The organism is Velazquezella soli (assembly GCF_977018685.1).
Window position 1 is genome coordinate 1 of the sequence record NZ_CDRNXF010000002.1, and the last position, 56,976, is coordinate 56,976.

The 56,976-nt window shown below is 56.6% G+C and carries 48 protein-coding genes and 5 pseudogenes (1 of these 53 only partly in view); 28 read left to right on the forward strand and 25 right to left on the reverse strand.

Features of this window, described 5'->3' with window-relative positions:
• Positions 1-421, reverse strand: a 421-nt coding sequence (locus AC0JZ8_RS01765) for a YqaA family protein (RefSeq protein WP_471891502.1), incomplete at its 3' end; no start/stop codon positions are given.
• A 362-nt stretch (positions 422-783) separates the two neighbouring features.
• Here AC0JZ8_RS01765 and AC0JZ8_RS01770 point away from each other — a divergent pair.
• The 4 genes from AC0JZ8_RS01770 to AC0JZ8_RS01785 are packed head-to-tail and all read left to right on the forward strand — an operon-like array spanning position 784 to position 6,077.
• The gene (locus AC0JZ8_RS01770) at positions 784-1,758 is read left to right on the forward strand and encodes a glycosyltransferase family 2 protein (RefSeq protein ID WP_471891503.1); all 975 of its coding nucleotides are present in this window, start codon (positions 784-786) and stop codon (positions 1,756-1,758) included.
• On the forward strand, positions 1,748-3,361 hold the full coding sequence (locus tag AC0JZ8_RS01775; RefSeq protein ID WP_471891504.1) for a hypothetical protein: 1,614 nt from the start codon (positions 1,748-1,750) through the stop codon (positions 3,359-3,361). The genes AC0JZ8_RS01770 and AC0JZ8_RS01775 overlap by 11 nt, the downstream gene beginning before the upstream one ends.
• Positions 3,358-4,323 carry a lysylphosphatidylglycerol synthase transmembrane domain-containing protein gene (locus AC0JZ8_RS01780; RefSeq protein WP_471891505.1) on the forward strand — a complete coding sequence of 322 codons (966 nt, stop codon included), beginning with the start codon at positions 3,358-3,360 and terminating at the stop codon, positions 4,321-4,323. Before AC0JZ8_RS01775 ends, AC0JZ8_RS01780 begins: the two co-directional genes overlap by 4 nt.
• Positions 4,323-6,077: a hypothetical protein gene (locus tag AC0JZ8_RS01785; RefSeq protein ID WP_471891506.1), complete on the forward strand. Its 1,755-nt coding sequence runs from the start codon at positions 4,323-4,325 to the stop codon at positions 6,075-6,077. Before AC0JZ8_RS01780 ends, AC0JZ8_RS01785 begins: the two co-directional genes overlap by 1 nt.
• A gap of 80 nt (positions 6,078-6,157) precedes the next feature.
• On the opposite strand, the gene AC0JZ8_RS01790 is transcribed toward AC0JZ8_RS01785, so the two are convergent.
• Together AC0JZ8_RS01790 and AC0JZ8_RS01795 are read right to left on the reverse strand one after the other, a co-directional pair.
• Entirely contained in the window at positions 6,158-7,336 is a 1,179-nt protein-coding gene (locus tag AC0JZ8_RS01790; RefSeq protein WP_471891507.1) for a M24 family metallopeptidase, read from the reverse strand.
• Positions 7,337-7,405: 69 nt separating this feature from the next.
• Positions 7,406-7,600: a hypothetical protein gene (locus AC0JZ8_RS01795; RefSeq protein ID WP_471891508.1), complete on the reverse strand. Its 195-nt coding sequence runs from the start codon at positions 7,598-7,600 to the stop codon at positions 7,406-7,408.
• A 116-nt stretch (positions 7,601-7,716) separates the two neighbouring features.
• On the opposite strand from AC0JZ8_RS01795, the gene AC0JZ8_RS01800 reads away from it, so the two are divergent.
• Complete coding sequence (locus AC0JZ8_RS01800; protein WP_471891509.1) at positions 7,717-8,715, forward strand: zinc-dependent alcohol dehydrogenase; 999 nt, start codon at positions 7,717-7,719, stop codon at positions 8,713-8,715.
• A gap of 292 nt (positions 8,716-9,007) precedes the next feature.
• On the opposite strand, the gene AC0JZ8_RS01805 is transcribed toward AC0JZ8_RS01800, so the two are convergent.
• Positions 9,008-10,102, reverse strand: a complete 1,095-nt coding sequence (locus AC0JZ8_RS01805; protein WP_471891510.1) for a nucleotidyltransferase family protein — start codon at positions 10,100-10,102, stop codon at positions 9,008-9,010.
• Positions 10,103-10,586: 484 nt separating this feature from the next.
• Between AC0JZ8_RS01805 and AC0JZ8_RS01810 the strand changes: the two genes are divergently transcribed.
• From AC0JZ8_RS01810 to AC0JZ8_RS01835, 6 genes and pseudogenes are all read left to right on the forward strand, one after another.
• Positions 10,587-11,780, forward strand: coding sequence for a GAF domain-containing protein (locus AC0JZ8_RS01810; RefSeq protein WP_471891511.1), 1,194 nt, complete (start codon positions 10,587-10,589; stop codon positions 11,778-11,780).
• Positions 11,672-12,622 carry a sensor histidine kinase gene (locus tag AC0JZ8_RS01815; protein WP_471891512.1) on the forward strand — a complete coding sequence of 317 codons (951 nt, stop codon included), beginning with the start codon at positions 11,672-11,674 and terminating at the stop codon, positions 12,620-12,622. The genes AC0JZ8_RS01810 and AC0JZ8_RS01815 overlap by 109 nt, the downstream gene beginning before the upstream one ends.
• Positions 12,623-12,638: 16 nt before the next feature.
• Positions 12,639-13,031: a response regulator gene (locus AC0JZ8_RS01820; RefSeq protein ID WP_471891513.1), complete on the forward strand. Its 393-nt coding sequence runs from the start codon at positions 12,639-12,641 to the stop codon at positions 13,029-13,031.
• 293 nt (positions 13,032-13,324) lie between these two features.
• A pseudogene (locus AC0JZ8_RS01825) lies at positions 13,325-13,561 on the forward strand (transposase); the annotation flags it as partial.
• 229 nt (positions 13,562-13,790) lie between these two features.
• Positions 13,791-15,200, forward strand: coding sequence for an IS110 family RNA-guided transposase (locus tag AC0JZ8_RS01830; protein WP_471891514.1), 1,410 nt, complete (start codon positions 13,791-13,793; stop codon positions 15,198-15,200).
• Positions 15,201-15,221: 21 nt separating this feature from the next.
• Positions 15,222-16,082 (forward strand): annotated as a pseudogene (locus tag AC0JZ8_RS01835) (IS3 family transposase); the annotation flags it as partial.
• Between the two features lie 101 nt (positions 16,083-16,183).
• Here AC0JZ8_RS01835 and AC0JZ8_RS01840 read toward each other — a convergent pair.
• The 6 genes from AC0JZ8_RS01840 to AC0JZ8_RS01865 all read right to left on the reverse strand — a co-directional run bounded on the left by AC0JZ8_RS01840 (position 16,184) and on the right by AC0JZ8_RS01865 (position 27,071).
• A complete protein-coding gene (locus tag AC0JZ8_RS01840) occupies positions 16,184-18,529 on the reverse strand; it encodes a diguanylate cyclase (protein WP_471891515.1) in 2,346 nt (781 codons plus the stop codon).
• Positions 18,530-18,788: 259 nt separating this feature from the next.
• Positions 18,789-19,931, reverse strand: a complete 1,143-nt coding sequence (locus AC0JZ8_RS01845) for a hybrid sensor histidine kinase/response regulator (RefSeq protein ID WP_471891516.1) — start codon at positions 19,929-19,931, stop codon at positions 18,789-18,791.
• On the reverse strand, positions 19,931-20,500 hold the full coding sequence (locus AC0JZ8_RS01850) for a chemotaxis protein CheB (protein WP_471891517.1): 570 nt from the start codon (positions 20,498-20,500) through the stop codon (positions 19,931-19,933). Before AC0JZ8_RS01850 ends, AC0JZ8_RS01845 begins: the two co-directional genes overlap by 1 nt.
• Positions 20,497-21,330 (reverse strand): CheR family methyltransferase, encoded by an 834-nt coding sequence (locus tag AC0JZ8_RS01855; protein WP_471891518.1) that lies wholly within the window; start codon positions 21,328-21,330, stop codon positions 20,497-20,499. Before AC0JZ8_RS01855 ends, AC0JZ8_RS01850 begins: the two co-directional genes overlap by 4 nt.
• Entirely contained in the window at positions 21,327-24,680 is a 3,354-nt protein-coding gene (locus tag AC0JZ8_RS01860) for a response regulator (RefSeq protein ID WP_471891519.1), read from the reverse strand. Before AC0JZ8_RS01860 ends, AC0JZ8_RS01855 begins: the two co-directional genes overlap by 4 nt.
• Positions 24,681-25,142: 462 nt before the next feature.
• Positions 25,143-27,071, reverse strand: coding sequence for a methyl-accepting chemotaxis protein (locus tag AC0JZ8_RS01865; protein ID WP_471891520.1), 1,929 nt, complete (start codon positions 27,069-27,071; stop codon positions 25,143-25,145).
• 374 nt (positions 27,072-27,445) lie between these two features.
• Between AC0JZ8_RS01865 and AC0JZ8_RS01870 the strand changes: the two genes are divergently transcribed.
• The gene (locus tag AC0JZ8_RS01870) at positions 27,446-29,650 is read left to right on the forward strand and encodes a sensor domain-containing phosphodiesterase (protein WP_471891521.1); all 2,205 of its coding nucleotides are present in this window, start codon (positions 27,446-27,448) and stop codon (positions 29,648-29,650) included.
• A gap of 468 nt (positions 29,651-30,118) precedes the next feature.
• On the opposite strand, the gene AC0JZ8_RS01875 is transcribed toward AC0JZ8_RS01870, so the two are convergent.
• Positions 30,119-31,132, reverse strand: a complete 1,014-nt coding sequence (locus tag AC0JZ8_RS01875) for an IS110 family RNA-guided transposase (RefSeq protein WP_471891522.1) — start codon at positions 31,130-31,132, stop codon at positions 30,119-30,121.
• A 98-nt stretch (positions 31,133-31,230) separates the two neighbouring features.
• Here AC0JZ8_RS01875 and AC0JZ8_RS01880 point away from each other — a divergent pair, with 98 nt between their 5' ends.
• Positions 31,231-31,395: a hypothetical protein gene (locus AC0JZ8_RS01880; protein ID WP_471891523.1), complete on the forward strand. Its 165-nt coding sequence runs from the start codon at positions 31,231-31,233 to the stop codon at positions 31,393-31,395.
• A gap of 741 nt (positions 31,396-32,136) precedes the next feature.
• Complete coding sequence (locus AC0JZ8_RS01885; RefSeq protein WP_471891524.1) at positions 32,137-32,487, forward strand: ArsR/SmtB family transcription factor; 351 nt, start codon at positions 32,137-32,139, stop codon at positions 32,485-32,487.
• A gap of 300 nt (positions 32,488-32,787) precedes the next feature.
• On the opposite strand, the gene AC0JZ8_RS01890 is transcribed toward AC0JZ8_RS01885, so the two are convergent.
• Positions 32,788-32,988, reverse strand: coding sequence for a hypothetical protein (locus tag AC0JZ8_RS01890; protein WP_471891525.1), 201 nt, complete (start codon positions 32,986-32,988; stop codon positions 32,788-32,790).
• Between the two features lie 746 nt (positions 32,989-33,734).
• Between AC0JZ8_RS01890 and AC0JZ8_RS01895 the strand changes: the two genes are divergently transcribed.
• The 4 genes from AC0JZ8_RS01895 (at position 33,735) to AC0JZ8_RS01910 (ending at position 36,878) form a co-directional block, all read left to right on the forward strand.
• On the forward strand, positions 33,735-34,523 hold the full coding sequence (locus AC0JZ8_RS01895) for an alpha/beta fold hydrolase (RefSeq protein ID WP_471891526.1): 789 nt from the start codon (positions 33,735-33,737) through the stop codon (positions 34,521-34,523).
• Complete coding sequence (locus AC0JZ8_RS01900; RefSeq protein ID WP_471891527.1) at positions 34,523-35,701, forward strand: PAS domain-containing sensor histidine kinase; 1,179 nt, start codon at positions 34,523-34,525, stop codon at positions 35,699-35,701. The genes AC0JZ8_RS01895 and AC0JZ8_RS01900 overlap by 1 nt, the downstream gene beginning before the upstream one ends.
• Positions 35,702-35,747: 46 nt before the next feature.
• The gene (locus AC0JZ8_RS01905; protein ID WP_471891528.1) at positions 35,748-36,137 is read left to right on the forward strand and encodes a response regulator; all 390 of its coding nucleotides are present in this window, start codon (positions 35,748-35,750) and stop codon (positions 36,135-36,137) included.
• Between the two features lie 600 nt (positions 36,138-36,737).
• The gene (locus AC0JZ8_RS01910) at positions 36,738-36,878 is read left to right on the forward strand and encodes a hypothetical protein (RefSeq protein ID WP_471891529.1); all 141 of its coding nucleotides are present in this window, start codon (positions 36,738-36,740) and stop codon (positions 36,876-36,878) included.
• A gap of 190 nt (positions 36,879-37,068) precedes the next feature.
• Here the strand turns inward: AC0JZ8_RS01910 and AC0JZ8_RS01915 are convergent, their stop codons facing one another.
• Positions 37,069-37,965, reverse strand: coding sequence for a LysR family transcriptional regulator (locus AC0JZ8_RS01915; protein WP_471891530.1), 897 nt, complete (start codon positions 37,963-37,965; stop codon positions 37,069-37,071).
• Between the two features lie 128 nt (positions 37,966-38,093).
• Between AC0JZ8_RS01915 and AC0JZ8_RS01920 the strand changes: the two are divergent.
• The 4 genes and pseudogenes from AC0JZ8_RS01920 to AC0JZ8_RS01935 all read left to right on the forward strand — a co-directional run bounded on the left by AC0JZ8_RS01920 (position 38,094) and on the right by AC0JZ8_RS01935 (position 41,008).
• Positions 38,094-38,572 (forward strand): annotated as a pseudogene (locus AC0JZ8_RS01920) (carboxymuconolactone decarboxylase family protein).
• A 65-nt stretch (positions 38,573-38,637) separates the two neighbouring features.
• Complete coding sequence (locus AC0JZ8_RS01925) at positions 38,638-39,390, forward strand: SDR family oxidoreductase (RefSeq protein ID WP_471891531.1); 753 nt, start codon at positions 38,638-38,640, stop codon at positions 39,388-39,390.
• 55 nt (positions 39,391-39,445) lie between these two features.
• Positions 39,446-39,868: pseudogene (locus tag AC0JZ8_RS01930) on the forward strand (cupin domain-containing protein).
• Positions 39,869-39,934: 66 nt separating this feature from the next.
• On the forward strand, positions 39,935-41,008 hold the full coding sequence (locus AC0JZ8_RS01935; RefSeq protein ID WP_471891532.1) for a mechanosensitive ion channel family protein: 1,074 nt from the start codon (positions 39,935-39,937) through the stop codon (positions 41,006-41,008).
• Here AC0JZ8_RS01935 and AC0JZ8_RS01940 read toward each other — a convergent pair.
• The 3 genes from AC0JZ8_RS01940 to AC0JZ8_RS01950 form a co-directional block, all read right to left on the reverse strand.
• A complete protein-coding gene (locus tag AC0JZ8_RS01940; RefSeq protein WP_471891533.1) occupies positions 40,943-41,431 on the reverse strand; it encodes an RrF2 family transcriptional regulator in 489 nt (162 codons plus the stop codon). The two genes, AC0JZ8_RS01935 and AC0JZ8_RS01940, sit on opposite strands and share 66 nt — an antisense overlap.
• 445 nt (positions 41,432-41,876) lie before the next feature.
• Complete coding sequence (locus AC0JZ8_RS01945) at positions 41,877-43,031, reverse strand: epoxide hydrolase family protein (protein ID WP_471891534.1); 1,155 nt, start codon at positions 43,029-43,031, stop codon at positions 41,877-41,879.
• Between the two features lie 22 nt (positions 43,032-43,053).
• Complete coding sequence (locus tag AC0JZ8_RS01950; RefSeq protein ID WP_471891535.1) at positions 43,054-43,947, reverse strand: NmrA family NAD(P)-binding protein; 894 nt, start codon at positions 43,945-43,947, stop codon at positions 43,054-43,056.
• A 26-nt stretch (positions 43,948-43,973) separates the two neighbouring features.
• Between AC0JZ8_RS01950 and AC0JZ8_RS01955 the strand changes: the two genes are divergently transcribed.
• On the forward strand, positions 43,974-44,720 hold the full coding sequence (locus AC0JZ8_RS01955; protein ID WP_471891536.1) for a TetR/AcrR family transcriptional regulator: 747 nt from the start codon (positions 43,974-43,976) through the stop codon (positions 44,718-44,720).
• A 1,027-nt stretch (positions 44,721-45,747) separates the two neighbouring features.
• Positions 45,748-45,951 (forward strand): hypothetical protein, encoded by a 204-nt coding sequence (locus AC0JZ8_RS01960; RefSeq protein WP_471891782.1) that lies wholly within the window; start codon positions 45,748-45,750, stop codon positions 45,949-45,951.
• Here the strand turns inward: AC0JZ8_RS01960 and AC0JZ8_RS01965 are convergent.
• The 3 genes from AC0JZ8_RS01965 to AC0JZ8_RS01975 form a co-directional block, all read right to left on the reverse strand.
• Entirely contained in the window at positions 45,922-46,164 is a 243-nt protein-coding gene (locus AC0JZ8_RS01965; protein WP_471891537.1) for a DUF982 domain-containing protein, read from the reverse strand. The genes AC0JZ8_RS01960 and AC0JZ8_RS01965 overlap by 30 nt on opposite strands.
• A gap of 861 nt (positions 46,165-47,025) precedes the next feature.
• Positions 47,026-47,613 carry a PAS domain-containing protein gene (locus tag AC0JZ8_RS01970; protein ID WP_471891538.1) on the reverse strand — a complete coding sequence of 196 codons (588 nt, stop codon included), beginning with the start codon at positions 47,611-47,613 and terminating at the stop codon, positions 47,026-47,028.
• Positions 47,614-47,800: 187 nt separating this feature from the next.
• The gene (locus AC0JZ8_RS01975; protein WP_471891539.1) at positions 47,801-48,016 is read right to left on the reverse strand and encodes a hypothetical protein; all 216 of its coding nucleotides are present in this window, start codon (positions 48,014-48,016) and stop codon (positions 47,801-47,803) included.
• Between the two features lie 354 nt (positions 48,017-48,370).
• On the opposite strand from AC0JZ8_RS01975, the pseudogene AC0JZ8_RS01980 reads away from it, so the two are divergent.
• A pseudogene (locus tag AC0JZ8_RS01980) lies at positions 48,371-48,516 on the forward strand (IS5 family transposase); the annotation flags it as partial.
• A gap of 87 nt (positions 48,517-48,603) precedes the next feature.
• On the opposite strand, the gene AC0JZ8_RS01985 reads toward AC0JZ8_RS01980, so the two are convergent.
• A complete protein-coding gene (locus AC0JZ8_RS01985; protein ID WP_471891540.1) occupies positions 48,604-49,674 on the reverse strand; it encodes a zinc-binding dehydrogenase in 1,071 nt (356 codons plus the stop codon).
• Between the two features lie 167 nt (positions 49,675-49,841).
• On the opposite strand from AC0JZ8_RS01985, the gene soxR reads away from it, so the two are divergent.
• Positions 49,842-50,303, forward strand: coding sequence for a redox-sensitive transcriptional activator SoxR (soxR, locus tag AC0JZ8_RS01990; protein ID WP_471891541.1), 462 nt, complete (start codon positions 49,842-49,844; stop codon positions 50,301-50,303).
• Positions 50,304-50,441: 138 nt separating this feature from the next.
• Here soxR and AC0JZ8_RS01995 read toward each other — a convergent pair whose 3' ends face one another.
• Both AC0JZ8_RS01995 and AC0JZ8_RS02000 read right to left on the reverse strand, forming a co-directional pair.
• Positions 50,442-50,804 (reverse strand): darcynin family protein, encoded by a 363-nt coding sequence (locus tag AC0JZ8_RS01995; protein WP_471891542.1) that lies wholly within the window; start codon positions 50,802-50,804, stop codon positions 50,442-50,444.
• A gap of 687 nt (positions 50,805-51,491) precedes the next feature.
• The gene (locus tag AC0JZ8_RS02000) at positions 51,492-52,235 is read right to left on the reverse strand and encodes an SDR family oxidoreductase (RefSeq protein ID WP_471891543.1); all 744 of its coding nucleotides are present in this window, start codon (positions 52,233-52,235) and stop codon (positions 51,492-51,494) included.
• Positions 52,236-52,432: 197 nt separating this feature from the next.
• Here AC0JZ8_RS02000 and AC0JZ8_RS02005 point away from each other — a divergent pair, with 197 nt between their 5' ends.
• Positions 52,433-53,236, forward strand: a complete 804-nt coding sequence (locus AC0JZ8_RS02005; protein WP_471891760.1) for an AraC family transcriptional regulator — start codon at positions 52,433-52,435, stop codon at positions 53,234-53,236.
• A gap of 152 nt (positions 53,237-53,388) precedes the next feature.
• Here the strand turns inward: AC0JZ8_RS02005 and AC0JZ8_RS02010 are convergent, their stop codons facing one another.
• The 3 genes from AC0JZ8_RS02010 to AC0JZ8_RS02020 form a co-directional block, all read right to left on the reverse strand.
• Positions 53,389-54,621 (reverse strand): FAD-dependent monooxygenase, encoded by a 1,233-nt coding sequence (locus AC0JZ8_RS02010; RefSeq protein WP_471891544.1) that lies wholly within the window; start codon positions 54,619-54,621, stop codon positions 53,389-53,391.
• 53 nt (positions 54,622-54,674) lie between these two features.
• Positions 54,675-55,124: a MarR family winged helix-turn-helix transcriptional regulator gene (locus AC0JZ8_RS02015; protein WP_471891545.1), complete on the reverse strand. Its 450-nt coding sequence runs from the start codon at positions 55,122-55,124 to the stop codon at positions 54,675-54,677.
• A gap of 538 nt (positions 55,125-55,662) precedes the next feature.
• Entirely contained in the window at positions 55,663-55,980 is a 318-nt protein-coding gene (locus AC0JZ8_RS02020) for an ArsR/SmtB family transcription factor (RefSeq protein ID WP_471891761.1), read from the reverse strand.
• Between the two features lie 376 nt (positions 55,981-56,356).
• Here AC0JZ8_RS02020 and AC0JZ8_RS02025 point away from each other — a divergent pair, with 376 nt between their 5' ends.
• On the forward strand, positions 56,357-56,976 hold the 5' portion of the coding sequence (locus tag AC0JZ8_RS02025) for a Crp/Fnr family transcriptional regulator (protein ID WP_471891546.1). 103 nt of this gene lie beyond the right edge of the window; the window shows 620 of its 723 coding nt (coding positions 1-620); the start codon lies at positions 56,357-56,359; the stop codon falls past the right edge of the window.

The following is a 56,976-nucleotide window of genomic DNA, read 5'->3' on the forward strand; positions in this document are numbered from 1 at the left end:
CAAGTAGCACTGTCCCCACGCAGCGCATGAGTTTGGCGATAAACACGAGGACCAAAAATGGCAACAGTGATTGCTTCATCACACCGGCAATGACTGTCAGTCCGTCACCTGCGATCGGAACCCACGCTAGGAGAAGAGACCATTTGCCGTATTTTCCGTACCAACCAGCAGCGCGATTGAGCTGCTTTTCGTTGAGAGGAAACCATCTCCTATTCCGGAACGTCTCTATACCCCGTCCAATGAGCCAGTTCAGCACACCGCCGGCCGTATTTCCGAGCGACGCGGTCAGGATGAGCCCAACCGTAGAAAACCTCTCAGTGAAAATGAGTCCGACGAGAGCGACCTCTGAATGAAGAGGGACAAGAGAGGCTGAGACCATCGACGTGACAAATAATCCGACATAGGTGACGATCTCAAGCATCAGGTCTCTGTATCATGACAACGGATCTTCGTATCTGCATATCACTGCGCGAGCGCATGTACGTGACTGATCGAAATGATCTACAAGAGCCCACGGATTTTCCACCTTAACGCACTGCCAACATTGAGCATGACATCGGCAGCTGCTTACTGCCAGGAGCACAAACCGTGGGCGCATCTCAAGCGACATCTTGGTAGTTGTACGAAAACCAAAAAACCGTGTCATCTTTGCGCCTAGCGTTGCTGTTCCGAACGAGTAGTCGAACCTAACGTTGACAACTCGCCCGATCTCCTTTCAATCAGGAATTGGTCACATGCGACAACCTTAGGCAGGTTTTCACTTGTGATGGAGGGTCCGCACAGATGAAATTAATAATTCAGATTCCGTGTCTTAATGAAGAACACTCGCTTCCGACAGCGCTTGCTCATTTACCGCGCGTCGTTCCGGGGTTCGATAAGGTCGAATGGTTGGTGATCAATGATGGCAGCACTGATGCTACTGTCGAAGTAGCGCGAACGAGCGGCGTTGATCACATCGTTGATTTTAAGACGAACAGGGGTTTGGCGCGTGCGTTTCGAGCTGGCATCGAGCGCGCGCTCATCGAAGGTGCCGACGTTATCGTCAACACGGACGCCGACAATCAATATAACGCCGCCGATATTCCTGAACTGGTTCGACCGATCATTGAAGGACGCGCTGACTTTGTTGTAGGCAGCCGCCCTATCGCCAGCATCGAGCACTTTTCGCCTGTCAAGAAGCTGTTGCAGCATCTCGGCAGTTGGGTGGTGCGCTTTACGTCGGGTGCTGACGTAGCGGACGCGCCGAGCGGCTTCAGAGCTTTCTCACGCGAAGCTTCGATGCGGCTGAATGTGTTCGATTCCTACACATATACCCTCGAATCCATCATCCAAGCCGGTCGCTCCGGGGCGCGAATAACCTCTGTCCCGATCCGCGTGAACGGCGAAACACGGCCATCGCGGCTCGTCCGCAGCATTCCACGCTACGTTTTGAGATCGAGCCTGTCTATTGCCCGCTCGATGTTGGTCTACCGACCGGGCCTGTCCTTCTTCCTCCTGGGTCTTCTACCTTTTATCGCCGGGACCTTTTTGAGCGTCAGGTGGCTCGCCTTCTATCTTGACGGGTCCACACGCTCCCACGTACCAAGCCTCGTATTTGCAGCAGTTGCTTTGATTGCCGCTTTCCTCTGCTGGCTTTGCGCGATCATTGGCGAGCTGAATGGGATCAATCGCAAGCTCAGCGAAGACGTTCAGTTCCAGTTGCGCTGTATCCGCTTCGGAGTAGGCTTCAGTGAACAGAGTGACAAGCATGCATCCTGAGGGTTTCGCGAAGTCGATCGGTGCTTTGGTCCTACCGGAAATTCCCAAAATCTTAACGCTGCTCGACCGAACTGCCGTTAGCCCGACCTACGGCTGTTTCGATCGGACGTACTGGCACTACCGAATGATCGATTTCCCATGCGGAATGTCGCAGGAGTTTGTACTGCCGCTTGCGCTCGTTTGGTCGATGCAGCAGCTACCGGAAAATCCCTATTACGCTAGCGCCGAAATCAGGGAATTAATCGTCGCCGGCATGCGTTTTGCGGCGCGGTCATCCCACCCGGATGGCTCTTGCGACGACTACTACCCTTTTGAGCGTGCCGCCGGTGCAGCGGCATTTTCTCTGTTCGCCATTCTTCGCAGTGCCGAGATCCTTGAGCTCCCACCTGAGCCTGAGCTCGACAATTTCATGATGCGTCGGGCCCGCTGGCTGGCCGAGCATGTCGAAAGCGGTAGGCTGTCCAATCATGAAGCCCTGATCGTCGCCTGCCTGGAGAGTGCCGAACGGCGGTTTCCCGGACAAGGCTTTGACGCGTTCATGCACCAGCGCCTGAAGCGTCTTCTTTCTTGGCAAGATACCGAGGGCTGGTTCGACGAGTATGGCGGCGCCGACCTCGGCTACCTTTCGCTAACGATCGGCCTGCTTGCCGACCTTGATCGCCGACGCCCGGATCTGGCGTTGCGTCAGCCGCTTGCGGCAGCAATCAACTTCCTGGCTTACTTCGTCCACCCGGACGGTACAGTAGGCGGCGAGTACTCCAGCCGCTCGACCCTGAATTTCTTTCCGTTCGGATTTGAAATTGCTGCACCCTGGAGCCCGACGGCGCAGGCTATCAGCCAGCAGGTGAAGCGCCCATTGGTAGAACAAAGGACGCCCTGTTATTCTGACGACAGGATCATCGGACATCACTTGTGGGCTTGGCTTCTGACACTCCAAAACAACTGTTTGGACCCATGTGATGCTGCACCATTGCCATCCGGGGAAAAGTGGTTTCCGGCTTGTCAGTTGTTCGTCGATCGTCAGGGCGAGAACATGATGGTTGCAGCCCTCGGGCGTGGCGGGGTCTACAAGTATTTCTCAGGCGGTCAGCTTGCCGTCAGCGATACCGGTGTTACCCTGCGCCGCAAGTCCGATGGCAAAACGGCGGTGACACATTTGGGCGGAGCTGCGGCCGTTGTTGCCGAAGGGTCGGTGGTTACAAGCGGACCGATGACGTTTGCTAAGAGCGCACTACTGACCCCTTTCAAAAACGTTATCCTTCGGCTTCTTATGATAAGCCTTGGACGTTTCTTTCCTGATCTCGTGCGTCGGTCGCTGCAGAAGCTCTTGGTCACGGGCAAGAATGAAGCGCCCTATCGCTTCGAGAGGCGCTTCGAAAGATCAAAGAGCGGTTGGACAGTCCACGACACAATCGCAAGCGACGCGGGATGGAGCGACGTGGACCTCGTCGGAATCTCTGGTCACCAGACGTCGATCACTACCATCATGGCGCGAGTCTATCAGAAGGATCAGCTTGTACCATTCATTTCACTGAACGACGCGCTCGCAGGTCTTGGACCCAATAATCCACTAACATTCGAGCGCCGTATGGATGCGAAATGAAAAAGTTGGTGGGACTGATCGTCAGCGCTGGCATTCTTGCGCTGCTTTACACTTTTATCGATATCCGCAGTATATGGGCGGCCGCACAGCAAACCCGCCCTGCTTGGCTAATCGCTGGTCTGGCTTTTACTGGACTGCTGACACTTCTCACTTCTTGGCGCTTTACGATCATCGTCAGCGGAACACACCTGGGCTTTTTGGAAGCGAACAGGCTGATTCTTGCGGCCAGCACTCTCAATATGATTTTGCCTTCGAAGCTCGGCGATCTTGCAAAAGCGCACGTCTTGTCACGCCGTCATGGCATGAAAGCGAGCCTTTCGCTTGCGATTGTCGTTCTCGAGAAGGCCGTCGACATGATGTCTCTACTGTTTTGGGGCATCTTCGGCATCATCTTCGTAGGAGCAACGCAGCCGGCGATGCTCTGGCTGTTGTTGCCAGTTTCGAGCGCCGCACTAGCGATCGCCGTGTTGATCGCACCTTGGCCCGTTTTGCCGTTTGTGTTGCGCTCACTCGGTGGCGTTCTACCTACAAGGTTCACACTTGCCTTGGAGGCTTTTGCGGCGAGTTGGCACGAAATGTTGCACTGGTTCTGGCTCGGTAAGGTCAGAGCGTCTCGTGTGTTGTTGCTTTCTCTTGTCATCTGGGGCGCCCATCTTTTTCAATTCTGGCTATTTTGCCAAGCAGTGGATGCACACGTTCCTCTGCTCGCAAATGCCGCATTCGCCACACTGTCTATTTTGGTTGGGCTGCTACCGTTAACCTTCGCTGGCGTGGGCACGCGAGATACAGCAATCGTATTCTTCTATGCGCCTTACCTCGTACCGCAGCAGGCTGCCCTCCTCGGTGTTCTTGCAACGCTGCGCTATGTCATCCCAGCAATCGCTGGTGCCCCGTTCATTGCTGATTTTGCAGGATTGACGGATCGCAATATGAAAGCCGCCCCTGTCAGGGAAGATCGGTGATGGATGACGAAGCGCGCCAAACGACTGGGACTGGCGTTTGGTCAGCGATCGCAGTCTTTGTTCGCGACCGGGTATCGGGGTCAAGCAATGAGCGCTTGTGGCGTACACTTGCAATCAGTCTCGGACTTATCTCCGCCTGTTCGTTCGCAATAAAGGTCTACTCCTTTCCGACCGATGCGATCAGTGATGACGCAAGGATGTTTCTCTCGTGGATGGGACAGTGGGAGAACGACGGACTACTGCGAGGCGATTTCGTTGCTGATTACTGGAGGGCTGTCAGCCCTTGGGCTTATTCTGCGCTGTTTCGAGCCGCGTGGGCTTTCGGGATCTCGCCAGTCACCTTCGCCAAGGTATTTCCCACGCTGATTTTCGTCCCTGTTGCCTTCTACACATTCCGCTTTATCCGGGCTGTTGGTGGTCAACCCATTGTTGGGTTTCTGGTGACGGCGGCCGTCCTCCACTATCTGGCGCGAGCCAACCTTATCGTCACCAGCACGCCGCGCGCCCTGTGGCCTGTGTTACTTCTGATGATGCTTGATGGTCTGGCTCGCAAGCGGATCTGGCAAACGGCGATCGCCCAGCTTCTCCTAACTGGAGCATACCCGCAGATGGCGATCACCACTGCGACACTGGTCGGCCTAACGCTTCTTTCATTTGCGCCTCTTCCTCGACTGAAGCTCGATCGGCTCACGTTACTGCTTGTCGCATCGAGCGCGCTGGCAACAATCTGCGGAATAGCTCCATTCCTGCTGAGCAGCGGTTCCTACTCGCCTAGCTTTACGCTGGCGGAAGCGATGCAGATCCCGACCTTTGGCCCTAGTGGCAGGGGTGCGATCTTTCCGGCAGAAATGGACTACAACCTTCTCTGCGGATCAAGGCTAAGCTTCATTGTCGACTGCGAGGGTGGTGCAATCCTTAAACCGAGCCTCAAAATACTGGCAGCGTTCGGCGGATCGATGATCCTGTTTTACAGAACGTTGCGGCCATCCGGGGAGCGACGGCTTTCGTCGCAACTTCCTCTTCTACTGGCACTGGCTTCGCTCGTTTGGTTTTTCATAGCCGGCATCGTGCTGTTTCGCCTTCACCTACCCAACCGCTACACCGCCGCAACGGAACTGCTGATTTACATAACCGCTCTACCACTTTTGCTTGAATGGCTGTTCCGCATGCCGTTCTTCCAAATCGAAAAGCAACGCAAGAGTAGGCAGACTATTCTATCCGGATCCGCGATGGCGTTGCTCGTCGTATGCGCAGTAGGCGCGGCCGATGTAAGAGTAGGTCTGAAGAAACCCAATCAGGAGTTTATCGCCGCTCTTCGCGCTCTGCCGGACGAGGCTGTAATCGGTGGGTTCGTGGAGGAGCTTGATTTTTCGCCCGTACTGACGAACCGCTCCACGCTTTTCAGCCGAGAGCTATCGATAGCGTACCAAAAAGGGTACTTCCTACCGATACTAGCAAGGATGGAAGCGGTTAAAGACATTGTCCTTGCGACGGAACATGCCGTGTTAGTCGATCGGATTATCCAGCTTCAGATGACACACATGGTTGTTCGTCAGGCGGACATGGCCACGGTTCGTATCCCAGAAGGATTTCGCGGCTTCTTTGCAGAAGATCAACTTATAAAGCAAGAGGAGACAGCGAAGGCTGGTGGTGCGATCCTACCTAGACTGGTGGCAAACTGTACCGCTGGTATCTATGGCGGAATTGCCCTGGTTCCTACCGCATGCCTGCTCTCTAATAAAAAAGTTGAGTAGGCTGGTCGTTGAGTAACCGCACGGGCGGAAGCGTCGCAGCACGACACTCGACCAGCTTGGCCCTCTGATCGAGTGAGCCGTCAGCGGCCGCCGCAGCGATTCCAGCCGCGCGCCCAATCGCCGCAACTCTCGCAGCCCCTTTCCGTGACGATGACCGTGTCCTCCAGCTTGATGAAGCCCAAGCGCGGATGCTGCCAGGTGGTTTCGATCGACAGAACCATGCCCTTTTCAAGTGCCTGGTCACGGTGAGGCGCGAGATAGGGGATTGGCCCATCATCGAGAAGGCGCGGTGCTTCGTGCGCGATCAACCCCATACCATGCGCCACGAAGCTTAGACGCGCTTCCCTGCGGACAGACGTCAGCCGATGTGTCGCAGCAAAAATATCTCCGCCTACCGCGCCGTTTCTAAGCGGTACGCGGGCAGCATGCTGAATTTCATCGACGACGGCAAGCGCGTCCTCTAGCTCGGCCGAAGGATCGCCGAGAAATCCCATGCGACAGAGATCACCGATATAACCATGATAATTGCCGCCGGAGTCGAGCGAGACGATGTCCCCTTCCTTCAGTCGCTGATCTGATGGGGCGCGGTTTAGGCTGGCACCGGCAGTGATCAGGCAGTATTCGAACAGCAAGCCCCGCTGACCTTCCTCTTGACGCAAGATTTCGACGATCTCGTGCTTCGTCTGGCCTGGCTGCATGCGGGAAAATGTTGCCAACATGGCGCCGACCACGCCTTCCGAAGCAAAGCGCAGGTCGCCAAGCTCGTGATCCGTCTTGACCGCACGCATCGCCTCTAGGACTTCTACACAGTCTGAGATGGTCGTATCCGGGAGGCCAGCCCGCAGGATTTCAAAGGCATCGGCCGGAAGGAAGCCTAGTTCGGCTCCGACGGCCGACACTGGAACACCCGATGCCGCGATCTGCTCGAGCGCGTGCTCCATCGCATCGACCGACCCCCGCGCCCTCAGGTCCAGCACCGTTGGCCACAGCTTCCCCAGATCGCGCTCGAAACCTTCATTCGGGTTGCCGATATAAGCAGTCAGGTCCGGGCGGCTCTTCGGGTAGATCAGGACCGGCAGGTAGCGGCTCAGACCGACCGCATCCATGTAGTCGAACATGAAGAAGCGATAACCACCAAGCAGGTACTGGACGTTATGCTTCGAGGTGACGACGAGGAGATCAAGTCCTCGTTCCTCCATCAACCTGTCCAGCAGTTGCGCGTTGAAAGGTGGCGTCGCCACCTTCTTTAAGCCACTCATCAGCTCCTCCAATTCCCCGCAATGCTTCGACATGACTAGCGGCGTGCGCACGCGCGCAAGCTGCAAGCGTCAGAGCTGACGAAACGTGTCCGCCAGCCGCGCTGGGTTGGGGTTGTCGCCGGCAACAACCAGCGTACGAGCGCCAACCGTCGCCGCTGCCTCCAGCATTGGAATCCAGAGTTCGACCGTGTTGGTCCCGCCAAATCGAGCAATCGCAACGTCGAGGACCCTGGCACCGGTGGCAATACCCCATGCATCTAACACCGACCGACCTATTTAACGGTCTCGCGAAGTACTGCTGCCGTTGCCCACCCAGGCGATCATTGACATACAGTACCTCATTCGAGAAACATGCCGCATGAAAGTTGAGAGACGATCCGATGAAGGCGTTGGTGTACTTAGGCAAAGCTAGCATGGCCTATCAGGATGTGGCGGCGCCCCAAGCAGGGTTCGGTGAGGTGATCCTGAAGGTCAAAGCCTGTGGTATCTGCGGTTCCGACATGCACGGTTACCACGGATATGATGCTCGGCGCGTGCCTCCGATGATCATGGGTCATGAAATGTCCGGAATCGTCGAAACTGGTGCAATGGCCGGCCGGAGGGTTACAGTCAATCCGCTACTGACCTGTGGCACGTGCACGGAATGCCTTTCCGGCGCGCCACAGCTTTGCGAGGAGCAGCGTAATATCGGCCTGCCGCCGCACCCCGGGGCATTTTCCGACCGGGTTGTAGTGCCAGAAGCCAATCTCGTGCAGATCCCCGACCACATGGATTTTGGAACGGCGGCTTTGTCCGAACCAGTTGCGGTCTCGTATCACGCAGTGCAGATCGGCATAAAAAGCCTGCGCCGACCACTATCGGCCGCCAAGGTGGTGGTGCTCGGCGGCGGCGCGATTGGACTGGCCACTGCCCTTGTGGGGATTTCCCAAGGCGCCGAAGCTGTGATGCTGGGAGAACCCAGCGCCCGAAGACGCGAAACAGCTTCGACAGCCAGCAACGCTATTGTCGCCTATGATCCGGACGGGCCGGAGGCTCCAGCGGCGGCCTCCGTCGATCTGATCTTCGACGCAGTCGGCGCAGTGGCGACCCGTGAGGCTTCCTTCAAAATGGCGCGCCGCGGCGCAACTATTGTTCATCTTGGTTTGCTGCCCGGTGCAGAAGGCGTTGACGTGCGCCGGTTGACGCTCGGCGAGATCGCCTTCGTCGGTTCCTACTGCTATTCGATGGCCGATTTTCGCGAATCCGTCGCACTCCTTGGATCCGGCCGGCTCGGAGCGCTAAAATGGGTCGAAACACGGTCAATGACTGATGGAGCCGACGCATTCTCCGACATCGACCGGGGAGATGTTGATGCCGCGAAAATCGTGCTGATCAACTGACGTCACCTCCAGCTGTCGCTGATCCGATCCAGGCCCCCGGCTCTGTGGCTGGACGCATGCGGTCTGAGGATACAATGAGCCATGGGCGAGCACGATCATTTTGGCATCAAAGCGGCAGCCCATTTCTCATGTTTGGATACCTGGAACTCTGATCCTATCGCAAGTGGAAATCGTTTCCGCTTAACAGCCAACTTTGCGTCCTAACACCTTGAAGAGAATCGGACTCTCGGCATCCTATTTGTGTCAGCCACTCCCAACGGGATCATCAGCTTGTCATTCAATACAAGTGCGTCTATTCGCCGAACGGAAGTTCAATTTCTTCTCGGTTCTTCTTTGCGCCGTCGGTTAGGACCGTTTTGAGCCGTTCTGCATCTGCTGCCGGCAGCATCCCCGCCCCAATTCGGATAGCGTCTTGCCACGCAGGGCCGCGCTCCCATGCTTCGTTGTAGACGAGGGCCAAGTCAACCGATCGCCTTGTCTGCTGCAGCGCCTCAAAAAGCAGCGCGGCCTGGCGAATGTCCTTCTCGCGCTTAGCTGGCCCTTGCCCGTCGGTGTACCGACGGCTGGCGTCTATGAGCTTATGGACTGCATACCGAGCCGGATCAGGGACAACGACCGGGGTGCCGCTTCGGTGGAGCAGGACCGTCCTGACCGGTTCCCTGATGAGAAAATCGAGAAAGCGCAGTGGATCCGTGCTAGCACCGCCAAGAGCAGGCATCTTCGCCGGCTGATCGACGTAGTCGTCCGAGCCACGGTTCGATGTCAGGAATTCAACTCTGTAGCCGTCGGCATTCTGAAACGCTGACGAGGCCCCTGATCCCGATCTATGTGGAACGGGCCGGAAACTGGCGTCGACGTGCTGCAGCAACTCAATGATCGGAGGCAGACTATCTTCAACCTCTCGACTGATGGCATAATCCTGAGCGATGTCCGCATCGCCGGTCACTATGGCAGCAATGGGAAGGCGCACACCCAGCAGCCCTGAGTAGCATTGAAAAGCCACCGTGCCGATGAGAACGCCACGGAGTCGAAAGAGCCCCCCATTGGCAAGAGCTTCGACAATGTCGCCCGACATGGCGTCGGGGGAAATCATCCCACCTTCACGGGTCAGGGTATTTACCAATCGCCTGCGAGCGCGTAGGTCGTCCTTGTCCCGCTTATGATCAGATACGCGTTGTGCTATATCCGGATCGTCAGCAGGACCAACATAGCGACGTTTGGTACCACCGTGTCCATCCGGTATGTCGAAATACCAATACTTGCGTCCCTTAATGTTGGCGGGGGTAAATCGCCCGTCTGGAGGGAAATCAGCCGTCCAAGCGGCGTCGAGCGAGCGCTGACCTAGCTCCGCGAGAATAGTCTGGTACATGAGGTCGACAGATTTCATAAGCTCGACTCCGACGTTATACTTTTTTTCAAAAACAGTATAACGCTCGGTAGGATAGGTCGCAATACGAGACGCGCGTCTTCCGCCTTGAAAGGGATCGAATCTTCGACCCCGCTAATTTGCACAGCCCTAGTGCAAACAATTACCTTTCGCGGGCAGCAACCTACTGCCTCCAGGTGATGGAGCTCCAGAAGCGATCAATGCGGCGTGCAGAACATATGATAGACACGAAAGGCGGCACCAATAGGCAGCGGCGCGACGGGGACTTTCACCGCGTCGGCTAAGCTCCCATGGGTACACCGCTGTATTATATCGTCATGAACAACAGGACTTCCCCAATGCTGATCGAATACTCCAAATCGTCCAGAGGACATCTTCCAAGCGTATTGGGCAATTCAATTACCTGAATTCAACGATGCGGGTAGCGAGGGTTGAACAATCCTGTAAGATAGCTGCGTACTTTAGCTTTAGGTTTTCGCATCCAGTGTCCCAGAGTTCCCAACATATCCCTACCACCAGAACAGCCGCGGAAGAAATCCGTCAGCAAGCCCTTCTGAGCTACGGCATTCTCGACACAAAAGCCGAACCGGAATTCGACGACATCGTCAGATTGGCGCGCCGACTGTGCGATACGCCCGTGGCTATGGTCAGCCTAGTGGATGCGGATCGTCAGTGGTTTAAGGCGAAGGAGGGGTTCGAGCCCTGCGAGACGCCGCTTGATCAATCCGTTTGCAAGTATGCCTTGGGCCTTTCGGATCTTCTAGTTATCCCCGATCTCGAGCTCGACGCCAGGACGCGGGACAACACACTTGTGACAGAGGAACCGCACATCCGTTTCTATGCAGGCGCGCCCCTGATAACGCCCGACGGTTATGCCCTCGGCACGATCTGCGTAATAGACAAAGTGCCTCGCGCCGAAGGACTGACGCAGGATCAAGCCGACGATCTCCGCGCTCTGGCCCGCCAAGTAATGGCTCTTTTGACCATGCGCGAGGCCGTGAAAAAACGAGACGAGCTTGTCGGCGAGCTGCGAGCCTCACAGCGAATGGCAACTGACGACCAGTTGCGGCTGACTGCCATCTTTGAGCAAGCTCCGAATTTCATGGCGATGCTGCGTGGTCCGGATCACGTCTTTGAGGTAGCCAACCCAGCCTACATGAAGCTGGTTGGCAAGCGAGACCTCGTTGGTAGGTCGGTGGCGGAGGCACTGCCCGATGCAACAGCCCAGGGGTTCACAACAATCCTCGACAAAGTCTACCGAACAGGTGAGCCTTATCTTGCCGAGGAATCTCTCTACGCCGTGCAGGTTTCGCTGGATAATCCGCCCAACGACCGCTACCTCGATTTCGTCTACCAGCCTGTCACCGATGCCGACAACAATGTAGCGGGAATCTTTGTCGAGGGTGCGGACGTAACCGACCGCGTCCGCCAGGCACAGCGACTGACGGCTCTCGCTGACCTTGGCGAACATCTAAGGAGCCTAACCACCGTAGACGAGATCGTGCACGCCGCCACGGCCTGTCTTGCCGAAGGCGTGCGAGCAAGCCGCACAGGTTCGGGACCGTGGACATGGCAGATGAGACGATCACCGTGCCGATCGACTGGTGCGCGCCGGGGGTGGCCAGTGTCGCTGGTTCCCATGCATTTCGAAGCTTCGGCTCTTATGTTGATGATTTGAAGCAAGGTCGCACAGTCGCGATTAAAGACGTCGAAAACGACGCGCGCACCCAGGATGATGCAACCAAGCTGGTTTCGATCAACGTCAGAGCGATCCTCAATTTACCCGTCATGGATCAAGGACGACTTGCGCTAGTCGTCTTCGTTCATCAGGACACTGTCCACCCGTGGACGGAAAGCGAGCTCTTGTTCGTTCGCCAGATCGGGGACCGGACGCAGCTTGCACTCGAACATTTGAAGTCAGATGAACACCAAAAGGTGTTGAACCAGGAACTCGATCATCGGCTCAAGAACACGCTGGCGATGGTTCAGGCGATCGCCAAGCAGACTTTAAAGTCCGTGACTGAGCGGGATGCTGTCGATGCTTTTACCCAGCGAATAGGTGCTCTGGCGCGCGCGCATGACGTCCTGCTCAAGCAGAGCTGGTCCTCCGCACGGATGCACGACGTGGCGGCTGGCGTACTGGCGACCTTCGAACGCGCCGACCGCTTTTTTCTGGAAGGTCCGAACCTCACAATCGGGCCGAGGGCGGCGCTGTCGCTCTCCCTCCTTCTCCACGAACTGGCCACCAACGCCATCAAGTACGGGTCCATACCTAGCCAGGACGGTCTGGTGACTGTCGAATGGTCGGTCATCAAGCAGGATAACGAGTACGATCCGCAGGTCGTCCTAAAGTGGCTGGAGAGCGGCGGCCCGCCTGCTGCCGAACCAGTAAAACGCGGCTTCGGCTCAAGATTGATTAAGATGGGATTGATCGGAACTGGCGGGGTCGACCTGCGTTATGCATCAATTGGCTTCTCCGCCTCAATGAAAGCGCCTCTGTCTCACATGCAGCAGTCGTGAGACAAAGGACATAATCTTGACTTATCCTGACAACGTTTGTCGACCGATCGTACTGGTCGTTGAGGACGAACCGATACTGCGTATAGCGGCAGTCGATCTTGTCGAAGACGCAGGCTTCACGGCCATCGAAGCAACCGATGCTACCGATGCCATCCGCATTTTGGAAATGCGACCTGACATTCGGATTGTATTTTCAGACATAGACATGCCCCGTGGGACCGATGGAATGAAGCTCGCCGCCGCCATCCGAGAGCGTTGGCCGCCAATCCACATCATCCTGACATCCGGCCACCTCCACGCAAGTGACGTCGAGCTCCCAGTCGATTCTGTCTTCTTTGCGAAGCCATACGATGAGCGGCGTGTCGTGGAGCAGTTGCATAAAATGTCGGCGGAGGAACGACGTGCATAATGCAACGCTGACTTATTGAACTTGTGACCGCAGACAATATTGCAAATTATCCAACCAATTTCCCGCGACCTTAAGCACTGAGACCTTACGGGAGTTTACGGAATAACTGCACGCTGAGTTTGCACCTCAACCCCAGACTACTGGCTTATCGGCTGCACGCCGGAATTGTGTTAGTCCGTGATCAGAAAGTCATTTTCAATACTTCCCGGTGATCACCGTGTCCTGAAGATCAGTTTGAATAGCCCCGAGATTCTTAGACCCCTTCTTTCCTAATTTTAGGCAAGAAGATCACCATGAGCAAATCGAATTTCAGCGAAGGTTTAAGCGCGACGCGGTGCGTCAGATCACGGAACGGGGCTACTCCGGTTGCGGAGGTTTCGCAGCGGCTCGGTGTAAGCCCGCACTCGCTTTATGAGCGGAAGAAGAAGTTCTCCTTGGCGTCTGGGAACCAGGGTAACGACCAGTCCGAAGAGATCAGGCAGCTTAAAAAGGAACTGGCGCGGGTCACGGAGGAGCGCGACATATTAAAAAACGGTCACGGGCCTTGGTCCGCCTGTGTGCGGTAAAAACAGGTTGTGCTACGCTGACCGCCGGAGGGGAGTTGCCGACCGCTTTTTGGAGGCGTTTACCCCGTTAAAAAACGTGGCACATGGGCTTTGCGTACTTGAGAGTGGTGACGCCAGTTCGGTGGTGATCCCGGTTAGGAAAATGACGAACTTGCACGGCCCAGCCCCTCCTTGATTCAGAGGAGGAGACGTCATGCCCAAGACAGTACCATCCAACGCGCAGGATCTAAAGCGCATGAACCCGAGAGCCGCCGCCATCGATATTGGCGCGACTATGCATATGGCCGCCGTCAACCCTGACGCTGATGACGTGCCAATTCGCGCCTTCGGGACTTTTACCCACGATCTGCACGATCTCGCTCACTGGTTCAAATCCTGCGGGGTCACCAGCGTCGCCATGGAGTCGACGGGTGTCTACTGGATACCGGCTTACGAGATTTTGGAGCAGCACGGCTTCGAGGTCATTCTGGTGAATGCTCGCTACGCCAAGAATGTCCCGGGCCGCAAGACCGACGTAAGCGATGCAGCATGGCTGCGCCAACTGCACTCCTATGGCCTGCTTCGAGGAAGCTATCGGCCGAATGCGCAAATTGCCACCCTGCGTGCATATTTGCGGCAACGAGAACGGTTGGTCGAATACGCGGCCGCTCATACCCAGCATATGCAAAAGGCGTTGATGGAGATGAATCTTCAGCTCCACCATGTCGTGTCAGATATCACTGGCGTGACAGGCATGAGGATCATACGGGCAATCGTTGCTGGCGAGCGAGACCCGGAGGTGCTGGCAACCTTGCGCGACATCCGGTGTCACTCCTCGGTCGAAACGATACGGGCATCCCTGGTTGGGAATGATCGGGATGAACACATCTTTGCGCTTTCCCAGTCGTTGGACCTGTACGACTTTTATCAGCAAAAGATGCTCGAATGCGATCGCAAGCTTGAGCAGGCGATCGCCACAATGGCGCATAATGTCGAGAAGCCACAATCGCCGTTGCCTAAGATCAGAACGAAGACGAAGCAGCCGAACACGCCATCCTTTGATGTCCGGGCCGCATTATACGGCCTCGTGGGAACAGACTTGACGCAAATCCATGGTCTCGGTTCATCACTTGCCCTGACGTTGATTGGCGAGTGCGGCACAGATTTGCGGGCATGGCCAACCGCGAAACACTTTACATCGTGGCTCTGCCTGGCTCCCGGCAACAAGATATCTGGCGGCAGACTTCTCTCGTCGAGAACGCGCCGATCATCGAGCCGGGCGGCGGCATTGCTGCGGTTGGCAGCCACCAGGATTGGCCGAAGTGACACAGCGCTGGGTGCCTTTTACCGACGTTTGGCAGGGCGTATCGGCAAGCAGAAAGCCGTGACGGCGACTGCACGCAAGATCGCTGTGCTCTTCTTCAACGCCCTTCGCTTCGGCATGGCTTATCGTGATCCTGGTGCAGAGGCATATGACGAGCGACATCGCGGCCGGGTTCTGGCAAACCTACAGCGCCGTGCTCGAGCTTTGGGATATCAGCTTGATCCCATCCCGATGCAGAGAGTGTTTCTTAGGAAAGCGACCGCGTATTTCGCCAGGGATGCACCCCTCTCGACGATGTAAACATCGTCTGCCGGGCAATGAGTGAAGTACGCGTTCGTTGCCCAGCATCAACAGCGGTTCTCGGTGCGAATGTTGTGTCGCCTGTTCCGCATCCATCCCAGCGGGTTTTATGCCTGGCTTCGGATGCCATTGAGCAAGCGTGCCTGTGAGGACAAGCGGCAGATTGATCTGCTCCAGACGGCTTGGGAAGAGAGCGGCAGGGTCTACGGGTATCGCAAGCTTCATGACGACCTGCTCGATCACGGCGAGACATGCTGCCCCAACCGGGTTGCGCGTCTGACGCGGATTGCCGGGATAAAGGCTCAGATCGGCTACAAGCGCCGTCCCGGAGTTTATGGCGGCAGGCCTTCCATTGTCATCGACAACACTCTGGACCGTCAATTCGGCGTTGCTGCTCCGGACAAGGCGTGGGTCACGGACATCACCTACATCCGGACCAACGAAGGCTTCGCCTATCTCGCGGTGGTGATCGATCTCTATTCCCGCCGTGTTATCGGCTGGTCGATGCAGAGCCGTCAGACAACGGATGTCGTGCTGCAGGCGTTGCTGATGGCTGTATGGAGGCGAAAGCCAAAGGAAAAGGTTCTGGTGCATTCGGATCAGGGATCGCAATTCGCCAGTATAGACTGGGCAGCGTTCCTGAAGCACCACAATCTGGTTCATTCGATGAGCCGACGGGGCAACTGCCATGACAATGCCGTCGCTGAGAGCTTCTTCAATCTGTTGAAGCGAGAGCGGATACGCCGAAAGGTCTATCGCTCAAGAGACGAAGCCAGGCAGGACGTGTTCGACTACATTGAGATGTTCTACAACCCGAAGCGCAAACATGTCAGAAACGGGATGCTGTCGCCCGTAGAGTTCGAAAAGCGGCAGAAAACTTAACCCGAGGGTGTCTAGGAAACTCGGGGCTATTCAGCCCGCTGCACCACCACAGTTTTTGATAGGCGTTCAAAGAAACCCCTGACTTCACCATTTCGAGGGGCTCACTTCAGCTGGCTGGCGGCCACTACGGCCAGGTCCATAAGCATCTTACGCTCAGCGTCAGACGTAGAGCCCCGAGGGTTCAGGTCAGCCACACAAACTGCCCCAACTGTTTGCCCTGTCTGTCGATCGACAAGTGGCGCTCCGGCATAGAAGCGAAGTCCGTTCGGAGCCTGAACGAGCGGGTTGTCGTGAAAACGCAAGTCGTCAAACGTATCGTTCACGACCATGGTTTCCTTGCCGCCAATCGTGTGGGAGCAGAAGCTGATGTCTCGCGATACTTTCTCGATGTCGATCCCGTGGCGACCGACAAGCGTCAGTTCGTTCTCACCGACAAGAGATATGAACCCGATGGACGTTCCCATCAGTTGGGCTGCGCCGCGGGCGATAAGATCAAGATCGGCGCCCGTCTTACCTGTGGCTTTGTGAAGAACCGTCTCGACTGCCGCGAGCCTTTCTTCTTCATCAGCGTTTAATGGCGGTTTCGCCAGCATCTGCGCTGAAGTCGAAGACAAGACTTGGTTGCGGCCCATCCGCTTGGCCTCGTAGAGTAGACGGTCTGCCTCGCGCACCAGCCGGGCCCCCTCTCCAATCACAGGGGCCGCTACGCTGGCGCAGCCAATGCTGATCGTGACGCGCCCGCTGTCGCTCTCCGGATGAGAAATGCCCAGCGCAGCGACAGCGGCCCTGATGCGCTCGCCAATCTGTTGCGCCGCCACCCCATCTGTTTCTGGCAGTATGACCGCGATCTCCTCGCCTCCATAGCGTGCGCAAAGGTCTTCTGCGCGAGCGCTGGCATCAATCGTTTGCGCAACGCGCCGCAGACATTCATCGCCCGCCTGATGGCCATAGCTATCGTTGAAGAGCTTGAAACGATCCACATCGATCAACAGAAGCGAGAGCGGCGCATTTGCGCGCGCAGCCTTCGCGCACTCCGCTGCCAGCCCCTCATCAAAGCGGCGGCGATTGAGAAGACCGGTTAGTCCATCCGTGTCGGCGCGGCGCGCAAGTTCGGCGTGAGCAACTTCAAGGCTTGCTTCGGCAGCCTTGCGGAGAGAAATGTCGCGAAGGACGACAATAAAGCCGTCGTCTTCGGCGACATATCGGTAACGGCCTTCGACCCAAACATAGTCGCCCTGCTTATGCTTCAGCCTGTAGACAGCTTCCACCGGCGCATTGGAAGTGCGCGCTTCGTCGGCCACTTGTTGAACGCGCGGCCAATCGTCAGGATGAATAATTCCGCGCGCTGGAAGATCAACGAGTTCTGAGGGTTCGGTTCCGAGCATATCTCGCGACGCAGGTGAGACATAACGCCGTATCAAATCTCGATCTAGACGGATTATAACATCGGTGGCGTGGTCGGCCAGCAGACGGTATTGGGCCTCGCTTTCTCGTGTTCTGCTCTCAGCTCGCGCACGGCGGAAAAATTCGCGACGCACAGTCAACGCTAGAGCTGCTGCTAGCGCGCAAAGCATAGCCAATATGGTGCCGATGGTGATGGCTTGGGTCCGCCATCCGGAAAAGATCTGGTCATGGGACAAGGCGACATTTAGGATCAGTGGTAGCGAGCCGACATGCTTGAAGTTGTAAAGGCGGGTCACACCATCGATTGCGGCCTCTCCCGAAAACACGCCTGAAGCAGAAGATTGGAACCGGCGGACATTGTCTGAATTGGACAAATCTCGGCCGATCTGCTCCGGTGAATATGGGCTGCGCATCAGTAGAATGCCGTCCCGCGAAAACAGGTTGATCGCATCACTCGAATTGAGATGGGTGCTTTCGAATAGATCTCGGAAATAGGTGAGCTTCAAAGTGCCGACAATGACACCGGCAAAGCGGCCATCTGCCGTGTTGATGCGACGGCTCATCGCTACAACCTGATCGTCTCCCGTCAGACGCCGCTGGAAGGGCGCGCTTATATAAAGGCCGGTTACCTTTCTCTTCGCATGAACCTGAAAATAGGGGCGGTCAGAAAAATTATCCGTGCGCGGTGGAAAGGAACCCGCGTCACGAACTACGTTGCCGGCACCGTCGAGAACCAGCAGGCTAGTGAAATACGGCTGTTTCAGAACCCGATCAAAAAGCAGCGACTGCTGGAGTTGAGGCGATAGGTTTCCGAAGTCCGGCTGTTCGATCTTCGAAACAGTACTTTGCAGAACCGCGTCATAAGCATCGATGCGGCTTTCGATATCTAGAGACAGGACGGTCAACAGGTTCTGCCCGCCGGTACTCGCAATCGTCCAACTATCCCGGCGAAGCTCCACCAGCATTACTGCTGATGCGCCGCAAAACCCGAGCATCAGCAACCCAATGAAGATCCAATATTGAGTCTGCTTCCTTGGAAACATGCTCTAACCATCCCGCTTCGCGTCAACCGCTGTAGATTTAAAATGAACACCATACAGGTGTCGAAATGGGCTTATGCTCCAGCGTTACCCTAAATGTATGAAAGATAGGTCAAGGCGCCGCTTCCATGGATATCCAGCGTTAGTCCCTTGCCCGGAGGTGCAAGTTTGATCCGGTCCTTCGACAGTTCCGAGGTTGAAGCAATGTGGTAAATTTTCGCATTCACACCATCGTTGCTAAGACAACTCGACCCATTATTATTCATGAAAACGGCGATGCCGCCTTGGGTAGCTCTAGGACAAAAGTACTACCACGGCCTGGTCCATCGCTTCTTACCGTAACGCTTCCTTTGTGGAGCTCTATGAGCTGCTTCACAAGCGCAAGACCGATACCGAGCCCACCATGTGAAAGTTCCCGGTGACTATCAACCTGAACGAACATCGCAAAGATGGCCTCTGAAGCTTCCTGCGTCAGTCCAAGCCCATTGTCGAGAACCGTCACCTGGAAGGAAACGTCTTCGTTCAGGAGCTCGACTCGAATCTGCCCGCCCTCGTGCGTATATTTGGCCGAATTATTGAGCAAATTTGCAATGCATTGCGTGATACGGACCTGGTCGCCGAAGATGGTGCAGGGGGGCCTTGGAAGTTCAACGACTAGATTATGGCTCTTTGCCGCGATTGCGGGGCGGGTCATGTCGATAGCGGACTGAACAGCGTCCCTTAGGTCGAACATGTTCTGGCGGAGGGAAATTTTCCCTTGGGTAATGCGCGATACATCAAGGAGGTCATCGACAAGATGGCTGAGATGAGAGATCTGGTCTTGCATCAGCTTCCCAATCTCAGCGGCCTGCTCCTCAGTCTTGCCTTTCCTGAGAAGTGAAATTCCACCCTGCAGCGCGGCTAGGGGGTTGCGTAGTTCATGAGCGAGTACGGCCAGGAACTGATCCTTGCGCTTGTCGGCAAGCTGTAGAGCCTGAGCCTGAGATTGCAGCAGGTCCCGTTGCTCGGCGAGTGTCTGGCGCTGACGGTAGACTTCAAGAAAGACATCTGCCTTGCTGCGTAGGATATGGGCTTCGATCGGCTTCTGGATGAAGTCGACAGCGCCCACTTCGTAGCCCTGAAAGCGCCGCTCGGAGCTGTGCGCTCCGGCTGTAACGAAGATGATTGGTATGCGTTTGGTCCGCTCGTTGCCACGCATCAGTTCGGCAAGCTCGAAACCATTCAGGCCCGGCATCTGAACGTCGATAAGCGCCAGTGCAAAATCATGATGCAGCAGGAGTTCAAGTGCCTCGTCGCCCGACCTCGCCTTGACGAGTTCGAGATCAGGACGCCGGAGGAGCGCCTCAAGAGACAGGAGGTTCTCGGGAAGGTCGTCAACGAGCAGGAATTTAACCGGCGTGTTCATTAGGCGATACCTAGAAGAAATGACGAAATATCCTGAAGAGAGAGGACGCGGGCCTGAGGGCACGCCGATATAGCGGCCTCCGGCATGGCGCGTGCGTAAGCGCCAAGCGGTTGCTGGACGATCGTGCTACCGCCAGCCTTGGCTACTGCAGACAGGCCCTTTGCCCCATCGCTATTGGCACCCGTCAGAACAATGGCGAGTAGATCTCGCCCCCATGCGTCGGCTGCGCTTTCGAATGCTACGTCGATCGATGGACGGGAAAACATCACTTCCTCGTCGGACGACAACGCGATGGTCGCCCTGTTTTCGATCAACATGTGGTAATTTGGAGGGGCGAAGTAGATAACTCCCGGTTCGACCGGTTCCTTGTCCTCGACCTCCACCGCACGCAACCGGCACTTCGCATTGAAGATTTCGGCAAGCACGCTGCGTTTGTGAGGCGGCACGTGGACGACCACGAAAACCGGATATGGATACCCGGCCGGAAGCGAGGGAAGGATCACCGACAGCGCTTCAAGCGCGCCAGCGGAGGCACCGATAATCACAGCGCCTTGAGAAGTGTCGGTCATGCGCCGGTCCTCCTGTAGATCTTCTCCTCGCGCACGAAGTCCTGGAAGGCGTCCTCATGGCGAGAAAACCGCAAGGTTTCCTTGGAGCCCAGCCCGAGGAAACCGTTGCGTGGGAGGGCGTCCCTGAACAGCGAAACGGCGCGATCCTGGAGATCACGATCGAAATAAATCATGACATTGCGGCAGGAGACATATTGCATCTCGCCGAACACCTGGTCGGTGACGAGACTATGGTCAGAGAAAACCACGTTGCGTCTCAGGCTCTTGTCAAAGACACAGCGATTGTAACCAGATTGATAGTAGTCCGACAGGGACGTCTTCCCTCCGGCCTGCTGATGGTTCTCAGTAAACAGGCGTAGCCGATCCAGTTCGTAAACGCCGGCCTCCGCCTGCGCCAGGGCTTCCGGGTTGATGTCTGTCGCGTAAAACAGGGTTCGCTCCTCCAACCCCTCTTCGCGGAACAGGATAACGAAAGAGTACAGTTCCTCGCCGGTGCTGCATCCGGCGATCCAGATCTTCAAAGACGGGTAGGTGCGCAGATGCGGTACTACCTTTTCGCGAATTGCCCGGAAATAGCTCGGATCCCGAAACATTTCGCTGACTTGGACCGTGAGGTAGCGCAGCATTCGCGGCAACATGTCCGGATCGTGCAGAACGCGCTCCTGCATCGCGGAAATTGTTGCAAAACCCAGTTGCTCGCGCGCCTGGCGCAGCCTTCGGCGAATCGATGACATGGCGTAATTGCGGAAATCATAGTGGTAGCGGTGATAGAGCGCCTCCAGCAAAAGCCTGATCTCGATGTCTTCTATCTTCTCGTAAGTCTCCGTCATTGAGGCATCCAGACACGGACGAGTGACAGGAGTTTCTCGACGTCCAGCGGCTTGGCCATATAGTCGTTGGCGCCGGCCTCGATACACCGCTTCTGGTCGTCGGGCATAGCTTTCGCCGTCAGCGTGATCACCGGAAGCTTCTTCCAGTTCGGATTGTTGCGGATGTGGCGGGTGGCGGTCAGTCCGTCCATCACCGGCATCATCACATCCATCAAAACCATATCGATCCGGCCATCGGTGCTGGAAAGCGACCGGTCGAGCTTCTGCAACGCTTCCTCACCGTTACGGGCGATTTCGATAACGGCACCACGCGGCTCAAGAATGTTCGTCAGCGCGTAGATGTTGCGCACGTCGTCCTCAACGATCAGGATCCGGCGTCCCTCAAGCAAGGCGTCGCGATTCCTGGCCTTTCGGATCATTTTCTGCTGTTCGTCGGGAAGCTCGGACACGACTTGGTGGAGGAAAAGCGTCACCTCGTCCAAAAGCCGCTCCGGTGACTTGGCTCCCTTGATAATGATCGATTTGGAAAAGCGTCGTAGGCTCTGCTCTTCCTCTGCAGAAAGGACCCGTCCCGTGTAGACGATCACAGGCGGGAAAGAATGGGCAGTGTCCTGACTGATCGTTTCGAGAAGCGCAAATCCCGAGGCGTCCGGCAGCGACAGATCGAGCACCATGCAATCGAAGGTCTGTTCCTTCAGGAGCGCCAGGCATTCCGCCGCAGTGCCGGCACCAACGGTCTCCACATCTTGCGATCCGATGAGCTTGGAGACTGCCTCGCGCTGGATCTGGTTGTCCTCGACAATCAAAACGCGGCGCACGTTCTGCGAGATTTTTGCCTCCAGCGATTTCAAGACATCTACGAGTTCATCGCGCTGGACCGGCTTCATCGCATAGCCAATGGCGCCTAACGACAGCGCGCGTTCGGTATAATCTTCCGCAGAGATGATATGAATCGGGATATGGCGCGTCCGAACGTCACGCTTGAGGCGATCAAGGACCGAGAGCCCGGACTGGTCCGGCAGACCGACGTCTAGAACGATCGCGCTTGGCGCGTGCTGGCGGGCTAGTTCAAGTGCTTCCTGTGCCGTCCCAGCGACCAGCACCTGAAAGCTCAGCTCTCGCGCCAGATCACGCAGAATCATCGCGAAGGACTGGTCGTCCTCCACCACGAGAAGTTTGCGGGTAGGGCCACCGTTCAGATGACGATCGTCGTCGACGATGCCAGGTGAACGCGGCGAACGTTCTGTTGCGATGGGACCACTGACGAGGGCAGGTGCTGTGGGCCCCGTAATGATAGCAGGTTCGGGCGCGCGAACGGCACTGGCCGAAAAGATCCTCGGGATGATGACGGTGAACGTACTTCCCGCACCTGGACAACTTTGCAGATGCATCGTGCCGCCAAGCAGACGGACCAGTTCTCGCGAGATCGAAAGCCCGAGGCCGGTTCCGCCGAACTTGCGACTGATCGTGCTGTCTGCCTGATGGAACGCCTCGAAGATGTTGCGCTGCTGGTCCTCGGCAATGCCAATTCCGGTATCGACCACAGAGATGGCAATCTGCGCATCACCGGCAGGGCGGACCAGGAGCGATACCTGCCCCTCTGCGGTGAACTTGACGGCATTTGCCAAAAGGTTCTTCAGGACCTGCTCAAGACGTTGCGGATCCGTCTCGATCACCGACGGGACGTCCGGTGCGACTTCGATCAAGAGGTTCAGTCCCTTTTGGGCAGCGAGCGGATCGAACATTTGCCAAAGCCCATCGACAGTCCGCTTAATGGCAACTGGCTCCGGATTGACCTCCACATGGCCGGCCTCGATCTTTGAGAGATCAAGGATATCGTTGATGAGGTTCAGCAGGTCGTTCCCCGAAGACTGTATTGTCTGTGCGAACTTGACCTGCTCCGCTGTCAAATTCTCGTCGGCGTTGTCCGCCAAGAGCTTGGCAAGGATCAGCGAAGAGTTCAGCGGGGTACGCAGTTCATGTGACATGTTGGCCAGAAAATCGGACTTGTAACGGCTGGCACGCTCCACTTCTTGCGCCTGCAATCTGACGGCGTCGTTTGCTTTCTCGAGGTCTTCCTTTTGTCTCTCCAGCTCCTGCGCCTGCTCCTCGAGCTGGGAATTCGTCTGCTCCAGTTCCACCTGCTGCTGTTCCAGACGAGCCTGGGATTCCTTTAGCGCCCTACTCTGCTCTTCCAGTTCCTCGTTGGATACTCGCAGTTCTTCGCCCTGGACCTGGAGCTCTTCCGTCTGCCGCTGCGTCTCGTCAAGCAGTGTTCGCAACTGTGTGCGGAATTCGGCTGAGCGAATGGCTGCCGCGATCGTGTTGGACGACCGTTCCAGGAGGGCGAGAACGTGATCGCCAACCGGGTGAAGAAAGCCCAGTTCGAGTACCGCAGTGACCTCACCGTCCACCATCGCCGGCGCCAGTGTCAGGTAGCGCGGCTTGTGCTGGCCGAGGCTGGAGCCGAAGCTGATATAGCCGTCAGGGAGCTCCCCGACCGTGACAGGGCGATGATCTTGTAGCACATGACCGAACAGACTATCGTTTTCCTCAAAGCGCTCTGGAATGGCTGCCCCTGCAGGAACACCGTGATTCGCAGTAAGCGCGTAACGCGATCCGTCCCTCACATAGAGCGAACCTGCAACGGCCCCTAAATAGCTGGTGAGAAAGCGCAAGATGTTCTGTCCGAGCTCCTGCGTAGACTGTTCGCCCATAACGACCGATCCAAGTCCGACCTGCGCTTCCTGCTGCCATTGTTCGTTCTTACGTGCCAGGGTGGCGCGGCGCATCAGGCCACCGATGACCAGGGTTAGGACGATGCCAAGAAGTCCCGACAAAATTGTCGTGACGAAAGCAACGACGTAGGCCTGGTTCATCTCCGCGACACGCTGGCTACGCACGTCCGTCTCTGCGTTGCGGATTTGGGATACGAGTGTGCGGATCGCATCCATGTCGACCTTGCCGCGGTCGGTGTTAACGAGCGCGAGGGCCGCAGCAGGTCCGGCGGTCCGGTAGGCGCGAATCGTTTCGTCCAGTTCGTCTAACTTTGAGGAGACGGAGTTCCGGAGATCTTCTAATCGATAGCTTTGCGCGGTGTCCGTTGTGAGCAGGCTCTCGACCCGCGCAAGCCGCGACTCTATCTGCGCAACGGCACGCTGATACGGCTGCAGATACTGCTCGTGGCCCGTCAGCAGATACCCGCGCTGACCTGTCTCGGCGTCTTGGACATCTGACAGAAGAAGGTCGATCGAGACAATGACCTGGTGGGTCTTGATTACGCTTTCGTTGCTCGTCCTCAGCATTTGCGTCGTGTAGACCGCGACCGCGGCACTTAAGACGAAAAACACCACAGCAGCTAACAGACCAAAAGCAAGAAACTTTTCCAGCCCAAGACCGCCTAGCTTGTTTAGGTCAGCGCTTTTTCTATGCATCTTTTCTCACACAATTCCCGAAGCGGTAGTCGTATGCGCATGAGCCATGATGACGAGAATCTTGCAAGTCGCGAAATATTAGCATCTCTAATTTCGACGCTACAAATAATGACTTCTTACGCCAAAAATCGAACGGAGCTGACCTGTCACTCTACTTTCAAACTTGAGTATCGGTGAAGGAAACGGCTAAGATTATATCCGTACTTTCTGTCTATAGCTCGCCAACACTGACTAGTGTGCCTTTTGCGAAAATATAGTTTTTGTGGGTTACCGTCGAGCCTCACACAATACAAATTGGCTCGACGGTCACTCATTCTTATGGCTAAAATTTTTCTATATTATCATCTGTGCACCACGAAAGCTTGTGGGCGGTAGCGTTTAGAAGTCTTCCCATTCCTTCAGAGCTGCGTTACCATTGTACGCACTGCTCAGCGGTCTTCCCAGTATGCGGGCGGTAGATGCGGCGGCTCGCGATTTTGACGATACGGGCTGTTGTGAATACCTTTCCAACGAACCATATTCGGCGAGCTTGAAACGAGATAAAAGTTCGTTGAGAGCAGCCGCTTCTTTTGCCAGGCTGTGGCTTGCGGCAGTGGATTCCTCCACCATCGCAGCATTCTGCTGAGTCCCCTGGTCCATCGTGTTCACAGCGGTGTTGATTTCCTGCAAGCCCACCGATTGCTCACGGGCAGATTCTACGATCGCCGAGACGTGGCGGTTGATTTCCTGAACTTCACTCACGATCGTCTGAAGAGACGTACCTGTTTCCGCAACAAGCTGAACCCCATTTTTAACCTGCTCACCGGATGACACAATCAGAGCTTTGATCTCTTTCGCAGCCTGTGCAGAACGCTGGGCGAGTTCACGGACTTCCTGGGCGACAACTGCAAAACCCTTTCCAGCTTCCCCAGCGCGTGCAGCTTCAACACCCGCGTTCAGGGCAAGAAGATTGGTTTGGAAAGCAATCTCGTCAATGACGCCGATAATGTTGCTGATCTCGCTCGACGACTTCTCGATCTGTTGCATAGCCGCGACGGCACTTTTGACCACTTCCCCGGATTTTTCAGCGCCTGTGCGAGCGCGTGCAACGAGGTTTCCTGCCTCTTCGGCCCGTTTGGTCGAATCCTTGACCGTCGTCGTTATTTGTTCGAGGGCAGCAGCTGTCTCTTCCACGGAGGCAGCTTGCTGTTCCGTGCGGCGCGACAGGTCGTCCGCCGCTGAACGGATCTCGTTTGCACCAGCATCGATACCCACCGCATTCTGCTTGACGGCAACGAGGGCGTCCTGCAACTTTGTGACCGCGCTGTTGAAATTGCTGCGCAGACCGTCCAAACCATCGACAAATGCGTGGTCAAGTCGGTAGCTGACATCGCCATCTGCCAAATGCTCAAGACCAGTTCCCAGCTCACGAACCGCAAATCCTGTATCGGCAGCTTCCTTAGCTTTCAGAGCTTCGCGCTCAGAACGATCTTTTTCCGACATGCTACGGTTAGCGTCTGCCTCGCCTTCGAGGCGAATACGCTCGACGGCGTTGTCTCGGAAGATCGCCACTGCAGCTGCCATTTGACCGATTTCGTCGCGCCGGCCAAGTCCGCTGATCTCGGTTGCAGTCTCTCCACCTGCCAGAGCGTTCATCCGTTCCCGCAGCTTCTCGATCGGGCCCGTGATCCCGCGCGACGAGATAAACAAAGCAGCAATGATGGAAATCCCGAAAATAATGCCGAGGACGGCGAGAGTATTATGCACCGTTGAATCCGTCTTCGCTGACAGTGCAGCACTCCTGGTGGAAACAGTTTTTGTGCTCGCATCTATCCAATTACGAACATCCTTGACAGCATTTCCAATCATGGCGTCAGCCAAAGCCAATTGCTCGAATGCTTCTTTGTCTTGGCTATTAGAACCAAAGGCCACCGCCTTCGCTGTCACTTTGAGAATTTCGGTGTATTGTTTGCGGAAGGCATCGAGTTGAGCGGCTTGCTCAGGGATCATCTTTTCTGTTTCATCCAAACGCGCCAAGAGACGCCCCGAGCTTTCCTCGTAATCGGCTTTTGCAGCCGCGAACGCAGGCGTTGAGACATCATATGCGACAATCTGGTAAGCATCGTAGCCGATCGCCATCAAGCGTTGGCTTGAGCGGGCCATGCCGATCAATGCACCGTTATCTCGTTCGATGAAAGTCGAATATTCCTCGTCGGCCTGTTGTAAACTGTTGGAGAGGGTCAAAGCCCCTCCTATTCCGATAACGCAGATCGGGATGATGACAGACAGAATTTTGGTTTTGATTTTCACATTTTCAAGAATGGACATGACAGCCTCAACGCAGCTACCCAATCCATCTGGATAGACTAGACTCAGTGGAGCATGCCTTCATAGCCTGCCGTATCGGAATACAGATCCATAAACTCTATCCATTTCTAATCAATTAAACCGTAAAGCAAGCTATATTTATGCAAATGCTCTAATATCTCCAGGTTTTCTAGTCGTCACACTGTTAGCCAGTACCTCATGCTTCAAAAATCGGATAGTGAAGCTCCCGTACTCAGCTCGGAGCAGTTGTCCAAAATGAATTTTGGCGCGTAATCCTCCTGTGAAACTACCGAGCGTCTAAATTTTTCCTGCAAGTTACCGTGAATTAAGCTTTTTCGCTTTTGCTTGCGACACAAACCCTGCGAGCGAGTGTAATGAGATCCTATCCAATACCTGACGACGACGTAAAGCGGATCGAGGTGCTGGATACTTTCGCGCTGATGGACACGGCGCCTGAGCGTGAATACGACCACATAATACAGATGGCGTCGCGGATATTTGATGTGCCGACGGTTTTGATCTCGTTGGTGCATCGGGATCGGCAATTTTTCAAAGCTCGGGTCGGTCTCAATGTCTGCGGAACGAGCCGAGACGTTTCATTTTGTACTTTCGCAATTATGGAATCTAAAGTCTTTGTGATCCCGGATGCATCGAAGGACCCCCGCTTTCAGTCGAATCCGTTAGTTACCGGGCATCCAAACATTCGGTTCTACGCCGGGGCGCCACTCATCTCCTCGGAAGGTCACGCGCTTGGAAGCTTATGCTTGATCGATCAAAAGCCGAGAGAAAGGTTTTCGGATCGTGACCGGCGAGTACTTCAAGACCTTGCAGAAATGGCGCTCGAAAGAATGGAATTGCGCAGGCTTCAACGTGATAGCGAGACTAGCCGCAATAGATTCATCAGCATCACATCTACGTCTCCAGACGCCATCATCTGCGCAAACGGCAAGAACCAGATCACGTCATGGAATGCATCTGCGGAACACATTTTTGGTTATTCTGCAGATGAAGCGCTTGGGAAGCCGCTCGACATTATCATGCCGGCCGCGATGCGCGCCAGACACGGGGCGGGTCTCGCCAGAGTATCTTCCGGCGGACCCGCCCGGATCATAGGGACCTCTGTCAATTTGACGGCAAGGCGCCGTGACGGGTCCGACGTCCCAATAGAGCTCTCCCTATCGCAGTGGAGCGAGGCAGGAGAGCCGCAGTTTGGTGCCATCATTCGCGACATTTCGAGCCGTTTGGAAGCAGTTAAGCAGCTAAAACATGCTGCCGAATACGACCACCTTACTGGTCTCTCAAGTAGATCAAGCTTGAAGCGGGGTCTTCAGGACGCCTTTGATAACCAAGGGACAGCAGCGCTTCTACTGATTGATCTGGATGGCTTTAAAGATGTAAACGACACGCTTGGACACTCCGCTGGAGATTTTGTTCTTAAGGTTATAGCCCGTCGTCTCCGTGAAACCGTTCCTGCCGACCAAATGGTAGCTAGGCTGGGCGGGGACGAGTTTGTTGTTCTGATGTCAGGATCAGTGGATCCTCTGAAATCCAGAGAGCTTGCCTCAAAGCTCATCTCGGTAATTGAAGAACCTATAGAGTTCGACAACGATCCCATTTACATTGGAGCAAGCATCGGCATCTCTCTCAAATCGGGTTCTGAAGACGACAGTGAGCAGATGCTTGGGAACGCAGATATGGCTCTTTATCAAGCCAAGGCTGACGGTCGCCACCTCATCCGTGTTTTCACCCCTGAGCTCCGTCAAACGGCTTTAAAAAAAGGAATGCTTAGCTTCTCGATCCGGCAAGCTTGGGAAAATCGGGAGTTTGAGCTTTATTACCAGCCTCAGATCAAACTCAGTGATGGAAGCATTGCGGGTGCAGAAGCGTTAATAAGATGGAACCATCCGACCCATGGTATCGTCTCGCCCGCTGCCTTCTTGCCCGTTTTGGAAACGAGCCTTCTTGCTGTTCCGGTGGGCGAATGGATATTGCGGACGGCATGTGAGCAAGCAGCGCTTTGGCGGAACTCTGGTTACGAGAATTTTAGGATCGGCGTCAATCTGTTTGCTGCTCAGTTCCGAACACGAGATTTCGCGAAGACGGTCGAGGCTGCGCTTTCCGACAGCCACTTACCGGCTACGGCGCTGGAGTTGGAGATAACTGAAAATATAATTCTGCGAAATGAACAGCGAATTATGGAGCCCCTACGTCATCTTCGGTCGATCGGCGTTGGAATTGCGTTTGATGACTTCGGAACTGGCTTCGCGTCATTAAGCCTGTTAAAGGCGTATCCGGTCACGCGCTTGAAAATCGATCGGTCATTTGTAAGCGGCGCTGACCGCAACAAAAAAGATGAAGCTATCGTTGAAGCCGTTACCAAGCTTGCTCAAGGATTCAATCTTGAAGTGATCGCCGAAGGCATTGAGACCGTTGCACAGGAACAACTGATGCGGCAGTATTCATGCAATGAGGGACAGGGTTATCTCTACGGGCGCCCTACGACCGCGAGTGATTTCACTAAACGATACGCGCAGGTTGCTTCGACCCAAACTATGTTACGTCGTTACGAGTCAATTTGAACCGCGCCGGGTTTGCCGGAGGCCATTTCGTTTGAGTTATGCGGCCATGCTCGGCTTCGTGATCCAGCACCATACGAATGGCACGTTGACGGACTTCAGGTGAAAACTTGTTCGTTGTCTTGCTCATGATGACTCCACTTTTCTTAGAAGTTGGAGCCTCCGGTAAACCCGGCGCGTGTGTGGATGCCCCCGGTTTGGCAAGAAGATTTTTTTGAAGGCTGTCTGCGAACGAGGAATTCTATCGGTCGTGTGTCAGGCCTCTCGATGTGGCCTGATTAGCCACGGGCCGGGATGCAGTTCGAAGAATAGGGGCCACATCGGTTCAGAGAGCTTTTTGCTCGAGCGCCGGGACTGGTTTACCCCATTCTGAACATTGAAGTCCTTTCCGCATCGTTCCGTCAGTCGATCTTCCTACCGGGGCTTTTGGCCCCAGGCATCACCGCATTGCCTTTCGAGAAAGGCAGCGGATTACGCCATTCTGTAATTCTGCTCCCTGGTCATCATTGCCCATATGATGCGCGCCATCTTGTTGGCGAGCGCGACAGCCGCCACCATCCGCGGCTTTCGTCCAAGAATTGCTCCAAGCCAGTTGTCCGGTAACACGCCCTTGCGCACTATCCAGCGGATCAGGCTCATGGCTCCGACGATGAGGAGCTTTCGGATGTCGGTCTGCCCCATCTTGCTGACACCGCCCAGTCGTGTCTTGCCACCCGTTGAGTGTTGCCTGGGCACAAGGCCGAGCCAAGCAGCAAAGTTCCGGCCGCTCTTGAATGCACGAAGATCGGGAGCAAACGCGAGGATCGCGCCGGCGGTTACGGGGCCGACGCCGGGAACGGTGCAAAGTCGACGCATATCTTCATTCGCCTTGGTTGCGTCTCGAAGCTTCAGCATCAGGCCGTCGATCTTCTCGGTCAGCAGCTTGATCTGGTCCAGGTAAAGCGCACCAATCTCTCTGACTGCCGCAGGGAGATCATTTGTCTCATCGGCCAGAATGCCCACAACCGCAGTGAGGTTGGCTGGTCCTTGAGCAACGACGATCCCGAATTCGCCGAGGTGCCCACGCAACGCATTGATGAGCTGGGTGCGCTGGCGCACGAAGCACTGGCGCGTTCGAAACGCCACCGCGCGCGCCTGATGTTCAGCGCTCTTGACCTCGACATAATGCATGTTCGGTCGCTGTGCAGCCTCAGCGATCGCTGCTGCATCGGCTGCGTCGTTCTTCTGCCGTTTGACAAATGGCTTCACGTAGATCGGTGGAATTAGCCGTACATTATGGCCACAGCCTTGAGCAAAGCGGCCCCAGAAATGGCTGGTGGCACAGGCCTCCATCGCGACGATGCACGGCGACTGCTCATTCAAAAGTTGCTGTAATCGAGCTCGCGAGAGAAGCCGGTTGAATAGAACCGCGCCGCCGCGATCCGTTCCGCAGACTTGGAAGCTTCGCTTCGCGAGGTCGATCGCAAGGATATGCACCTGTGTCATCTGCCTTTCCTCCGTGAGCGCCACCATGGCGCTGGGCAGGCATCATACTCCGATGCCGGCCGGAGGGGACATCCACCCCATCAGTTCATATCGTCGAGATGGTGAAGTCGCTTGGCGTTCCGATCGTTGCCGGAGGCGTCGAACGTGCGGATCGAGCTGAATACCTCAGCAACAGGCATGTCGACTTCGGGCAGGGCTGGCTGTTCAGTCGCGCCATGTCGCGAGCTGAATTCGTTTCGTATGTCGCGAAGTCCAGCCACTAGAGCTCATCTGTTGCCGCTTCCTGACCGGACTTACGCTCCCGAGTGTCAAGCGCTAGGCGTGGAAAATGGGTTTGAGCGACACTCGCTGCGGATCGGCCGTTCGAAGCCTGGGGTTTCGTCGAACCGTGGCCGCCTTATGTTATTTCCCGCTCAATCCAAACGCATTCGAGCGATTGTCCTGCCGCTTGGATCATCGATTTCGACCGATGCGCCAATCTCGCCGCCGTGACTTGCAAGGAACAATGCAACAGCGAACCTGACGGCTGCTCGCGCAGATGCCTGATCGCGTTCGTCTATCTCGTCCTCTGCAAGCACGCGTCTGTTTCTGTCGCGAACACGAAAACGATACTTGGGCACGATCGTAACCTCAGCATGTTGATCGAAGACCACTGCCGAACTCAATAGTGCATCTGGAGTTGCGCCATCTTTTACTCGCCTGGTTCCCCACGTGTATCGCTACCGTTACGGTTCGTAATCCAGCGCGATAACGGCTTGCATGGATGCCAACCCCGTATCACGCTCGCTGAAAGCGCAACGGTTCCCCCTATCGTCGCCTCCCATGACCTGCCGGGCGATGACTTTGCCCACAAGGGGACTAAGCGAGCCCAGGCCGCGTGCACCTTGGGCTTGTCCGGACGCGCCAAACCCGGCGACATCGATATCGGTGGTTGAGGAACCAAACTCTGCACACAGCGTAATCTGGGCACCGCATCATTAGATGCGTCACGACGGGAATTTAAAATGCATACGACCAAACTCTCGGAAGCCGAGATCGTCATGGCTTCGAGCCTTCTGACCGCGATGGGCAATAGGAAGCGTATGCTGATCCTCGACGTCCTCAGTCGAAGCGAAACGTCCGTGGGGAAACTGGCAGTCATGCTGGACATGGGACAGTCGGCCTTGTCTCAGCACCTGGCCGTTCTCAAGAGAGCGGATCTTGTGCAGACCCGACGCGACGGGTACACGATCTACTACAGATGTGATTCTCCGGAGGTCAGGATGATTCTGGCTAAACTGTATGACGTATTTGAAATCGTCGTTCCTTCTCCGCACACCGCGGAAACGGCGAGCGAGACCTCAGCCACGATATGAGTTCGACAAGGGGCGTAAGGATGTCAGAGTGCCTACTTACCGTGCTTCGAGCCTTTCGTTATCGGCTTCGCGGACTAAATCCAAATCTGACTATATAAAGATTGACGTATGGATGCTCTGGTCAACAATCTCAGACTGCGAGACCTGAACGGAACCTTCTGACTGCTTCTGAATTAGAAGCTGCAGCAGACACGGCTCCACCTCCCCCGGTCATCCTGTGTCTGCTTAAATTAGAAAGCCCTTGCCACGGCTCCCGGCAAGGGCTTTTTCTTTGGGTCGAGGCAGAGCTCCTGCGAAGCCTCAGCGCCTATCCCAAAGGTCTGCGACTTCGGCATGCGATCTGACAGACTCGATCCCGATCAAGTCGCCTGCCGGAAAACGATGCTCACTGCCGTCCTGGCTCACCAGGTAAAGACCGTCCGGCGATAGCATCACCATCGAGCATAAGAACACGCGCTCTACATCGTCTTCGAAGACTTTCACGATGTAGGTGTTGATCATGTATGTACCTTGGTCTCTGTGGGTTGCTACACTTAGTCTGAAGACCGGGAAAAAACGAGTCTCGCCCGTCAGACAGGCTTATGATTAGACTAGACGAATATGCTCTCTACAGCGGCTTCAGTAGCAGGATCAGATTTCCGGGCATGACCCGGACGACCTTTTGAGCGTCAAGCAGCCGGACAGCGTCCAGGACTGCTTCCGGGTCGAAGCCCAGGTCTATGAGCGTCGCACCAACCGAAAAGATAGCGACATTATCGCCAGGCTTTAATCCAAGGTTACGCAAGCGCTCTAGGACGGCTTCCACGCACTCCATGGTCAATCCCGCTCGAATTTAGGAGCCCAACCTCGGGAGGCACCACGGCTAAGGAATGTCGAAGCGACGAGTAATTGGTCGTGATAGAATCTGGCGTCCATAAGGATGGCGGCGAGAGCGGCACGAGCATCGCCGCCGTAGGCTGCGAGGACAGCTTCGGCAAGAGCGGTTTCGGTGGGATCGGAGTAGACGGGATCGCTTCGAACTGACATCTCGCACCTAGTCAGGATGGGCTATGTTCTGGTTATGTTCTTTCCCGTGACATGAGTCAACCACTACTGTCTTATGATGCGCTCGACCTGCCCCACAACTCTGCGGCAATCGTGCGGTCCATACGAGAAATGGCCGTACCCTGAGGAAAATTTGACATCTTGATCAATCCTTTTTGACGAAGGGAACTAGCAAAAAGGGTTGGAAGCTGCCACGTATAGCGATGCCTGTTTTAAGCCGTAATAATGTCCAGTCTCACGGTAGCGGTTCGCGTACCATGATGTTCGCGCACGGGTTTGGGTGCGACCAGAACATGTGGCGCTTTGTAGCGCCCGCCTTCGAGGACGATTTCCGCACAGTCCTGTTCGACCACGTGGGCGCGGGACAGTCAGACCTCTCTTCCTACGACAGCGACAAGTACGCCTCGTTGGAAGGCTACGCCGACGATGTTGTCGGAATCGGCCGCGAACTCGGCCTGAAGAACGCGGTCTTCGTCGGCCATTCCGTCAGCGCGATGATCGGGGTCATGGCTTCGTTGAAGGCACAGGACCTATTCGACATGCTGATCCTGGTCTGTCCTTCGCCGCGGTATATCAACGATGGCGAATACGTCGGGGGGTTCAAGGCAGCCGAAATCGACGAACTGCTGGAATCGCTCGACGACAACCATCTGGGGTGGTCGGCCGCCATGGCCCCGGCGATCATGGGCAATCCGGAACGGCCGGAACTCGGGCAGGAACTGACGAACTCGTTCTGCCGGACTGACCCGGAGATCGCCAAGGCGTTCGCGAGGGTGACCTTTACCTCCGACAACCGCGCGGACCTTCCCAAGGTCAAGGCGAGGACGATCATCCTCCAGTGTCGTGACGACATCATCGCCTCCGAGGAGGTCGGTGAATACGTACACCGAATGGTTCCGGGCAGCGAGCTGGTGATGCTTGATGCGAGCGGCCACTGCCCGAATCTCAGCGCTCCTGACGAGGTTATCTCGGCGATCAGGTGTTTTGTCTGATGACGGCGGCAGATACAGCCAGACCGACATCGACGGAAGACCTGGACGACCTCTACGAGAACGCCTCATGCGGATACCTGTCGCTTCAGCCTGACGGGCGTATCGTCAAGGTCAACAGGACGCTGGCCCTTTGGTTGGACATCCCTGCGGAAGAACTCCTTGGAAAGCGCCTCCGCGACCTCCTGAACATGGCGGGGCGTATCTTCTACGAAACGCATTTCGCGCCGCTCCTTCGTATGCAGGGATTCTTCAACGAAGTTGCCCTCGACCTGATCACTGCCGATGGCAAGAAGCTCCCCGTCCTTGCAAATGCGCTGGAGCGCCGAGACGACGCGGGCAAGCTGATATTCACACGCGTGACGCTGTTTCAGGCTGTCGAGCGTCGTCGGTACGAGCGTGAACTCGTCGAGGCGCGGGTCGCCTCCGATGCGGCGGGTGCCGCCATCAAAACGGAACTGGATACGGAACGAAAGAATTCCGAACTCAGGGAGCAGTTTATCGCCATCCTTGGGCATGACCTCCGCAACCCTCTCGCTTCCATGAGCGCGGCGGTCCGTCTTCTGAGAAAAGAGACCCTGACCCCGCGCGGCGGAGGCGTTCTCGATCTCATGCAAGGCAGTGTCTCGAGGATGTCGGGGCTGATCGACAACGTGCTCGATTTCGCGCGTGTCCGCCTTGGCAGTGGCCTGGTTCTCGCAACTCAGATGCAGCCGCTCGAGCCAGTGGTACGTCAGGTTTTGGACGAGCTTCGTGCCGCCCACCCAGAGCGCGACCTGGAAACGGTTTTCAGCATCGAGGACGATATCGAATTCGACGCGAGCCGGATCGCGCAGCTCGTGTCCAACCTCGTCGCCAACGCGTTGTCACATGGAAAGCCTGACGAGCCCGTCCGGCTCTCCGCGTCCGTTTCCGATGGTCACCTTGAACTCTGGATCGCGAACGGCGGCGTCCCGATCCCGACCGACGCACAGCTCAACCTGTTCGAGCCATTCTTCCGAGGCGACCGGAACGGTAGCCAGGAGGGCCTGGGCCTTGGACTGCACATCTCCTCGGAGATTGCGCGGGCTCATGGTGGAGTGTTGAACGTGGCATCAGACGACAAAGAGACCCGTTTCACCTTCACGATGCCGACGACACGAGAGAAGCCTGACATCCCGCTGGAGCCCGGCAACGAATAAACCCTAGGCTTTGTGGAACGCAAAACTTGTTGGCGGCTTTCTGTACATGGACAAAGAAACCTTCGCATCGCTGCCGCAACCCATAGCTCTCGTCGTTGACGACGAACCCCTCATTCGTATGGACACGGCAGACATTGTGGCTGATGCGGGCTATCACGTCATAGAAGCGTCAACCGCCGATGAAGCCTATAAATTCCTCAAGAAGCACAGCTCGCTCATGCTCCTGTTCACCGACATCCAGATGCCAGGAAATTTGGGCGGCCTTGACCTCGCCAAATACGTAGGCGAGCAGTGGCCACATATTAGCGTCATTGTCGCCTCCGGTGCTATCATCCCGCCGTTGGGTGCGCTACCGGATACCGCAAAGTTTCTGAGCAAGCCGCTCAACCAGCGGCTAGTGCTGGATACGCTTCAGGAGCTTTGCCCTATTGCATGATCGGCACGACTTAATCATTGCATCTTTTTTGGATAGCTCGCTAAGGAGCCTAATCTCATCAGTCTGCCCGTGTGGGCAACGGCAGTCGATCTCCACGTCTCCTATTGGCGAGAAGGGGAAGACCGCAGCCGCTTCAAAACGGACAAGCCAGGGTGTGCAGTTGTCCGGCTCATGTGGCGACTGTCATCCTCATGATGCGATATATTTTTGCGGGCAGTAGGATTGCGTAAGTTAGCAGGTAACGGCGATCCTAAGTCGACTCCGTGGTCGGATGCCATGAAGTGAACAGGCTGGACTGAAATTTTTGCCGTGTGGTGAGGCAACTGCGCAACTGCGAACTTCCGCTACGAGAATAGATTGGAAACGCTGAACGACTCTTATCGGAACCCTAACGGCGAACGCGGCGTCTGGTGGCCGATAATTTGGAGAACAGCAGGATGAGCATCGGTAAACCACGAGGGCGCGCTCTGACCGTGTTCCACCTCTGCACTGAATCGAGAAGTAAGGCCCGCACCGCGCAGTATGCCCGTATCGTCAAAAGCCAGAGATGCGATCTCGGTGTCCGCCAGCTTTATCTTTCCCGCAACGGAGCGCTCGGTGATGACGATCCTGGTTCCGACAAAATCCAACCGGATCTCGGAACGTCCGTGGGAGGTCACCGACGACGTCTGCGGTCGCAACGTCAAGAAGGTCGGCCTTGTATGCCACAGCAGATCATGTCTGCTTCTGGTGAGATTTTAGAATGAATTCTATGACCGACTTGGAAGCGCGAATCGGGAATCATTTCCTCTTGCTCGCCTTGGTGTAGCCGGACGTCAGAACTGCTACTTTGTGAGGGTGCAGTTGATCGAGACCTGGACAATCGCCTCGCTGATGTCGCGATGATTTTCGGACGGCCTAGTGGCGGCCACACTCAACATTGCGCACTGTGTCAAGCCATTAAATCATCAGCGCTAACCGCATCAACGAGGAATTCGAGGACTGTCCTGACGCGGAGCGGGATGTTTCTGCGGGACGGATAGACCACATGGATGGGCAGTCGGGCCGGCGGGAAGTCGGGGATCAGCCAAATCAACCGGCCGGACGCTACATCCTGGTCAGCGAGAATATGCGAAAGCATTGCCAGTCCGCCTCCGGCCAGGGCTGCCCGATGAACAGCCATGGAACTGTTGGCGATGAGACGCGGCGTGACGCGCACCTGGAGTTTGTCTGCGCCGTTGGAAAACGACCAGGACCGCCCGTCTCCGCCACGGCTGTAGCAGATGCAGTCGTGGCCGATGATCTCTTCCGGCGTGCGGGGAGGCTGGCGTCTCACAAGGTAGGAAGGGGCCGCCACCAGACAGGCCGTCGTCCAGCCGATGCGCCGGCAGATCAGGCTGCTTTCGCCAACCACCCCGAGGCGCACCTCGACGTCGATCGCCTCGCCTACCAGATCGGAAGGGCTTTCGCGGAAAATCAGCTCGACAATCAGGTTCGGATGGGCATCCAGAAGCGCTGGGAGACGGTCGCTGATATAGAGGCCGAGCGGCGCCGGTAGGCTCAGCCTGACCTTTCCGGATACAGGCCCACTCTTTGCACAATCGGTATCTCCTAACGCTTCCACTGCTGCGATTACACCCAGCGCCATCGTCACCATCTTCTCGCCCTCAACGGTCAGCGCGATCGCGTTTGTGGTGCGGTGAAGAAGACGCGTGTTCAGATGCGCTTCGAGTGCTGAAACCTGTCTGGATACGGCCGGCTGGGTCAAGCCGAGGTCGAAGGCCGCCGCTGAGAATGAGTTGGTTTCGACCACGGGCAGAAACGTTCTCAACGCCGATACGATGTCCATCCGGTCCCCCATACTTCTAGACATAAAGCTTATGTCCGCAGCTTATGCGGGAAGTGCTTGCACGTCCAGCTATTAAGGATACTGTGAGTCCACGAGGACATTCAATATCCTTAATAGGAAAACGAGACATGCCCCAGCGCCTGAACTACGCACAGCAATCGCCGGAGCTTTTCAAAAAGCTCATGGAACTGACAGCCGCCATGAACGGGGGCGTCATCGAACAGCAAATCCATGACCTCGTGCACATCCGTGCCTCGCAGATGAACGGCTGCGCCTTCTGCCTCGACATGCATGTCAAGGAAGCCAAGATCCACGGCGAGAGCGAGCTGCGCCTTTACCACGTCGCCATCTGGCGGGAATCCAACCTGTTCATTCCCCGCGAGCGTGCAGCACTTGCCTGGACCGAAGCCGTCACGAAGCTACCGGAAGGTGGCATTCCCGACGACCTCTACGAGCGCGTCCGCGGCCAGCTTTCGGAGAAGGAAATCAGCGAATTGACCTTCTCGATCATGACCATCAACGCTTGGAAGCGCGCCAGCATCGCTTTTAAGGTCGTGCCCGGATCTCCGACAAAGCCTACGGCCTCGACAAAGTCGGCCTAAACTAACCCATCCCTTGCAGCCAACCTCAATCATCAACGCGGCACATCGTGTCCGCGAACGGAGAAGACTTATGAAGATCGTTATCATCGGCGGAACCGGCCTGATCGGTTCAAAGACTGTCGAGCGCCTCCGCCGCCTCGGCCATGAAGTGATTGCCGCATCCCCCAACACCGGCGTCAACACGATCACCGGAGAAGGGCTTACCGAGGCCCTCGAAGGCACGGAAGTCGTTATCGACCTCGCCAATTCGCCGTCCTTCGAAGACAAGGCCGTCATGGACTTCTTCGAGATCTCGGGGCGCACCCTTTTGGCCGCCGAGAAGATCGCTGGCGTCAAGCATCACATCGCGCTCTCCGTCGTCGGCACCGAGCGGCTTCAGGAAAGCGGCTATTTCCGCGCCAAGCTTGCCCAGGAGACGCTGATCAAGGCGTCGGGCATGCCCTACACCATCGTCCAACCGACGCAGTTCATGGAATTCCTCGGCGGCATTGCCCAGTTGGGAACGGTGGGCGACAGCGTCCACCTGTCTCCTGCCTTTGTGCAGCCGATCGCCTCCGACGAAGTCGCGGACGCCATGACCGACGTGGCGCTTGCCGCACCCGTCAGCGGCACCATCGAAATCGCAGGACCGGAGCGGTCAAGGTTGTCCGATCTCGTCGCCCGCTATCTGAAAGCTACCGGAGATGTCCGCACGGTCGTACCGGATACGGAGGCCCGCTATTTTGGCGCCCGGCTGGAGGATGGCTCGCTAGTCTCGGACAACGGTCCGCGTCTCGGCAAGATCACCTTCGAACAGTGGTTCCCCACATCCGCCCGCAAGTGAGCAATCCTGGCCTGCGCGGTGGTCGTGCGGGCGCAAACCACCAACGGAGTTTCCCATGATCAAATCAGTTTTCTCAGCCCTCGCGCTTATCGCCATGACGATCGGCACGGTCTCGGCTCATGACAGCGCCAGTGGCGATGCCTCAAAGGTGACGCTTGTCTACGAACATGCGCTGCCGAATGTTCCGGGCAAGAGCATCAGGGGCGTTCTTGTGGAATATGGTCCCGGTGGGTTTTCCGAAGCCCATACCCATCCGCAATCGGCCTTCATCTACGCCACGGTCCTGGAAGGCTCGATCCGCAGCCAGGTCAATGGCGGCCCGGTCAAGACCTATCGCGCAGGCGAAAGCTTTTCCGAGATGCCGGGTGACCGTCACGGCGTCAGCGAAAACGGCAGCAAGTCATAGAAAGCAAAGCTACTGGCGGAGTTCGTGGTCGATACCGACCAGAAGGACCTGACCTTCCCCATCAACAAGTAAGGTCTTCAGGGCCGGGTACCGCCAGCGGTTCCCGGCCTCGTCGTCCTGCGACAGCGGAGACCGACCATGCTAGAAGATCCCTCTTTCATTCCGCTTCTTTCCGTGAACCTGCTCGGCCTCTGCGGGATCATCGTCTGGCACCTGCAGGGTCGCAATCGCCCCAAGGCGAGGTTGATCATTCAGATCGGGTTCTTTGCCGCAATGACCGGCATGCTGGGGCTCGGCGGCATTCTGCCTTATCGGGCTGGAACGCCCCAAGCTCCAGATATGCCGGCTTTTCTGGCGACCTCCGCGCGAGTGCTCTGGTGGACCCATCTTGCATGGTCGATGATCGGCGCTGTGCGCACTACCGTCCTCGACCGTCGGCCAAGCGAGGCGCGGCTGCTGCAGGACCTGATGGTTGCCGTGGTCTATGTAGGTGTGTCGCTCTCAATCCTCGGTTTCGTCTTCGGCGCACCGGTCGGCACACTCGTTGCAACCTCCGGCGCAGTGGCCGTCATCCTCGGCCTTGCCCTGCAGAACACGTTGGGCGACGTCTTCTCAGGGGTTGCCCTGACAATCGGGCGACCCTTCGGCATCGGTGACTGGATCCAGCTTGCCGACGGCACGGAAGGACGCGTCATCGAGAACAACTGGCGCTCGACGCAATTGCTGACCAGCGCGCACAATGTCGTCGTCTTGTCGAACAGCATCCTTGCCAAGGTCGCGCTCACCAATCTGACCCGGCCGGACGAGACGCATCTCATCACCCTGAGCGTGCGGATCGCGTCGATCCACCAGCCGAGCCTTGTTGAGGAGGTCATGAGGACGGTTCTTGGGTCCTGCGGAAGTATCGTCAGGCAGGCCGTGGCAGTCGTTGCATTGAAATCCATCGACGCGGTGGCTATCGAAGTGGAACTGCAGTTCCGCATCGCCGACCCCCTGCACCGGACAGCGGCCAGAAACGACGTCATCAATCTCGTTCACCAGCATTGCAGGGAGAGTGGCCTCCAACTGGCCATGCCGCAAAGCTATTTTTACCCGCTTCCATCCCTGCCGGAGAGTGCGGATACAGGCGGGCTGCCGCAGGCGCGATCAGCCGGCGCGATCCATCACCCACTCAAAGGTCTTGCCCCAGATATCGGCGCGGACCTCCTGTGACAGAGTTTCTACCAGACTGGACAGCCGCACGCTGCGCAACTTGCTGCGCCACGCCTCGTCAGCTTCCCACATGATGCGCGCGACGGCGCAGGGGCTGGTGTCGCAGAAGCCGGCGGGTCGGCAGGGATTGTTGGCCCTGATATTGTTGCAGACGAAGGTGCGTGACTTTCCCTCGACGGCTTCGACGATGTCGAGAACCGTCAAATCATCGGGTGACCGCGCCAACCGGTACCCGCCGGAAGGCCCAAGCGTCGTATGGACGAGGCCTGCCTGTGACAGGCTCTGTAATGCCTTGGAGAGATACTCCTTCGGCAGTCCGTGAAATTCGGCAAGCGCCTTGGTCGACAGATAGCGCCCTTCGGGCAGAGCCGCGAGGATGGCACAACAGTGCAGCGCCCACTCGACCTGGCTTTTTAAGATCATCAATTCGTTCCGCAGTGTACAGCGTGATAGCTATTAAGGACACATGGTATCCCTATTTCTGTCTGCTGTAAATGGAGGCGACAGGAGAGCGTTCGTGAGGACGATGCGGATGCGCTTCCATCCGACCAGCATGATTTGCGAGAAAACGAGCTCGCCGTCGTGGCCGTCTGCATTTGGTGACGCGCTCAGATTGCGGCAACGTCCGAATTGAAGGCGCGAAGCTGCCGGGAGCCCTATGGCCGCCTAGTCGCAACGTGAGGTCGGACAGCCGAAACTAACTTCGCCAGCCCGCCAAGTTGACGATACTCGGCCACTTCCGGATCGAGGCTCAAGCGGTCGTCTGCGCGCTGGGGTGAAACAGACTAGGGGTGAGTCCGGGCAACCTGATTCCAGGTTCACACGGGCGTGCCAAGTACTTCATGCTACACGTGCCCCAGATACCGCATCAATGCAGCATCTGGAAGGTCGAGCGGATGTCCGACACAAGGTTGTCAGGCGCCTCGAGCGCTGCGAAGTGCCCGCCGCGCGGATGTTCACCGAAGTGGATCAGGTTGCTGAAGCGGCTTTCGGCCCATCTTTGAGACAGACGGACCTGTTCGCCTGCGAACATGCTGATTCCGGTCGGTGTCGGCATCTTCGCCTGTGGCATCCCGCCCTTTCGCATGGCCTGCATGCCTTCCCAGTAGAGGCGAGCCGAGCTCGCGCCCGCGTTGGGCAACCAGTAAAGCATGATGTCGTCGATGATCTCATCCAGCGAGAAGACGGCTTCGGGATTGCCGCCGCTGTCGGAGACATCCTGGAACAGCGCGTAGATGAACGCTGCCAGACCGACGGGTGAATCCGAAAGGCCAAAAGCCACCGACTGTGGCCGCGTGCCCATCAGCTTCATGTAGCCTGAATACTCCGCGTCATAGCGTCCGGCGGCTTGAAGCATCGCTTTTTCCTCCGGCGAGGCCTGCGCGATTTCCGCTTCGGTCGGTTGGAAGGGCACGAAGTTTAAGTGAATGCCGGCCAGTCCAGGTGGACACATGTGGCCGAGCGTCAGCGTCACCAGTGCGCCCCAGTCTCCCCCCTGGGCAGCCCATGTCTCGTAGCCCAGCCGCATCATCAACGCCGCCCAAGCGGACGCGATGCGCGTGGTATCCCAGCCCGGCTCGTCAGGTTTTCCCGAAAATCCGAAGCCCGGCATCGACGGTATGATCAGATGAAAGGCATCCTTGGCCGTGCCGCCATGCGCCGTGGGGTTGACCAGCGGGTCGATCACGTGGCGGAATTCTAAAACGGAGCCAGGCCAGCCATGCGTCATCAACAAGGGCATCGCGTCGGCGTGTTGCGATCGGATATGCAGGAAGTGGATGTCGATGCCGTCGATTTCCGTGCGGCTTTGCCCCAGTGAATTCAGCAGCGCTTCGCACCGCCGCCAGTCATAGGCAGTTCGCCAATGGTTCACCAAGGACTGGATCTTGGCGAGCGGCGGACCTTGTCTCCCGTCTTCGACAGGAGAGGTATCCGGCCAGCGCGTCCGTTCGAGCCGGTCTGCGAGATCATCGAGTTCGCGTTGCGGAATCTCGAGCGTGAAGGGTCTAACAAAGGTGTGCATGATGGTATCCGTTCAATGAGTGTTAGACCAATCCGGAAATCATCGTCCTGATGTCCGTCCAGTCGGTTTTGCCGTAGCGCGCGTTATCAAGCGGCGAGAGTTCGCCGCGACCGCTCATCATGTCTCGGAGATACTGCATCCCCTGCCAGGGCGGGAAAACGGCGCCATGAGAAGGAGCCAGGGTGCGGGCGATGCGGGTCACCAGCCCGAGGCGCTCAAGACCGCCCGCTCTCAGCGGACGATACGCCTTGCCTGACATTTCCGTGGCTATTGCTGCAAGTTGTAGGGGCGAGACAGTGCCGCCGGCGATCCTCAGATCGCGCGGAGCCTGGTCATCCAGGGCAGCATCAGCGGTAAACTCGGCGACATCATCCTTGGTCGTCAAGTTGAGCGGCTGATCCGCGTCGCCCCAGTACAAGACACGCTTCACCCTGGGCAGTAGGATCGGAGCATCCTCGGTCAACACCGTCGAGAACGCGCCGTTCAGCACCGAGGTCGCTCGAATGGGGGCCGCATCGAGATGACTGCGGAATCTGCGGCGCAGGTCCATGTTGCGGTTCTCGCCAGCTATGGTCTTGGTATAGTCCAGGGAGAAATCCGAGGGGATGATACGGGGAACACCTGCTTCGACCGCCGCATCGAGCAGCGCGCCCTGCTGACCGAGGATCACATCCTCCAGGCCGTTCAGCGCAGAGACCACGCAGGCGGCCCCTTCGCAGGCCACCTTGAGAGACTGCACATCGTAGCTGCTGTCTACAAGAGCAACACCCATAGCTTGCAGGCGCTGGCGCAGATCCGCCGAGGTCGCTCCGCGCACGATCACGCGCACACCGGCGCCCTTCCGAACCAGGGCTCGCGCAACCCGCTCACCGAGGTCACCCGTCGCCCCCGCCACCACCACTGTTTTGCTCTGCATCTCTTAGCCTTTCCATCGATCACGGAATGGACACATACAGCTTTCCAAAAATAATGGAACGGTACAGTTCAGTTTTAATTTTGACTGGCTTCATTTATGGTCAGAAAATGACTCATGACGAACGATACACAGCACCCCGCGTTGGTCGCCCCCGACGTGAAGAAGCAGGAGAGGTCGATGCGCGCATACTTTCGGCTGCAACCGAACTATTTCTTGAAAAGGGTGTGGCGGCCACCAGTTGCGACGCCGTGGCAGCTCGGGCTCGCGTCGGCAAGGCCAGTCTTTATTCCAGATATTCCGGCAAGGACGCTCTCTTCGAAGCCGTTGTGAAGCACGCGGTCGAAAGCACGACTTTCAAGCTGGCTATTGCGGACCATCCTGCGGGCACAGTGAAATCGAGGCTGGCATTGGTGGGAAAGGCGATCCTTTCCCAAGCGCTTTCGCCGATCCCCTTGGAATTGCTGCGCCTCTTCCTAACCGAGGCCAGACGCAGTCCTGATCTGATCAGGCAGGTCGATGATATGGCGAGAGCCAGTGTCGTCGACATGGTCGCGCGGTCGCTTGTGCAAGATAGCGCAGGCAGCGACAGACATGCAAAGGCACGGGAATTGGCAGAACGCTTTCTGGACCTGACATTCGCCCCGGTCATTCTTGCCGCTCTTTCGGGCCGCGATGCGCTAACGTCAGCAGATGCCGTGACCAGGCAGATCGAATTCGCGCTGGTGATGCTTGAGCGCCTCGGCTTCCTGGACGAGACGGCATCCGGGCAATGAGCATAGGCCGCCCGGTGATGCTCGCCTGCCTGCGGCGTATATATCAGATTGCGGGCGCTCGGCTCGCACTCCATCTCAAGACGTGCCCACGGCCGACACATAAATCGATGCCGACCATCGAAACTAGCACCTGCCGATATGGCAGACTAACGGATGCGCATCGCGTCCGATCTCTAACCAACTGTGAACGAGGTGACCTGACACTGAAGTTTGAACGTGGCGACTTCATTGTCCTGATGACTTCGTTCTGAGCTCGAAATAGGATCTCGCGCATGGTCGTCGGCAAGTAATTCAATAACGGAGATGAACTTTGCCTGGAATTGAAAGTCTCTCCTACAAATTTGATTGCAAGGTAGCTGGAAAACTGCTCAGTCTGATGTCGAACCTCGTGCGCCTAGGAATCCTGGAGCGGATCAGCCAGCAGGAGTGGGATGTGACTTCATTGGCGACCGACCTGAACCTATCACAGTCAGCGCTCGCGTAGCACCTATTTAGGCTTCGGGCAGCTAGGCTCGTGAAGACTCGCCGCTCCGCGCAACAGATCCTCTACTCGTCGGATCCGATTGCTGTGTTGTCGATGCTTGCGACTCTTTCCGGTGGGACTAGCCCGACGTGTACCGGTCCAGTATGTCCGCCGGCCTATCCGGGGCAGGAGAAGTCGCACCGAGGCTGATGCGGTATGATAGGTAGCGCTGCGGGTAACTGTTGAGCGCATTTTTCTAATTGTTGCTACGGGTGCCCTTGGCTATCGCCCCTGAGAAGCATGCGGACGGCTTGAACGACAAAGCGATCGTTGTCTCCCGCAAAGGAAATGATGCCTTTAATCTGTAAGGCATCTGCCCGGATTCATGGACAGTGGACTGCATCCAGTTGATGAAGTTGTCAGGGTCCATCGGCTCTCGCTCCACAAGCGGGAAAGCTGGTGATATGGTCGTCGTTCTCGTGATCGGGATCCTCATCGAGGAAGTTCGGCTTAACTTCCATAATCCGGTCAAGATCAAGAGCGCAGCTATCAAGCAGGCTTGCAGTGTCGACATCATATGGCTCCGACCTCACGACGCTGGCAGCCGGGTTTTGGAGCGCCGCCTCCACGGGTAAGGAGCCGGGCGAGCGCCGGCCTTATCTGCGTTTCCTGGCAGACCGGTCCGTAAATATGGGCTACACTGAAAATGACGACATTGCCACCAGCCGCACCATCGTTCTAGCTCAGGAAACGGTTTGCTTCCTGTGATGCTTTTTCAAATTCGCGTCGCGCTTGTTCGAGCGTTGCTCGATTAGCGAGAGCCGCCTTGCATGTCAGACGTGCCCGGATGAAATGACGTCCAGCCATCGTGGGCCAGCCTTCCGTGAGAAGGGCCAGAGCTTCAAAAGGACCCCCTACGTTCTGCAGGCCTACACCAGGTATCGCTACGGTTACCGGTTTCTCCCAATACAATTTTTGCATGTTCTCCTCCCTGGATAACGAAGATAAAATCTAGGGCGTGGGGACCGCATGTCCATCGCTGTCCTTCATTCTTTTGAGCCTGATGAATACGATGCGGACCGTCGTCACCGTAGACTGCAGATACTGACCGGCGTGAGACTAGCTGAGCGGACACCATACCGGGATTCCAGCATTGTACCTAAGGACGCCATATCAAGTTGATCAGTACTGGGAGTCCGTGGCCCAAGATCTGGCTGAGGGGCTGAGGAATGACTTTTCGTGCTCAAAGCAAAAGCGCCGACGACCGCTTCATGAAGCAAGCCTTGCTCGTTTCGCAACAAGCTCTCCCGGCCTGTCTTCCTAATCCACCCGTCGGTTGCGTTTTGGTGCGTGGAGGCGCGGTATTGAGAAGGCTACACCCACGCGCGGGGCCAGTTTCACGCCGAAGCTCACGCACTCAGCCAGACCGATTGTCGCTTGGACGGTGTAACTGCTTATGTCACGCTGGAACCCTGCTCCTTTCGTGGAAAAACTCCGTCCTGCGCTCTGATGCTTGTTGAAGCCCGCCGATCACTTCGCCGGAACGGGAGCGGACTCGAACGGCAAGATAGGTGCAGACCGGCAGGTGGCCCGCCGGAATACCGCGATGTGGATCACTTTTTTCCATAATGAGGATCCTTGGCTATGTCGTCGGAGCGGACGACGCCCTCGCCGTTGAAGGTCGGCCAAAAATTCTCGGTGTTGAGCGGGATAGGGAATTTTGAGAAGTGCTCACGTGGCACACCAGCGAGAAAGTAGAGCACATAGCTTCACCCTTCTCCTTGAGGACGTTGTAGATGAAGGCGCCAAACTGAGCGCCCGTCAGAGCAACGCCTGCTTCTGTCACCTTTTCGACCAGCTTTTCAGGTCAAGCTCGGCGGCGATGTAGCTCCCGAGCTTGTTGAGGACGCCAAGAAGCCGCGTCTCGCGACGCAGGGCATTCGCGGCGGCATGTTGTTCAGTCACGTCGTGGCCTTGGATGAAGATGCCAACCGCATGACCTTCGTTCGCCACTACCGGCTGGAAGACGAAGTCGACGATCCGGTTCTCCATCACCCCGTCGCGCTCCAGCCGCACGACGGAGCCGCGACCATGGTACGGGGACGCCGTCTCCAGGACGTCGTCGAGATGCTCCCGGTAGCCCTGCCGCTTCAATTCCGGCAGCGCCTTCATAAGCTTCTCGCCGATGACCGCGTCACGTTTTTTGCCGATGAAGCGCAAATAAGAGTCGTTCGCCATCTCGAAGGTGTGCTCCGGTCCCGCAAGCAGCGCCATGAAGCCGGGGGCCTGCTCGAACATCCGCATCAGGCGGGCCTGCTCCCCACGGAGCCGTACCTCGGCCTTCACCTTGTCCGTAGTTTCCACTACCACCGCCATGACCCCACAAGGCCTACCGCTCTTGTCGATGATGGGCGAGTAGTCGAGATTCATCCAGACCTGCTCGGGCCGACCAGTCCTATGCAGGGTTAGCTCTTAGTCAGTGTACGCAAGGGTGCGGCCGGAGAGGACGACATTCATGACGTTGTCGTTGAAGTCGGCGACCTCTGGCCATCCTTCACGGACCTTTGAGCCCAGGAGCTGCGGATGCCGCCCACCGGCGAAAACCGAATACGCGTCGTTATGGATCATCACGCCATCGTCGTACCAGAGGGTCAAGAACCGACGACAGAAGCATCAGCGCAACAACCGTGCGGATCGTTTGCGGCCACGTCTCGACCGTTCCAACAGACGTGGAGCCCCAGTCAAAAGACGCGATAAGATGGGCAAGCTCGCCTTCATGGGCGAAAAAATTGAACGCGTCGTTCATCAGCGGACCGTTCTGTTCCATCGCCAAGTATTACACTTGTACTCCATTCAAATCTGCTACCTAGACGTTACGAGGCATTGCAGTCACCGTATTAGCACGTTCAACCGAAGATCCTGTTTGGCCAGGATATATTGCGTCTCGAACGCAATGTGTCGTATGAGCTGAGTTTTCACAGACGGTCGATCGTATGTCGGTACGCTGAGCTCAACCAGCGTCTTGATTCCGCTAGAGAAAACAAACAGCTGTGTTTCAATTCTTTTGGGCTTGGCTGTACCTCAAACCCCCGTTCAACGACTGTTAACTGTACGGCGAGAAACAGACCTGGCTAGAGGAATGACACTATCGTCGAGTAAATTCTCTTGATCACTTCCGGCGATCTCGCGAAATCGAATCGAGCGGATGTTCGATCGGATCACGCAGTTCCGTCGTGTTGCTACCCGATATGACAAGACCTAAAAATGTTTCGATGGCTTCCTCGCCCTGGTCGCCGCAAAAAAATATGGTTGCCATACTTTGTCAACAGGACGAAGTCGCTTGGTCTTGGCCACGAGGACGTTACAAGGCCAATGAAACACAAGGAGGCGGCCAATCATAGCCGCCCCCTTCCCTATCATTCAGGGCACGAGAGCGACGATGCTCAAGCCGCTGGAGCGTGCCGCCTGATCGATGGCTGCTTTGGGATCAACTATATCGACGGTTTGCACTTCGACCTTGTTAAGGTCGACAAGTCCGGCTTCAACCAGTCGCCATATTTCGGCCATCGTCTGGGAACGATACATCCGCGAACCCTTGATAGTTAGGCGGCGACGCAGGACATCACCATAAGAAATCGGCACATCACAGCGTGTCCCTCCCATCATGATGATGGTGCCTTCATCGCGTAAGGAGCCAAGTGCGGCAAGAAAGGCATCGGCGTTTTCGACCTTCCCGGCGGCGTCGATGACGACATGCGGTGGTGCAATCGCAGCGATCGCATCGGTGTCTGCAGCGATATCGCCGGAGAGGCGAACAGTTGACACACGGGCATCAAGATCAGCCAGGCGCTGCAGCGCTGCCTCGTTGCGACCCACGGCAATGACCCGCGAAGCGCCGCGGGCCAGTGCCACCAGTACGGCCGCGCCGCCCATCTGCCCCGTCGCCCCGAGAACGGCGACGACATCGCCGGGACGCTGCCCGGACTGGATAACGCCCTCACCAGCTATTCCTAACCATGTAAGGAACGCCAACCGAGCGGTGTCGCCATGTGGCACGTCTCCAGGCAGGCGAGTGACGGCTGCGGCGGGCATCACCACTTTTTGAGCCATTGTTCCGTGACGCCACTGATCACGCATTACCTCGACAGCTTTGGTTTCGATGCCCCTGCCGCCGATTTCTCCTAATCCCATCAGGACATCTTCCGGGAACTCACGATCGCCGCTTTCGACAAGGCTGTCGAGCACCACCAGATCACCGCGAGAGAACGAGTAAACATCATCCGCAATTTCTCTCACCACGCCAACGCCACCCGCTCCAAGGATTAGCGGCACTGGCAATGGGATCTCCGTGCTATCGACCATAGCGGTCAGGTAAGCCGGAACATGGACGGCCAGTACGTCAACGACAACGCTGCCAGGGCGAAGAGATGGATCAGGGCGATCCTCACAGCGCAGGGGACTATCAAGCGACTCTTTGTACCAGGCTTTCATAAACTTTCCTTTAAACGCTTCACCTATGCGTGTGCCCGAGGTGATAGTTGACACACTGGAACCAATAGCTACAACCTCAACTATGGTTGAGGTCAAGCACACTCAGAGACTTTTGATAGTCTGTTGGCCACAAGCCGCATGCAACCACCGATGCACGGGGGCGACACATGAAGCCTACCGATCTGTCTGTCGGAGAAGTGTCCCGCCGCAGCGGCGTGCCGGTTTCAACCTTGCACTTCTACGAAATGAAAGGTCTGATCCAATCTTGGAGGACTGGTGGAAACCAGCGTCGTTATCCCCGGGGCGTGCTTCGCCGCATCGCGGTAATCCGTATCGCGCAACGTGCAGGCATTCCGCTAGCGATGGTTAAAGAGCATCTTGATTCGCTGCCTACGAATAAGCCTATCACCTCAGCAGAGTGGCAAACGCTGACGGTTTCATGGCGATCGGAGCTTAACGAGCGAATCGAAAAGCTTACGCAATTGCGGGACCAGATGGACCGCTGCATCGGTTGCGGCTGCTTGTCGTTGGCCGATTGCCCACTCCGTAATCCGGAGGACAAATTAGGGTCAGAGGGAGCGGGGCCGCGCCTCTTAGCTTCGCGCCAGTGGGTAGCAAACAATTCATGAATCAAAGGCCCTTTCCAGAAAACGATCAAATCCAGGGATCCCCTCGTCACGCTAGGAGCATGAGGAGGCTGCTCCGCTCTAACCGCGAACGGCGGTGAGCGGGGAGCACAACGGAGTGCGGCTACATAGTCGATCTTTCTATGATTGAAGGGCTTCGACCTCATAATTCTTCGCCCAGGCGTTCAGCTCACCCGGAAATATGTCCTGAACGAGGAAGAAGCGGTCCCAGAACGGCGTCTCGTGTAGCTTCTCGCAGAAGAGTTGGTAGCTGTGATGATCCTTTGACTCTATCATCCAGATATCGCTGATTTTGGCCGTGTAGAACTCAACGTCATACCAATTGAGCCGAACTCGATCTTTGAAGTCATCAAGGATGGGTTGGAAGGTCTCGCGGGCGTGTGCCAGTCGGGTTTCGAACGTAAAACCCAGCCATTCCGGCGAGGTTTTGACCATGAAGAATGTGGTGAGGGCGGCTTCGAACTGGGTGGGTTGGGTATCCATGATGCGTCCTTGCGTTGTTGATTGACGCATAGGAAGATGCGAGCATATGCTCACGTTTGCTACTCGCATTGGCTACTATGACCGTGTGCTGCGCCATTTGGGACCGATCCCGCCGGGTGGTGATGTTCTTGTGTTGCCATTTCCACCACGCTGGCCCGACGAACCTGCGTCGCCTCAGCGACCAAGGTCGTAGGTCGCCGTCGCGATCACCTGGGCGCGGTCACGTCGGCACGGCTGAGGACCAGCGCCAGCTTTGGCTCCTCGCGCAGTCGAAAGAAGGTCGAGACCATCCCTCTTGGCGCTCCTCGCCGATGCGCTCCCAGCGATCAGAGAAGTCCGGCGAGGCGGCCATGGCTTCGGCCGCTGGCTGGAAGTCGACCCCGCCGCCGCCCGTGATGTGGCACATCGGGATGTCGCGCGAGACCACCAGCGCGTAATCCTCGTTGGGTCCGGCATTGATCCGCCAGTAGCGGTTGCCGCGTCGGAAGTGCTCAGGTGGCAGGAGCGGCTCGGGCAGGTTCTAGGTCTCGTACACCGCGCCGGGCCTGCCTCAAGGTGTCAAACTGACGTGTCTGGAAGCCATCGGAAGTGAAAGAGGTGGTCTTCTGGGAGATCCGCTGGATTATCCATAAATGCCGTCAGCCAAAGCCATGGTGGCCCGCTCCTCCAAGACCGATGGCATGATGATCACAAGGGCTGCCTTACCAAGTCGCCGGATGGCGCACAGGCAAAGAAGCCGGCTGTGGGACCGAAGGGGCTCAACGTAGCCAACGCTACGGGTGTACGCGCACCCATTGCGGCAGAGTGACCTGGCCCGTTCCCGGTCAGGTCGGTCGAAGTAAGGCCTGGGTCGGCCGCGTTCACTTTTATCCCTTCGCGATCCAGTTCTTTGGCAAGTTTGATCGTCAACATATTCAGCGCTGTCTTGGATGCGCAGTAGCCAGCAAAGCCGACGCCCCAGTTTTCACTACGCATGTCCAGTGTCATGTCGAGAGAACCGAGACCGCTGCTCATCATCACGATTCTGGCGGCGTCCGACTCGCGCAACAGCGGCAGGAACGTTTGGGTGACACGTAACGCACCAAATACGTTGATTTCGAAAATCTGTCGGATCTGGTCGATTGATTCTTCCGAGGCTGCCGGGGGCGGACCGAAATGCATGCCCGCGTTGTTAACGAGGACGTCGAGCCGACCTTCACGAAGCTCAACGTCTTTCATCGCTTCCGTCACGCTATCATCCAACGTCACATCCAGAAGAAGAGAGCGCGCCTCGATGCCAGCCCCCCGAAGTTCGATCGCGGCTTGCTCGCCGCGCTCTAGGTCACGGCATCCCACGATAACGGCATGATCCCGTTCGCCGAGTTGCCTCGCGATAGCAAAACCGATCCCCTTGTTCGCACCCGTGATCAACGCTACGCGCTTATTGCTCATAAATCCGATCCTCCTATACCATGGAGGAAGATACAATTCACACAGTCCTTCGACATGGGCGATCAACGCAATGTCTTGCCTGATTCTTCCAAAAATGGTCCTGTTGGCGGATGGAAATGGAATCGAAGATTGCGGAACTAAGCGCTCTTGCGGATCCACTCGTTGAACCGGGGGAGGGCTGCGCAATCACTAAGCTGATGGTTTCTGGACTGGGCCTATGGCATAGTGCGACCGCTACGTCCTCCGAACCCGCAATGTTCGAGCCGAGGCTTTACGTTGTGTTACGCGGTTCCAAGACCATGACATTTGCAACCCGGCATGCACGCATGACGCCTGGTATGTTCGCTCTCTCGTCTGTGGGGGTGCCCTTTACGACCGGAGTAGAGAGCGCTCCCTATCTCGGCGTCGGACTGGAACTCAGCTCAGCGAAGATCGGTGAAATGCTTTCCATTCTTCCCAGCTTTCCGGCGAAACAGGCACCTACGATAGCCATCGGGCAACTGGAACAAGACTTGCTGGAGCCGATAAGCCGTTTGTTGGGCATGTGCCATCGACACGGGGAGCCGCCGATATTAGGCCCCCTGGTGGTCGAGGAAATCCACTATCGTCTGCTAACCGGTCGATTTGGCGACACCGTGCGTCAACTTAATTCAGGAGGACGCAGAATGACCGAGATCCTGAAGGCCGTTGCTCTGCTCAAACGAACCGACGACCCGCTGCCCGATATAGCCTCGCTCGCGCGGGCCGTGGGGATGAGCGTGACTTCGTTTCACCGCCACTTCAAAATGATCACCGGGCACGGTCCGCTTGAGTATGCGAAACACCTCCGGCTTCTCAAAGCGCGCGACATGCTGATGGGTGAACGCGGCTCGATTGCCGAGACGGCGCACGTCGTCGGATATATGAGTGCATCGCAGTTTAGCAGGGAGTACAAGCGCAAGTTTGGCATCTCCCCGCGCCATGATGTCCAAAAACCTCCCCGTTTCAGCCGTTCGGTGTGATCACGAGCCCAAGACGGCATCGGTTGCAACCTATCAACAAGCAGCAGCCAGCTTTGGCTTGAAGCAACCTCTTAAAGATAGGCGCCGAACGGCACCAATCTAACCCTGCATTTGAAAATGCCCCCCGCTCCAAGGGGATTCCGACCTAAACCTCAAGGTCCACTTGGATGAGGTCGTTGGTGCAAAGGCAACTTCTCATATCGCGAAAGATCAGGTCCATCCGGTTCACTTGCAAACAATTTGGTGGCAAGACCGCGAATAGCCGGCTTGCTCGCTATGCGGAGGGCGTTATGCAGCAGGTTGATGCCGAGCCGGCTGTGCGGGTTCATCATGCGGGGAGCAATCTTTGGTACGCCCTGCCCTTTCTCGACCATTGGCCGCATCGCCTCTTCATAGGCAGAGAACGCTTGCCTAATATCGCCGTTCCGCCGCAGCTCGCTGGCAATCACATAGCCGCCTGTCACAGCGAGTGTAGCTCCTATCCCCGCAACCGGTGTTGCGCACCAGGCCGCGTCGCCGGTAAGCACTACGCGCCTCTTCGACCACCGATCCATGCGCACCTGCCGCAGCACGTCGAAGTAGAAATCTTCGGTCTCCTCCAAGCCGGCCAGCACCCGATGCGCCTGCCAGCCGGAATCGTCAAATCGCTCGCGGAGATAGGCCTTCTGCTGCTCGACGGTCCAGTCCTGCTCGCCGTTCGGTGGCTGCTGGAGCGACAGCATGGCCCGCGTCGTTCCATGCGTGTCGGGCCGCAGCGATATGCTTCTGCCATCCGTCGCATTGTACCAGCGCCACATCTGGTCGTCGTCGGCCTGTCGCGGTATGGTGAAATAGGCGATGGTGAGATCCATCCATCGCGGTTCGTTCTCCTGAGGGAAAACCAGCTCGCGTGTCGATGAGCCTACGCCCTCCGCGATGACGACCGCGTCATATTGTTCGGTCTGCCCGCTCGAGAAGGCAACCGAGACCGCCTCTGCGCCCTCTTCGATGGGATCGATGCGATCGATGCGATCGCCGAAACGAAACGTCGCGTAGTTGCGGGCTGACTCGTACAGGAGGCGAGCAAGATCCCCACGTAGGATTTCCATCTCCGCCGTTGGGCCATCGCTACCGAAATCGGCAGTGAGAAATTTGGCGACCTCTCCGCCCTGCTCATCGATCCAGACAGTCCCCTCTTCCCCTGTTCCGCGATCGAGGGCTGCCTGTTCCAAATCCATCCGGCGCAGCACTTCACGGCCCACACCCCGGATGTCAATATTCTGCCCACCGTCTCGAAACTCTGGGGTGCTTTCGACGACTGTTACGTCGAAGCCGTAATGGCCTAGCCACCAAGCGGCTGTATTGCCGGCGACGCTTGCGCCGGTGATGAGGATGCGACGGGACATGCGATGATCTCCTTTCCGTAAAGAACATCACTCGTGATATATTTGTTCCGCCGTCAGCGCTCGAAATTATCGATCAGTCGCTGGAAAAGGCGAACCATTGACATTGCCTCCTCGGATGAAAAGCCTTCCAGCCCCCTAGCATTTGCAGCTAGTAGCGCGTCGCGTCCCCGCCGGGCTGCCTCTTGCCCTTGGCTCGTCAATTCGACCATTGCCGCCCTGCGATCGATTGACGAGGGCGACCGGCGGATCAGCGTCAGCGCTTCCAGCTTGTCGAGGAGCGCGACCATCGCCGGCTGCTTGACTGCGGAGGAACGCACAAGGTCGCGCTGGAGCATCGGTCCTTTCCAGGAAAGGAGCATGATCGGGCCAATCAGAGAAAGCGAAAGCCCGTATGGGCGCAAGGCCGTATCTACCAGCCTGTTGAACACACGGGCAGCGTGATTGGCCAGGTAGCCGGGAGCGACTGCCGCCTCCGGATGAATATGGTCGTCCTGTTCTTGCATAGGTCTTTCCTAGGCCAACTACGACCCGGTTGCCAGCACAAGATTTACTGCACGATCCATGGATCTCAAATTGTCATGAGATGCGAAGAAGGTTAGGGCTAATTTTCGCGCGTCCATTGGAACACAGAATACCTGAAGAGTTTGTGCGCACACAGTGTCGCGGCTAGCTAGGCCTCTGCAGCGTGACATTACTCAGAAATCGATGAAGGCCGATATTTGAGGTTGTGGTAGTTCCTAAAGCTCTTCCATCCTGAATATTGAACCAAGGAGCTGAAAGCGACGCTTTCAGCCCCCGAAAGTGCCCCAAAGAGGGTAGCCATTCTATGACTACCAACCCCACACCACCGCGTACAGTGCCCAATGAACCCGTGGAGTTCCGCGAGTAGCTGTGGCTGGAAAAATGCGAACCTGTAAACATTGCGAGACGGTGAATTTAATCACCGATCGTACAATCTTTGTTCCTCCCTCGTTTTGAGACCGCCTCGTGTATTTTAGGTGTCTCTAATATTGTCGCCCATCCCTCCGTATTGGATAATCTTCAAACGGCAGTACGTGAATGGTTCGAGGGCGTCACAAATATTTCTTCCAGGACATCGAGAACCCTCGCGACATCCTTCGACTCGCACGAATAGTAAATGGTCTGCGCATCACGGCGAAAATGGACCAGTTTGGCAACCCTAAGTTTATGAAGGTGCTGCGACATCGCCGACTGGCTCAATCCTAGCTGCTTCGCCAAAGGGCCCACGGAAAGCTCGTTTTTGACGATAAGCGACAGGATCTGAAGTCGTTTTTCGTTCGACATTACGTCAAGAAGACGCGCCGCTTTTGCCAGAGCTTCATCATCAGGGGTCTTCATGAGCATAGCACTCTCCAGCATAGGTTACCTTCAGGCAATGATCACTTCCGCATGTCAGCGATGTTTTGATCAAACAAAAGCGTGCCCGTAACGACGCGTTTGCACAAGACGACATCCTCAGAAATGCACGATACCGGACATAAAATTTGAATGTCCGTCGATTTTCTAGGCTGGAACACCGTATTCGGGCATTTTCTCATGTTGAATCGATCTCCGCTTAGTTGTCCGTTATCGCGCGAGATCTTTGCTATGGGTTGCAATTTCTCGGCGAAGGGAACTTATTGCGGGCTGTTACGGAGACTAGGGGCTCGCGTGATCCACACGGTACGCGCTGGAGCGCTCAAGACCCGATTGCTCTTACTTCTCAGGGAGAGCAATGCCCACGTCTGTTCAGTCCAATTTCAGGAATCGCCTCCTGTCGCTGTTATCGAAAGCGGATTTCGACCGGTTGAGCCCTTTCTTAGAGGCCGTTCACCTTCCCATCCAATTTACTATCTCTTCGCCCGATAGGCCTTCTGATTACACGTACTTTCTAGAAAGCGGAATTGGCTCCATCATTCTTCACGCTACCGATCGCGCTGCAGAAACCAGCTTGTTTGGTCATGAGGGAATGGCCCCAACTGGAAGTTTTCTCGGCGTTCAGATTGATCCATTCACAGTTTTAATGCAGTTAGGCGGGACGGGGCATAGGATACTGAATGCACGACTTCATGCAGCATGTGACGACAGCCCCACACTTCGCACACTGCTGAGCCGTTACGTTCATACGGTTCTCGTTCAATCTGCTCATACTGCACTATCAAACGCCCGTTACACGATCGATCAACGCCTCGCTCGATGGATTTTGATGTGTCACGACCGGATCGAAGGCGATACCATACCTCTCACCCACAAGTTGCTATCAAACTTGCTGACGATTCGCCGTCAAAGCGTTACAACAACCTTGCATATACTCGAGGGGCGACGTGTTTTGTCGTCATCGAGGGGTGCGATAAC

What these genes read in the sequence shown, in the direction of transcription:
- AC0JZ8_RS01770 (WP_471891503.1), top strand. Translation starts at nt 784, where the DNA reads ATGAAATTAATAATTCAGATTCCGTGTCTTAATGAAGAACACTCGCTT.
- AC0JZ8_RS01775 (WP_471891504.1), top strand. Translation starts at nt 1,748, where the DNA reads ATGCATCCTGAGGGTTTCGCGAAGTCGATCGGTGCTTTGGTCCTACCG.
- AC0JZ8_RS01780 (WP_471891505.1), top strand. Translation starts at nt 3,358, where the DNA reads ATGAAAAAGTTGGTGGGACTGATCGTCAGCGCTGGCATTCTTGCGCTG.
- AC0JZ8_RS01785 (WP_471891506.1), top strand. Translation starts at nt 4,323, where the DNA reads ATGGATGACGAAGCGCGCCAAACGACTGGGACTGGCGTTTGGTCAGCG.
- AC0JZ8_RS01790 (WP_471891507.1), bottom strand. Translation starts at nt 7,336, where the DNA reads ATGAGTGGCTTAAAGAAGGTGGCGACGCCACCTTTCAACGCGCAACTG.
- AC0JZ8_RS01800 (WP_471891509.1), top strand. Translation starts at nt 7,717, where the DNA reads ATGAAGGCGTTGGTGTACTTAGGCAAAGCTAGCATGGCCTATCAGGAT.
- AC0JZ8_RS01805 (WP_471891510.1), bottom strand. Translation starts at nt 10,102, where the DNA reads ATGAAATCTGTCGACCTCATGTACCAGACTATTCTCGCGGAGCTAGGT.
- AC0JZ8_RS01815 (WP_471891512.1), top strand. Translation starts at nt 11,672, where the DNA reads ATGGCAGATGAGACGATCACCGTGCCGATCGACTGGTGCGCGCCGGGG.
- AC0JZ8_RS01830 (WP_471891514.1), top strand. Translation starts at nt 13,791, where the DNA reads ATGCCCAAGACAGTACCATCCAACGCGCAGGATCTAAAGCGCATGAAC.
- AC0JZ8_RS01840 (WP_471891515.1), bottom strand. Translation starts at nt 18,529, where the DNA reads ATGTTTCCAAGGAAGCAGACTCAATATTGGATCTTCATTGGGTTGCTG.
- AC0JZ8_RS01845 (WP_471891516.1), bottom strand. Translation starts at nt 19,931, where the DNA reads ATGAACACGCCGGTTAAATTCCTGCTCGTTGACGACCTTCCCGAGAAC.
- AC0JZ8_RS01850 (WP_471891517.1), bottom strand. Translation starts at nt 20,500, where the DNA reads ATGACCGACACTTCTCAAGGCGCTGTGATTATCGGTGCCTCCGCTGGC.
- AC0JZ8_RS01855 (WP_471891518.1), bottom strand. Translation starts at nt 21,330, where the DNA reads ATGACGGAGACTTACGAGAAGATAGAAGACATCGAGATCAGGCTTTTG.
- AC0JZ8_RS01865 (WP_471891520.1), bottom strand. Translation starts at nt 27,071, where the DNA reads ATGTCCATTCTTGAAAATGTGAAAATCAAAACCAAAATTCTGTCTGTC.
- AC0JZ8_RS01870 (WP_471891521.1), top strand. Translation starts at nt 27,446, where the DNA reads ATGAGATCCTATCCAATACCTGACGACGACGTAAAGCGGATCGAGGTG.
- AC0JZ8_RS01875 (WP_471891522.1), bottom strand. Translation starts at nt 31,132, where the DNA reads ATGACACAGGTGCATATCCTTGCGATCGACCTCGCGAAGCGAAGCTTC.
- AC0JZ8_RS01880 (WP_471891523.1), top strand. Translation starts at nt 31,231, where the DNA reads ATGGTGAAGTCGCTTGGCGTTCCGATCGTTGCCGGAGGCGTCGAACGT.
- AC0JZ8_RS01885 (WP_471891524.1), top strand. Translation starts at nt 32,137, where the DNA reads ATGCATACGACCAAACTCTCGGAAGCCGAGATCGTCATGGCTTCGAGC.
- AC0JZ8_RS01890 (WP_471891525.1), bottom strand. Translation starts at nt 32,988, where the DNA reads ATGATCAACACCTACATCGTGAAAGTCTTCGAAGACGATGTAGAGCGC.
- AC0JZ8_RS01895 (WP_471891526.1), top strand. Translation starts at nt 33,735, where the DNA reads ATGCCTGTTTTAAGCCGTAATAATGTCCAGTCTCACGGTAGCGGTTCG.
- AC0JZ8_RS01900 (WP_471891527.1), top strand. Translation starts at nt 34,523, where the DNA reads ATGACGGCGGCAGATACAGCCAGACCGACATCGACGGAAGACCTGGAC.
- AC0JZ8_RS01905 (WP_471891528.1), top strand. Translation starts at nt 35,748, where the DNA reads ATGGACAAAGAAACCTTCGCATCGCTGCCGCAACCCATAGCTCTCGTC.
- AC0JZ8_RS01910 (WP_471891529.1), top strand. Translation starts at nt 36,738, where the DNA reads ATGACGATCCTGGTTCCGACAAAATCCAACCGGATCTCGGAACGTCCG.
- AC0JZ8_RS01915 (WP_471891530.1), bottom strand. Translation starts at nt 37,965, where the DNA reads ATGGACATCGTATCGGCGTTGAGAACGTTTCTGCCCGTGGTCGAAACC.
- AC0JZ8_RS01925 (WP_471891531.1), top strand. Translation starts at nt 38,638, where the DNA reads ATGAAGATCGTTATCATCGGCGGAACCGGCCTGATCGGTTCAAAGACT.
- AC0JZ8_RS01935 (WP_471891532.1), top strand. Translation starts at nt 39,935, where the DNA reads ATGCTAGAAGATCCCTCTTTCATTCCGCTTCTTTCCGTGAACCTGCTC.
- AC0JZ8_RS01940 (WP_471891533.1), bottom strand. Translation starts at nt 41,431, where the DNA reads ATGATCTTAAAAAGCCAGGTCGAGTGGGCGCTGCACTGTTGTGCCATC.
- AC0JZ8_RS01945 (WP_471891534.1), bottom strand. Translation starts at nt 43,031, where the DNA reads ATGCACACCTTTGTTAGACCCTTCACGCTCGAGATTCCGCAACGCGAA.
- AC0JZ8_RS01950 (WP_471891535.1), bottom strand. Translation starts at nt 43,947, where the DNA reads ATGCAGAGCAAAACAGTGGTGGTGGCGGGGGCGACGGGTGACCTCGGT.
- AC0JZ8_RS01955 (WP_471891536.1), top strand. Translation starts at nt 43,974, where the DNA reads ATGGACACATACAGCTTTCCAAAAATAATGGAACGGTACAGTTCAGTT.
- AC0JZ8_RS01965 (WP_471891537.1), bottom strand. Translation starts at nt 46,164, where the DNA reads ATGCAAAAATTGTATTGGGAGAAACCGGTAACCGTAGCGATACCTGGT.
- AC0JZ8_RS01970 (WP_471891538.1), bottom strand. Translation starts at nt 47,613, where the DNA reads ATGAATCTCGACTACTCGCCCATCATCGACAAGAGCGGTAGGCCTTGT.
- AC0JZ8_RS01985 (WP_471891540.1), bottom strand. Translation starts at nt 49,674, where the DNA reads ATGAAAGCCTGGTACAAAGAGTCGCTTGATAGTCCCCTGCGCTGTGAG.
- soxR (WP_471891541.1), top strand. Translation starts at nt 49,842, where the DNA reads ATGAAGCCTACCGATCTGTCTGTCGGAGAAGTGTCCCGCCGCAGCGGC.
- AC0JZ8_RS01995 (WP_471891542.1), bottom strand. Translation starts at nt 50,804, where the DNA reads ATGGATACCCAACCCACCCAGTTCGAAGCCGCCCTCACCACATTCTTC.
- AC0JZ8_RS02000 (WP_471891543.1), bottom strand. Translation starts at nt 52,235, where the DNA reads ATGAGCAATAAGCGCGTAGCGTTGATCACGGGTGCGAACAAGGGGATC.
- AC0JZ8_RS02005 (WP_471891760.1), top strand. Translation starts at nt 52,433, where the DNA reads ATGGTTTCTGGACTGGGCCTATGGCATAGTGCGACCGCTACGTCCTCC.
- AC0JZ8_RS02010 (WP_471891544.1), bottom strand. Translation starts at nt 54,621, where the DNA reads ATGTCCCGTCGCATCCTCATCACCGGCGCAAGCGTCGCCGGCAATACA.
- AC0JZ8_RS02015 (WP_471891545.1), bottom strand. Translation starts at nt 55,124, where the DNA reads ATGCAAGAACAGGACGACCATATTCATCCGGAGGCGGCAGTCGCTCCC.
- AC0JZ8_RS02020 (WP_471891761.1), bottom strand. Translation starts at nt 55,980, where the DNA reads ATGAAGACCCCTGATGATGAAGCTCTGGCAAAAGCGGCGCGTCTTCTT.